Source organism: Shewanella electrodiphila (assembly GCF_023283985.1).
GTDB lineage: Bacteria > Pseudomonadota > Gammaproteobacteria > Enterobacterales > Shewanellaceae > Shewanella > Shewanella electrodiphila.
On sequence record NZ_JAKIKU010000006.1, the window covers coordinates 1 to 57,671 of the forward strand.

At 40.1% G+C, this 57,671-nt stretch carries 42 protein-coding genes and 2 tRNA genes (1 of these 44 running past the window's edge); 24 read left to right on the plus strand and 20 right to left on the minus strand.

Features of this window, described 5'->3' with window-relative positions:
• Positions 1-31 precede the first annotated feature (31 nt).
• The 9 genes from L2737_RS12010 to L2737_RS12050 all read right to left on the minus strand — a co-directional run bounded on the left by L2737_RS12010 (position 32) and on the right by L2737_RS12050 (position 7,833).
• Positions 32-107 (minus strand) — tRNA-Lys (locus L2737_RS12010).
• A 217-nt stretch (positions 108-324) separates the two neighbouring features.
• The gene (ybgF, locus tag L2737_RS12015; protein WP_248955870.1) at positions 325-1,050 is read right to left on the minus strand and encodes a tol-pal system protein YbgF; all 726 of its coding nucleotides are present in this window, start codon (positions 1,048-1,050) and stop codon (positions 325-327) included.
• A 63-nt stretch (positions 1,051-1,113) separates the two neighbouring features.
• A complete protein-coding gene (pal, locus tag L2737_RS12020; protein WP_229368306.1) occupies positions 1,114-1,665 on the minus strand; it encodes a peptidoglycan-associated lipoprotein Pal in 552 nt (183 codons plus the stop codon).
• Between the two features lie 19 nt (positions 1,666-1,684).
• Positions 1,685-3,013, minus strand: a complete 1,329-nt coding sequence (gene tolB, locus L2737_RS12025) for a Tol-Pal system beta propeller repeat protein TolB (RefSeq protein ID WP_102528367.1) — start codon at positions 3,011-3,013, stop codon at positions 1,685-1,687.
• Between the two features lie 9 nt (positions 3,014-3,022).
• Positions 3,023-3,958, minus strand: a complete 936-nt coding sequence (gene tolA / locus L2737_RS12030) for a cell envelope integrity protein TolA (protein ID WP_248955871.1) — start codon at positions 3,956-3,958, stop codon at positions 3,023-3,025.
• A gap of 4 nt (positions 3,959-3,962) precedes the next feature.
• Entirely contained in the window at positions 3,963-4,388 is a 426-nt protein-coding gene (tolR, locus tag L2737_RS12035; protein ID WP_102528365.1) for a protein TolR, read from the minus strand.
• Entirely contained in the window at positions 4,388-5,077 is a 690-nt protein-coding gene (tolQ, locus tag L2737_RS12040) for a protein TolQ (RefSeq protein WP_102528364.1), read from the minus strand. The genes tolR and tolQ overlap by 1 nt, the downstream gene beginning before the upstream one ends.
• Complete coding sequence (gene ybgC, locus L2737_RS12045; protein WP_248956026.1) at positions 5,067-5,468, minus strand: tol-pal system-associated acyl-CoA thioesterase; 402 nt, start codon at positions 5,466-5,468, stop codon at positions 5,067-5,069. The genes tolQ and ybgC overlap by 11 nt, the downstream gene beginning before the upstream one ends.
• A gap of 1,495 nt (positions 5,469-6,963) precedes the next feature.
• A complete protein-coding gene (locus tag L2737_RS12050) occupies positions 6,964-7,833 on the minus strand; it encodes a flagellar protein MotY (protein ID WP_102528362.1) in 870 nt (289 codons plus the stop codon).
• 138 nt (positions 7,834-7,971) lie between these two features.
• On the opposite strand from L2737_RS12050, the gene rnt reads away from it, so the two are divergent.
• Positions 7,972-8,649 (plus strand): ribonuclease T, encoded by a 678-nt coding sequence (gene rnt / locus L2737_RS12055; protein ID WP_102528361.1) that lies wholly within the window; start codon positions 7,972-7,974, stop codon positions 8,647-8,649.
• 62 nt (positions 8,650-8,711) lie between these two features.
• On the opposite strand, the gene L2737_RS12060 is transcribed toward rnt, so the two are convergent.
• Positions 8,712-9,317: a peroxiredoxin gene (locus tag L2737_RS12060; protein ID WP_102528360.1), complete on the minus strand. Its 606-nt coding sequence runs from the start codon at positions 9,315-9,317 to the stop codon at positions 8,712-8,714.
• Between the two features lie 415 nt (positions 9,318-9,732).
• Here L2737_RS12060 and L2737_RS12065 point away from each other — a divergent pair, with 415 nt between their 5' ends.
• On the plus strand, positions 9,733-11,052 hold the full coding sequence (locus L2737_RS12065; RefSeq protein WP_248955872.1) for a Na+/H+ antiporter family protein: 1,320 nt from the start codon (positions 9,733-9,735) through the stop codon (positions 11,050-11,052).
• Positions 11,053-11,154: 102 nt separating this feature from the next.
• Here the strand turns inward: L2737_RS12065 and upp are convergent, their stop codons facing one another.
• Positions 11,155-11,781 carry a uracil phosphoribosyltransferase gene (gene upp, locus L2737_RS12070; RefSeq protein ID WP_102528358.1) on the minus strand — a complete coding sequence of 209 codons (627 nt, stop codon included), beginning with the start codon at positions 11,779-11,781 and terminating at the stop codon, positions 11,155-11,157.
• 241 nt (positions 11,782-12,022) lie between these two features.
• Here upp and purM point away from each other — a divergent pair, with 241 nt between their 5' ends.
• Complete coding sequence (gene purM, locus L2737_RS12075) at positions 12,023-13,060, plus strand: phosphoribosylformylglycinamidine cyclo-ligase (RefSeq protein ID WP_102528357.1); 1,038 nt, start codon at positions 12,023-12,025, stop codon at positions 13,058-13,060.
• A complete protein-coding gene (gene purN / locus L2737_RS12080; RefSeq protein WP_248955873.1) occupies positions 13,061-13,705 on the plus strand; it encodes a phosphoribosylglycinamide formyltransferase in 645 nt (214 codons plus the stop codon).
• Between the two features lie 82 nt (positions 13,706-13,787).
• Here the strand turns inward: purN and cysB are convergent, their stop codons facing one another.
• The gene (gene cysB, locus L2737_RS12085) at positions 13,788-14,762 is read right to left on the minus strand and encodes an HTH-type transcriptional regulator CysB (RefSeq protein ID WP_102528355.1); all 975 of its coding nucleotides are present in this window, start codon (positions 14,760-14,762) and stop codon (positions 13,788-13,790) included.
• A gap of 354 nt (positions 14,763-15,116) precedes the next feature.
• Here cysB and L2737_RS12090 point away from each other — a divergent pair, with 354 nt between their 5' ends.
• On the plus strand, positions 15,117-15,902 hold the full coding sequence (locus L2737_RS12090; protein WP_248955874.1) for a hypothetical protein: 786 nt from the start codon (positions 15,117-15,119) through the stop codon (positions 15,900-15,902).
• A 283-nt stretch (positions 15,903-16,185) separates the two neighbouring features.
• Here the strand turns inward: L2737_RS12090 and topA are convergent, their stop codons facing one another.
• Positions 16,186-18,849: a type I DNA topoisomerase gene (gene topA, locus L2737_RS12095; RefSeq protein ID WP_102528353.1), complete on the minus strand. Its 2,664-nt coding sequence runs from the start codon at positions 18,847-18,849 to the stop codon at positions 16,186-16,188.
• Between the two features lie 358 nt (positions 18,850-19,207).
• On the opposite strand from topA, the gene astB reads away from it, so the two are divergent.
• Positions 19,208-20,542: an N-succinylarginine dihydrolase gene (gene astB, locus L2737_RS12100; RefSeq protein ID WP_248955875.1), complete on the plus strand. Its 1,335-nt coding sequence runs from the start codon at positions 19,208-19,210 to the stop codon at positions 20,540-20,542.
• Between the two features lie 111 nt (positions 20,543-20,653).
• Here astB and L2737_RS12105 read toward each other — a convergent pair whose 3' ends face one another.
• On the minus strand, positions 20,654-23,116 hold the full coding sequence (locus tag L2737_RS12105) for a hypothetical protein (RefSeq protein ID WP_428848389.1): 2,463 nt from the start codon (positions 23,114-23,116) through the stop codon (positions 20,654-20,656).
• Between the two features lie 642 nt (positions 23,117-23,758).
• On the opposite strand from L2737_RS12105, the gene L2737_RS12110 reads away from it, so the two are divergent.
• The 4 genes from L2737_RS12110 to L2737_RS12125 all read left to right on the plus strand — a co-directional run bounded on the left by L2737_RS12110 (position 23,759) and on the right by L2737_RS12125 (position 28,243).
• The gene (locus tag L2737_RS12110; RefSeq protein WP_283108340.1) at positions 23,759-25,063 is read left to right on the plus strand and encodes a dicarboxylate/amino acid:cation symporter; all 1,305 of its coding nucleotides are present in this window, start codon (positions 23,759-23,761) and stop codon (positions 25,061-25,063) included.
• 158 nt (positions 25,064-25,221) lie between these two features.
• On the plus strand, positions 25,222-26,001 hold the full coding sequence (locus L2737_RS12115; RefSeq protein ID WP_248955877.1) for a LysE family translocator: 780 nt from the start codon (positions 25,222-25,224) through the stop codon (positions 25,999-26,001).
• Positions 26,002-26,225: 224 nt separating this feature from the next.
• Entirely contained in the window at positions 26,226-26,900 is a 675-nt protein-coding gene (locus L2737_RS12120; RefSeq protein ID WP_229368324.1) for a response regulator, read from the plus strand.
• Positions 26,891-28,243, plus strand: a complete 1,353-nt coding sequence (locus L2737_RS12125) for an ATP-binding protein (RefSeq protein ID WP_248955878.1) — start codon at positions 26,891-26,893, stop codon at positions 28,241-28,243. Before L2737_RS12120 ends, L2737_RS12125 begins: the two co-directional genes overlap by 10 nt.
• Positions 28,244-28,284: 41 nt before the next feature.
• Here the strand turns inward: L2737_RS12125 and L2737_RS12130 are convergent, their stop codons facing one another.
• Entirely contained in the window at positions 28,285-28,980 is a 696-nt protein-coding gene (locus L2737_RS12130; RefSeq protein ID WP_248955879.1) for a 2OG-Fe(II) oxygenase family protein, read from the minus strand.
• Positions 28,981-29,107: 127 nt separating this feature from the next.
• On the opposite strand from L2737_RS12130, the gene L2737_RS12135 reads away from it, so the two are divergent.
• A complete protein-coding gene (locus tag L2737_RS12135; protein ID WP_248955880.1) occupies positions 29,108-30,364 on the plus strand; it encodes a cyclic di-GMP phosphodiesterase in 1,257 nt (418 codons plus the stop codon).
• 84 nt (positions 30,365-30,448) lie between these two features.
• On the opposite strand, the gene corA is transcribed toward L2737_RS12135, so the two are convergent.
• Positions 30,449-31,396: a magnesium/cobalt transporter CorA gene (gene corA, locus L2737_RS12140; protein ID WP_102528344.1), complete on the minus strand. Its 948-nt coding sequence runs from the start codon at positions 31,394-31,396 to the stop codon at positions 30,449-30,451.
• A gap of 201 nt (positions 31,397-31,597) precedes the next feature.
• Positions 31,598-32,626 (minus strand): nucleoid-associated protein YejK, encoded by a 1,029-nt coding sequence (gene yejK, locus L2737_RS12145; RefSeq protein ID WP_102528343.1) that lies wholly within the window; start codon positions 32,624-32,626, stop codon positions 31,598-31,600.
• 276 nt (positions 32,627-32,902) lie between these two features.
• Here yejK and L2737_RS12150 point away from each other — a divergent pair, with 276 nt between their 5' ends.
• The 4 genes from L2737_RS12150 to L2737_RS12165 all read left to right on the plus strand — a co-directional run bounded on the left by L2737_RS12150 (position 32,903) and on the right by L2737_RS12165 (position 35,793).
• Positions 32,903-33,121: a YejL family protein gene (locus L2737_RS12150; protein ID WP_102528342.1), complete on the plus strand. Its 219-nt coding sequence runs from the start codon at positions 32,903-32,905 to the stop codon at positions 33,119-33,121.
• Positions 33,122-33,263: 142 nt separating this feature from the next.
• On the plus strand, positions 33,264-35,066 hold the full coding sequence (locus L2737_RS12155; protein ID WP_248955881.1) for a DUF3413 domain-containing protein: 1,803 nt from the start codon (positions 33,264-33,266) through the stop codon (positions 35,064-35,066).
• Positions 35,067-35,174: 108 nt separating this feature from the next.
• Positions 35,175-35,251: transfer RNA gene (locus tag L2737_RS12160), tRNA-Pro, on the plus strand.
• A gap of 194 nt (positions 35,252-35,445) precedes the next feature.
• Positions 35,446-35,793 carry a hypothetical protein gene (locus L2737_RS12165; RefSeq protein ID WP_248955882.1) on the plus strand — a complete coding sequence of 116 codons (348 nt, stop codon included), beginning with the start codon at positions 35,446-35,448 and terminating at the stop codon, positions 35,791-35,793.
• 89 nt (positions 35,794-35,882) lie between these two features.
• On the opposite strand, the gene L2737_RS12170 is transcribed toward L2737_RS12165, so the two are convergent.
• The 3 genes from L2737_RS12170 to msrP form a co-directional block, all read right to left on the minus strand.
• Positions 35,883-36,728 (minus strand): magnesium transporter, encoded by an 846-nt coding sequence (locus tag L2737_RS12170; protein ID WP_102528339.1) that lies wholly within the window; start codon positions 36,726-36,728, stop codon positions 35,883-35,885.
• Between the two features lie 600 nt (positions 36,729-37,328).
• Entirely contained in the window at positions 37,329-37,937 is a 609-nt protein-coding gene (gene msrQ / locus L2737_RS12175) for a protein-methionine-sulfoxide reductase heme-binding subunit MsrQ (RefSeq protein WP_248955883.1), read from the minus strand.
• A complete protein-coding gene (gene msrP, locus L2737_RS12180; RefSeq protein WP_102528337.1) occupies positions 37,934-38,968 on the minus strand; it encodes a protein-methionine-sulfoxide reductase catalytic subunit MsrP in 1,035 nt (344 codons plus the stop codon). The genes msrQ and msrP overlap by 4 nt, the downstream gene beginning before the upstream one ends.
• A gap of 200 nt (positions 38,969-39,168) precedes the next feature.
• Here msrP and rmuC point away from each other — a divergent pair, with 200 nt between their 5' ends.
• The 9 genes from rmuC to recB form a co-directional block, all read left to right on the plus strand.
• A complete protein-coding gene (gene rmuC, locus L2737_RS12185; RefSeq protein WP_248955884.1) occupies positions 39,169-40,650 on the plus strand; it encodes a DNA recombination protein RmuC in 1,482 nt (493 codons plus the stop codon).
• A gap of 198 nt (positions 40,651-40,848) precedes the next feature.
• Entirely contained in the window at positions 40,849-42,798 is a 1,950-nt protein-coding gene (locus L2737_RS12190) for a transglycosylase SLT domain-containing protein (RefSeq protein ID WP_248955885.1), read from the plus strand.
• A gap of 154 nt (positions 42,799-42,952) precedes the next feature.
• Positions 42,953-43,864, plus strand: coding sequence for an AAA family ATPase (locus L2737_RS12195; protein ID WP_248955886.1), 912 nt, complete (start codon positions 42,953-42,955; stop codon positions 43,862-43,864).
• Between the two features lie 5 nt (positions 43,865-43,869).
• The gene (locus L2737_RS12200) at positions 43,870-44,946 is read left to right on the plus strand and encodes a DUF58 domain-containing protein (protein WP_248955887.1); all 1,077 of its coding nucleotides are present in this window, start codon (positions 43,870-43,872) and stop codon (positions 44,944-44,946) included.
• The gene (locus L2737_RS12205; RefSeq protein ID WP_248955888.1) at positions 44,933-47,044 is read left to right on the plus strand and encodes a transglutaminase TgpA family protein; all 2,112 of its coding nucleotides are present in this window, start codon (positions 44,933-44,935) and stop codon (positions 47,042-47,044) included. Before L2737_RS12200 ends, L2737_RS12205 begins: the two co-directional genes overlap by 14 nt.
• A 73-nt stretch (positions 47,045-47,117) precedes the next feature.
• Positions 47,118-47,588, plus strand: a complete 471-nt coding sequence (locus tag L2737_RS12210) for a DUF2059 domain-containing protein (protein ID WP_248955889.1) — start codon at positions 47,118-47,120, stop codon at positions 47,586-47,588.
• Positions 47,589-49,158: 1,570 nt separating this feature from the next.
• Positions 49,159-49,764: a class I SAM-dependent DNA methyltransferase gene (locus L2737_RS12215; RefSeq protein ID WP_248955890.1), complete on the plus strand. Its 606-nt coding sequence runs from the start codon at positions 49,159-49,161 to the stop codon at positions 49,762-49,764.
• A 299-nt stretch (positions 49,765-50,063) separates the two neighbouring features.
• Complete coding sequence (recC, locus tag L2737_RS12220) at positions 50,064-53,852, plus strand: exodeoxyribonuclease V subunit gamma (protein ID WP_248955891.1); 3,789 nt, start codon at positions 50,064-50,066, stop codon at positions 53,850-53,852.
• Positions 53,852-57,671: the 5' portion of an exodeoxyribonuclease V subunit beta gene (gene recB / locus L2737_RS12225; protein WP_248955892.1), read on the plus strand. The gene runs 14 nt beyond the window's last position; the window shows 3,820 of its 3,834 coding nt (coding positions 1-3,820); the start codon lies at positions 53,852-53,854; its stop codon lies off the right edge, out of view. Before recC ends, recB begins: the two co-directional genes overlap by 1 nt.

The window sequence follows — 57,671 nt, forward strand, 5'->3', positions numbered from 1 at the left end:
AGCCAAACTGGCAATCTCACTTTCAGAAAAGTGGTGGGTCGTGAAGGATTCGAACCTTCGACCAATTGGTTAAAAGCCAACTGCTCTACCAACTGAGCTAACGACCCATCTTTGTTAATTAGATTAAGTGAAGACTATAAATAGAGTTCAATCAATCTGTCATCAAAATAAGTTAATCTAACCTGTTTAATGACCCCAGAACGTCGCTCCGTTCTGAGGGCGCCTATAATACCTTTTTCATCTTCTCATGCAAGCGCAATTTATGGTTTTTTTGCCGTTTGCACTAAAAATAAACTAAGAGGCTGTTTTTTGGTTAAATTAGGCTTATAAAGCCGACAGTTGTTGTTGTGCTAGTCGAGCGGAGGCACTATTGGCATATTCTTTTAATACACGGTTATAGAAAGTCTTTGCTGTAGCACTATCACCTTCTTTTTCTGCGATCATGCCTAGCTTGACTAAACTATCACCACGCTTATTAGAATTAGGGTATTTTGTCACTACAGTATCAAAAGCTTGCTTAGCTTCAGCAAACGTTCCTTTATTAAATAATAACTGACCAAGCCAATAATTAGCATTCGCTGCATAAGTGGAATCTGGGTATTGTTTAATAAAATCACTGAAGGCAGGAATCGCTTCATCGTATTTTCTTTCTTTCAATACTAAATTAACCGCTTGCTCATAGCTTGCCGTTTCACCTAGCGTCGAGTTTGATGAAGAACCTGTACTTGAATCTGCAACAGTAACGGTTGTTGACGCTGCACTTGCTGATAAATTGGCAATTTCTTCGTAGAGCTGACGTTGACGTTGAAGCATTTGACTAATTTGGTAATCTTGCTGCTCATTAATGCCACGCAAATCGAGAACTTCACGTTGTAATGCATCTAAACGTTGTTGTGCTTCAAATTCAGTTTGTTGTTTCGCTTTAATAATACGCTCTAAACGAGAAATTCGATCATCATTTGACCCACTAGCAATATCTTGTACTGGTGCAGGTGCCGCGGTGGCGCCTGCAGCTACAAACATTGCAGCAACTAAAACAGCATGTTTCATCAATAAACTCCTAAACTGGCCAGCTAGGCTGGCCTTCCGTAAACGTCAGTTCTTTTAACGTTATTAATAAACTAAAACACCACGACGGTTTTTAGCAAAACCACTTTCTGAGCGAGAAAAATCTAATGGCTTTTCTTCACCATAGCTCACTACGCTCATTTGGCTTGCTTGAACGCCCATGCTTTGTAAGTACTTAGCAATGGCTTTGGCACGGCGCTCGCCTAAAGCGATGTTGTACTCAGGCGTACCACGCTCATCTGCATGACCCTCAATAAGTACTCGAACGTTTGGGTGTTCAACTAAGTAGTTACCGTGTGCTTGGATAATTGCAGCATTTTCGCTTTGCACTTCACTGCGGTCGAAGTCAAAGTAAATAATGTTTTGAGCGCGTAATTCTTCTTGCTCAACACGTTGCTGCTCTTCAGGGGTTAAAATAGGTGCAACGCCACCAGTTTCAACACCACCAGAACCATATTCACCGCCAGTTGTCGTGGTAGTAGTACCACTTGTAGAACCACTCGCGTCAGTTTCAGATTCTGAAGTTGTGCTACATGCACCTAATGCCATAACAGGTACAACAACTAACATAGCTTTAAACAACTTATTCAGATTCATGGGTAATCCTTAATTAATTTTATAGAAATGGAGACCAGGCAGGCGATTTCACTTCGCCTTGGCCCGCTGGTAGTCTTGCTTTAAATCGTCCATCCATAGATACCGCTGCTAACACTTGTTTACCGCGGTAAGTAGTACCATAGATAACCATGGTTCCATTTGGTGCAATACTCGGTGATTCATCAAGTTGAGTCGAAGTCAGCACTTGCATAAAGCGAGTTTTAAGATCCATTCTCGCAATATTGTATTTACCATTAGTACGGTTAACAAAAATCATACTACGACCATCTGGAGTAATAGTACCACCTAGGTTCCACTCTCCTTCAAATGTGACGCGTGATATTTTACCTGTGCTTAATTTTACTTGATATATTTGTGGTTTGCCGCCACGTTCAGACGTAAAAATTAACGATTGACCATCAGGCATCCAAGAAGCTTCGGTATCAATGGCATAATGATTAGTCACACGTTTTAATGCTCTCGTGGCAATATCAATAACATAGATTTCTGGCTGACCATCTTTAGATAAGGTAACAGCAAGTTTTTTACCATCTGGAGAAAAGCTAGGTGCACCATTAATGCCATTATGAGAGCTAACTTTTACTCGCTCTTGGGTATAAATATCCTGAACAAAAATTTCCGCTTTACGGTTTTCAAAACTCACATAAGCTAAACGACGGCCATCAGGTGACCAAGCAGGTGACATTAAAGGTTCAGGAGAACGTAGCAACATTTGCTCGTTATACCCGTCATAATCAGAAATCATCAAATGATATGGTGATTTTTCACCTTGTTTGACAACAACGTAAGCAACTCGACTTAAGAAAGCACCACGAATGCCTGTGAGTTTCTCATAAACGATGTCGCTGATACGGTGACCATATTGTCTAAACTGTGCTTCACTAATGACAGTTTCACGACTTTCCAGCAATAAATCGCTTGATGGCATTGGACCTTTATCAGTTTGCAGTTGAGCTTTCACTAAATCAATCAGATCGAAGCTAACTAAATATTGATTAGTACCATATGGTTTTATCGAGCCGACTAATAACGCTTCTGATTCAGTATCGCCCCAACCTGTCGCAACAAACTCTTTAACAGTACTAATATTGGCCTGTGGTAACCCACGTGCATCAAGTGGGCTAAAAGTACCACTTCTAGCTAAATCGCTATTCACGACATCACTGATCTGCTCTGGTGCTGGCCCTGTTCCCTGCCAAACAAAAGGCATAATCGCGATGGGTCTTGCGGCGTCAACCCCTTCAGTAATAACAATATCTAATGCTGCGTTAGCGGTAGTACTGGTGAAAAGTACCAATATCGTTAACCATTTTGCCAAAATCTTCATGTGACTCCTTTAATTAAATTCCGGTGATACGGTTAAATTAATTTCTTTCATTTTTTCATAGACATCTGGTTCAGAAGAAACCGGTAAACGTCCAGCGTTGTTAATTGCAGCCTTCGCCGCACGGCAAACCACAGGATCACCGCTTACAGTTTTACTCGAAGTAACAAAGCCATCTTTAGCCAAGCGAACATTGACTACGCAACTTTTTCCTCGCATTGACTCATCAACAATTAATCGTCGCTGTATCGCAGATGTAATCATAGCGGTATATTTATTGACTTCACTTACAACCTGTCTGCTACGAGCAGCTGATACCGCCACTTGCTCGGCAGCCATAGCTTCCGCCATTTCACGCTCTTGACGAGCACGTTCCGCTTCTTCAGCCTTACGCTTTCTTTCAGCTTCTTCTTTACGTTTACGCTCATCTTCACGTTTTTTAGCCGCAGCAGCAGCTTCCGCTTTACGTTTTTCAGCGGCTTTTTTCTCAGCAGCTTGACGTTCAGCTTCTTGCTTTTTACGTAAATCTGCAGCTTTTTGTGCCTTAGCTTTTTCTTCTGCTTCTTTAAGCTTGGCTGCTTTGGCTGCGTTATTCGCTTTGAGTGTTTCTTGCTCTTTTAACTTTCGCTGATTTTCAAGCTGTTTAATACGCTCTTGCTCTTTACGTACTTCATCTTTCGCTTTGCGGGCTTGTCTATCTAGCTCTGCTTGACGCTCTCGCTCCAATTGCTGAGCATCAGCGCGTTGCTTCTTCAATTTTTCCGCATGTTCGTTAATACGTTGCTGATCAACCACCACTGCTTGCACTATTGGCTCAGATTGCTGTGCTTGTGGTAAATGCTTTGGTTTATCATCAAAGCTAATGCCTAATGCTAACGCCACAATCACACCGACATGAACACCAGCAGAAATGGTAATGGGTAAGGTTAATTTAGATTTAGCAGTCACTAAATTACTCCTTAGGTGAATCAGTCATTAAGCCAACAGCTGGCACACCTGCGCCTTGCAAGCTGACCATTAACTGAATCACATTTTCATATGGAATTCGGCGATCTGCTTTAACAACCACAGGTCTTTCAGGTTCAAGCAATATCATTGCCCCAACTTGAATTGATATTTCATCCAATGAAAGTGGATCGTCATTTGAGCCACTGCCCACATTTAAGAAGTACTCACCAAATTCGTCTATCGACGCGACAATCGGTGGCTTACTTTCAGCAGGCAAAGGCTCTGCTTCACCTTGAGGTAATTCAACTTTGACACCTTGAGAAACAATAGGCGCGGTAACCATAAATATGATCAGCAGCACCAACATGACATCAATATAAGGTACAACATTGATTTCGGCGACCGGACGACGGCGCTTACGTTGATACATTACACCGCTTCCTTCTCACTGTAGGCTTGGCGTTGCAATATGTTAGAGAACTCTTCCATAAAGTTAACGTGTGCCATTTCAATCTTTTCAACTTGTGTAGAGAAACGGTTATAACCAATTACTGCAGGAATAGCAGCAAACAAGCCCATGGCTGTCGCAATCAAAGCTTCAGCAATACCTGGAGCAACCATTGTTAAAGTCGCATTTTCAACAGCGCCAAGTGCAATGAATGAGTTCATGATGCCCCATACTGTTCCAAACAAGCCAATGTATGGGCTAGTAGAACCAATGGTAGCGAGTAAAGGAAGGTGAGTTTCTAAGCGCTCAACTTCACGGGATAAACTCACTCGCATAGCGCGCGTTGTTCCGTCCATGACAGCTTCGGGTGACTTACTATTAGCCTGACTTAAACGAGAATACTCTTTAAAGCCTGCGACAAATAAGGCTTCAAGACCTGAAACCCCTTCATTTCGAGCGGACAATTCTTTATACAATTTATTTAAATCTACACCAGACCAAAACGTATCTTCAAACTTCACTGATTTAGCGCGTGCACTATTAAGTAACTTGCGGCGCTGAATAATCACAGCCCATGAGGCGATAGATAAGCATAATAAAGTTAGCATCACTAACTTAACGAGAACACTTGCCTCTAAAAAAAGACCGATAAAAGAAATTTCAGCTTGCACGATTAAACTCCTGCACAATATTTAATGGGATAGCTCTTGGTCGCATACGTGATAACGCGATACAAGCGACAATAATAGTGCCTTCACAATAACAGTCGCCTTTATCATCAAGCAAACGCTGCTTAAATACCAAAGAGGCTTTTTTCAATTCTACGACCTTTGACTCAACAAATAAGTTCTGTTCAAACCTTGCTGCAATACGAAAATCTAATTCAGCATGCTTAACAACAAAAGCAATATCTTCTGCTAACAGTTTACTTTGTACGATTCCCATGGACTTAAGCCACTCTGTACGGGCACGTTCAAAGAAATTTAAGTAGTTAGAATGATAAACTACCCCACCAGCATCGGTGTCTTCATAATAAATAGAAATAGGCCATGTAAACATAATAAGCGATTGTGAATTTTGCGTAATAAAAGATGGCTTACTATACCGAGTACCACAACGCTTGTGAACAAAATGACTGGGTAAAGCAGGCTTTATTTTATGGTTCGATGCTTAATTTGCCATTAAAAAACCCCTTTTGCAGGCATAAGCGTAAGAAATGAAGAAACTTTAATGTTAACCCTTGATATATTTACATTCTATTAACTTATATTGATGCAAGCTTGATTCAAGAATGGACAAATTATCAGCAACACATTAATTAATCTATCGCTCTATCTCAATCTCCTGCGCCATTCAGCCCACCCAAATATCCATGGGTATACTTATAAATACTAATCATGACAACAAGGCAGATCTTTAGACCATGTTTTCGATGGCGATTTATACAGGTTTTCATACATTAGAAACTGGGGGTTCCAGCAAGCTTGAGCTTTCAGGTGACGTAATCAATATTGGTATTTAGCAAAATCAGCTTCGAGTTCTCTATACTTACTATTGAAAGTAGCTTTTTTAAAGTCGCTTTCTTTAAGTAGCTTTCTATTTAAGAAGCATTCTATTTAACAAGCTTCGAATATAAGCAACTCTGCGTGTAAGTCGCTTGGAGTAGAAGTAACTTTGTATGTACCTAGCTTTGGATATATAGAATATCAGTTTGGATAAGTTAATTTATTGCTTTTATCGATAATAAACTCGTGCTTCCTCGTAAATAGCGATGCTACCAACACAGATAAAATCAGCCCTCTGAATCAAGAATTAACGGCAACTGAATATTTAGTAAGCAAATTCATTGTTAAACAGTCAAAACGAACTGACATTATTCGCTTTGATAACTTATCCAATATTGAACAGCCTAATCAATTAGTGATCTCTATCACCATTTCAACCAACGCCCCTAATTACACAGGCTTTTAAAGTAAATTAAATATCAAAAAATATTATCAATCATGCTTGGCACGCTGAGATTTAACAATTGTATATCATAGCTAAAAAGGCAGAATTCGACTAAATATGCACTCAGTACGCTTATAAAGTTTATTTTATTCCATTTTGAACACTTTAATGTGATTACGGTAAAAACCCCCTTTAAAAGTTATATTAGTTTTACTAATGATAAACTGAAATTTTTCTAGTTTGTCAGACTAGAGTAAAATCTCTAATATGCATCTTGTTTTCAGGACATAGCTAATTTAGTTATTGAAAACCAAGAACTCCAAGATGATGTACCCCAATACCTCATCTTATCCCTGGTTCTTATGCTTGACTTCCTTCCTTGAATTTGTGAATACAAATTGTTTGGCCCGCTTATTTTAAGCGGGCTTTTTTTTATCTAAAATTTAGCATTTACAAAATCTCAAATAATCACTTTTTGATAGGCATAAAAAATGGCTTAGCTGGGTTTGCTAAACCATGATCATACTTAGATATTTTATATTGTTTTTTAAGTAAAGTGACTTGGGGAACTTTCAAATAATAAATCAGCCAAATCTCATCAGCAAGATTAAATGCTTTTTGATATTTTTATCACAACACGGCGATTTCGCGCTCTTTCTTCAACAAGGTTATTTGAAGCGACATGTCGCCTTTCGCCATGGCCTGTTTTATGAATACGGCTTTCTTCAATGCCGCTGGCAACGAGTAAGTCGGCAACAGAGTCTGCACGACGCTCAGATACTCTTTGGTTTATTGAGCGTCCACCATAACTATCTGTATATGCATCAACAAAGATTAATTCAACATCAGAGTCATAGGATAAGTACTCTTGGACACGATTAAGTTGCTGTTTAGAAAAACGGGTTAAGTTAGTTCCGCCTTCCTCGTAATTTAACACGGTAAAAGCGATATCATCAAAACCATAAGGTAATAAGGTTGATAGGCATGAACGAAATTGTCTGTATTGACCACCAAAATTTGCAGCCGACAAGCCGACAGCGACTTTATCATTTTGATTATACCAATCAGCATAGTAAAACGTCGGTTGCATACCTTTACTTAGCTCAGACAGCATAGACCAAGCTGCTTGTTTAGGTACTTCACCATTAAACTGCTTTTGATACTTAAGTTTGGTAATAGCTTTCTCATTAACCCCTGGACGCCATTGAGGCGCTTTGCTGATTAATTCAGCATTTGTCACTTGATCAGGCTTGTTCCACATATCGAGGGTAAAGTTAAGGTTTAAGTCTTTACCTGCTCGACTCGTAAACACAGCCTTACCATAATCAGGAATATCATGCTCTAAGCGGCATTCAATTGGGCTGTTTTGGCTGATGCGCCACATTGAGTCGTCTAGAGACGCAACATAGTGTTGTAGATCAGCTTGTGCTGAACATACAAAGCCTAAGCTCGATAAAAGAATTGCTTTACGCCACATAAAAACACCCTGTTTGATGGTCACAATTCTATATCGGCATAGTTTTATTATTCTTTAGCAGAGAAATCACACAATCAAACATGACACTTGGCCACAGTTTTAGCATAATAGCCGACATATTAGAGAATGAGGTTTTTAATGAGCGATATCTGCGACGCAAACAAATTCAAACACCGCTTTAGAGGCTACTTTCCAGTTGTTATCGATGTCGAAACAGCAGGATTCAATGCCGCAACTGATGCGTTGCTAGAAATAGCGGTCACCACCCTTAAAATGAATGCCGATGGCTTTATCGAGTTAGATAAAACCCAGCACTTTCATATTGAGCCATTTGAAGGGGCAAACCTTGAGCCTGAAGCATTAGCATTTAATGGCATAGATCCAACTAACCCATTACGCGGTGCGGTTGATGAAAAACAAGCATTCCTAGAAATCTTCAAAAATGTCAAAAAGGCTCAAAAAGCCGCTGATTGCCACCGCTGTATCATCGTTGCGCATAACGCAGCATTCGATATTGGCTTTATAAATAAAGCGATTGAGCGAAATGATTTGAAACGTTCTCCTTTTCACCCTTTCGCCACTTTCGATACCGCAACGTTAGCAGGTCTCGCTATCGGACATACTGTACTTGCTAAGGCATGTAAAATGGCAGGTATAGATTTCGATAATAAAGAAGCTCACTCAGCTTTATACGATACCGAGCGTACCGCTGAATTATTCTGTTATATCGTCAATAAATGGAAAACATTGGGTGGTTGGCCAATGGTGAGTGAAGAAGCTGACGAAGTTGAAGTAAAAGAAGACTCAGAAAGCTAATCACAATCTAAAGACACAAAAAAAGCTGCCTAGGCAGCTTTTTTGATTTCTAACTATCGCTATTAAAGCTTGTCAGAATTGTCTTTTAAGTAAGAAGCAACACCTTCAGTTGTTGCAGTCATACCTTTATCGCCTTTTTCCCAACCTGCAGGACAAACTTCACCGTGCTCTTCGTGGAATTGTAGCGCGTCAATCATACGTAGCATTTCATCAACGTTACGACCTAGTGGTAAGTCGTTCACTACTTGGTGACGAACTTGGCCTTCTTTGTCGATTAAGAAAGATGCACGGAAAGCAACACCAGCTTCTGGATGCTCAACATCGTATGCTTTACAAATTTCGTGCTTAACGTCAGCAACTAATGTGTAGTTAACTTCACCGATACCGCCTTTATCTACAGCAGTATTTCTCCAAGCGTGATGCGAGAACTGAGAATCGATTGAAACACCGATAACTTCAACGCCACGTTTAGTGAACTCTTCAATACGATGATCAAATGCAATCAACTCTGAAGGACACACAAAAGTGAAATCTAGTGGGTAGAAGAAAACAACTGCTGACTTACCTTTAATCGCGGTAGATAGATTGAAACTATCAACGATTTCACCAGTACCAAGAACCGCTGCGGCAGTAAAATCTGGGGCCGGACGGCCTACTAATACGCTCATTTTATATCTCCATCTATGGATTGAAAAAAACTTAAAAACAATGCCTGTTAAACTGAGTAGCATTATACCCAAACAAAAGCATTATGCGAGGTTGCTCACACATTTGCTTTTGCCTGATAAAAAAATGTACCTTGCATATTTGCGGTATACCTTACCCCTAATTGCTTAAAGAAATAAGTCTTTTAAGATGAAATTTGGTTTACATGCTGAAAAAACACGCCAGAACGATATTGGCCAGAGACAAAAGATTAATTTCAACATAGTGACAGGCCTTGTTACATCAATGAAAAAACCTCCTTACATGCCTACACTTTTTGTAAACTCATTAGAGATAAACTGGACATGGCCTTTGATACAGACAAGAATAACTTCACTATGTCTATCAAATAACAAAACTTAATAAGAATAAATTAATATGAATGCGGTCGTAATTGCTGTCACCTTAATGCTTGCATTAAGTCTCATGCGTGTGAATGTTGTCATCGCGCTTACTGTAAGTGCACTTGTTGCAGGTCTCGTTGGAGGCTTAGATATCCATCAGACAATCGCAGCTTTTAATGACGGTCTTGGAGGCGGAGCGCAAATTGCGTTAAGTTACGCCTTACTTGGCGCGTTTGCAGCCGCTTTATCACATTCTGGTTTAACGACCTTGATATCGCACAACATCATTAAAAAAGTAGGTAAAGAGCCAAACAGCACAAATACTCTAGTAGTGCGCTGGCTATTACTTGCATCAATATTGTTAATGGCCATTAGTTCTCAAAATATTTTGCCGATTCATATCGCATTCATTCCAATTTTAATTCCGCCATTACTGCATGTATTAAGCAAGCTACAAATAGATAGACGTCTGGTTGCGTGTATTATCACTTTTGGCCTTGTTACAACTTATATGATTCTACCAGTTGGTTTTGGTGGCATTTTCTTAAATGACATCTTACTTGCCAATTTAAACAACAACGGTCTAGATGCGGTTAAAGAACAAATCCCAGCGGCTATGTTACTGCCTGCATTAGGTATGATAACTGGTCTACTTACTGCAGTATTTATTACCTACCGTAAGCCGCGCGTTTATAAAGCCACTGACATCACAATAGAGCAAGAAGCGGTAGGCATTAATAAAAAGACCATCATCATTTCTTTAATTGCAATTTTGGCTACCTTAGTTGTTCAGCTACAAACAGATTCAATGATTTTTGGTGCACTAACCGGTTTTATCATCTTCCGTTTCTCTGGCATCATTAAGCCAGATGTAAGACAAGATATGTTCAACCAAGGTGTATTAATGATGGCCAACATTGGCTTCATTATGATTGCAGCTGCTGGTTTTGCTGCTGTGGTTAAATCAACCGGTGAAGTCAGTACCTTAGTCACCTCGCTTGGCGACATCATTGGTGACAATAAAGCCTTAGCCGCATTACTAATGTTGGTTGTCGGCTTATTGATTACCATGGGGATTGGCTCGTCTTTCTCAACCATTCCTATTATTGCCACGATTTATGTACCTTTAGCATTAACCTTCGGTTTCTCTGTGGCGGCAACTATTGCATTAGTGGGAACAGCTGCAGCATTGGGTGATGCTGGCTCACCAGCGTCAGATTCAACCTTAGGACCAACAGCCGGCCTTAATGCTGACGGCCAGCACGATCATATTCGTGACAGTGTTATCCCGACCTTTATTCACTACAACATTCCGCTAATCGGTTTTGGTTGGATTGCAGCCATGGTGCTGTAGTCGATTAAAAATTAACAACACCCAATAAAAAAGGAGCCATATGGCTCCTTTTTAGTTATTAAATCAAACTTCTTAATAAGTAGTGTGATTTAACACTCTGAATTACTTAGTACCAAAAATCTTATCACCTGCATCACCTAAGCCCGGTAAAATATAACCTTGCTCGTTTAAGCAGTCATCAATAGATGCAGTGAATAGTTCGATATCAGGATGCGCCGCTTCTAATGCTTTAATTCCTTCAGGGGCTGCAACTAACACAAGTGCTTTAATTGATACGCAGCCACGTTTTTTCAATAAGTCGATAGTGGCAATCATTGAACCGCCAGTTGCAAGCATTGGGTCAACTACAATCGCAACACGCTCATCTACATTGCTTACTAACTTATCGAAGTAAGGCACAGGCTCTAACGTTTCTTCGTCACGGTAAATACCCACAACCGAGATTTTAGCGCTAGGCATATGCTCAAGGACGCCATCCATCATGCCAAGTCCTGCACGAAGAATAGGTACTACAGTAACTTTTTTACCTTTGATCTGTTCAATCTCAACAGGGCCATTCCAGCCATTAATAGTGACGGTTTCTGTTTCAAAGTCTGCAGTTGCTTCGTACGTTAATAAGCTGCCTACTTCTGTAGCCAACTCACGAAAACGCTTAGTGCTGATTTCCGCTTCACGCATTAACCCTACTTTATGACGAATTAACGGATGTTTTACTTCAACGACTTTCATTTTTGCACTCCTAATGATGAGATATTTTTCGCAAATTGTTCAAATTCTAGTTTATTTATTCTCTTTATAAAACATAAAGTTTTATAATTGCAACCAATCTCACGCTAAACAGCTAAAACCATTACAGAAAACTGTTTTCATAATCGGATAAACCTGAAACATGACTTTCGACGCCAATCACAAGCTGATAGAATAGCGCCGCATAAAATCCCATAAAACGATGTACCTTAGAGGATCCTCCGTGAGCACTCCTACACCACTTAGCTATAAAGACGCTGGCGTTGATATCGATGCTGGTAATGCATTAGTCAATAACATTAAATCTGCGGTAAAACGCACTCACCGTCCTGAAGTCATGGGCAACCTAGGTGGTTTTGGCGCTCTTTGCGAATTACCAACGAAGTACAAACACCCAGTATTAGTTTCAGGTACTGACGGTGTTGGAACCAAGTTACGTTTAGCCATTGATTACAAAAAGCATGACACTGTTGGTGTTGATTTAGTTGCTATGTGTGTAAATGACCTAATCGTATCTGGTGCAGAACCTTTGTTCTTCCTAGATTACTACGCAACTGGCAAGTTAGATGTAGAAACGGCGACTTCTGTTGTCAACGGTATTGCTGAAGGTTGTCACCAATCAGGCTGTGCATTAATCGGTGGTGAAACTGCTGAAATGCCAGGCATGTATGAAGGTGAAGACTATGATTTAGCAGGCTTTTGTGTTGGTGTTGCTGAAAAAGAAGCAATCATCGACGGCACAAAAGTTAAGTCTGGCGATGCATTGATCGCTTTAGGCTCTACAGGTCCTCATTCAAACGGTTACTCTTTAGTACGTAAGGTATTAGAAGTGAGCAAAGCAGATCCACAACAAGATCTCGCTGGTAAGCCACTAATCGAACACTTATTAGAACCGACTAAAATTTATGTTAAGCCTTTACTTAAGCTGCTTGAACAAACTGAAGTTCATGCAATGGCGCACATCACTGGCGGCGGGTTCTGGGAAAACATCCCACGCGTATTGCCAGATGACTGTAAAGCGGTAGTCAAAGGTGACTCTTGGCAGTGGCCTGTTGTATTCGACTGGTTAATGGAAAACGGTAACATCGAACAATTCGAAATGTACCGCACCTTTAACTGTGGTGTCGGCATGATTATCGCCCTTCCTGCCGAAAAAGTAGAATCAGCATTAGCACTGCTAACAGCTGAAGGCGAAAATGCTTGGTTAATCGGTGAAATTGCAAATCGTCAAGGTGACGAAGAGCAAGTGGAGATTAACTAGATGCCTGTATGCTGTCGCGTTCTCGTTCTTATTTCGGGTAACGGTAGTAACTTACAAGCCATTATTGATGGTTGTGATGATAACGTAGACGCTGAAGTTGTTGGCGTTATCAGTAACAAGCCTGATGCCTACGGACTCGTCCGTGCTCATCACGCTGAAATCAATACTAGTTGTGTTATCGCTCGCAAGGATGAAAGACGTCAGCAGTACGACTCTCGCTTACAGCAAGCAATTGAACAGTATCAACCTGATTTAATTGTGCTTGCTGGATTTATGCGTATTTTATCTGATGAATTTGTTAGTCAATATATTGGGCAGATGGTGAACATCCACCCTTCTTTATTGCCTAAATATGCTGGTTTACATACCCATCAAAGAGCATTAGATGCAAAAGATAAAGAACATGGCGCAAGTGTTCACTTTGTTATTCCAGAACTGGATGCTGGACCTGTAATTTTACAGGCTAAAGTACCAGTTTATGAAGACGACACTGTAGAAACATTATCTAGCCGTGTTCATGAGCAAGAGCATGCTATTTACCCTCTTGTGGTTAAATGGTTTAGTTTAAATCGACTTAAAATGTTAGAAAATCAAGCCTATCTTGACGACCAATTGATTGGTATTCATGGCTATGCGCCTGATTAAATCGATTTAGAATAAAGCCATAAACAAAAAATCTCGCAAATGCGAGATTTTTTATTATTTGATATTTGGCTTTTTAAAATGCTTACCTAACAGGTAAGTCCATCCCTGCGAACATTTCATCGATTAATTGTTGGTCACGCAGTGCCACCGCTTTTTCAACCACATCACGAGTTAAATGTGGCGCGAAGTTATACATGAAGTCATACATATAACTACGTAAGAAACTACCACGTCTAAAACCAATTTTTGTTGTACTGTGAGCAAACAGATGTCTTGCATCAATTGCCACTAAATCTTTATCTATCACAGGATCGATTGCCATCGATGCTATCACGCCAACACCCAGTCCTAATCTAACATAGGTTTTTAACACGTCGGCACTCGTGGCGCTGAATACCACTCTTGGTTCAAGTTCAGCTTTTTTGAATGATTTTTCAATTTCAGAGGCTTTATCAAAACCGAACACATAAGTGACTAATGGAAACTCAGCTAAATCTTCAATAGTTAACGTTTTACGATTGGCCAAAGGGTGATCGCGTGTAACGACTATAGAGCGATTCCAGTGATAACACGGCAGCATAATCAAATCGGAATACAAGTGCATCGCTTCAGTGGCAATCGCAAAGTCAGCATCACCACGGGCTGCTTGTTCACTAATTTGCGAAGGCGTTCCTTGGTGCATGTGTAAATTAACTTTTGGGTAGCGTTTAATGAAAGGCTTAATTACTTGTGGCAAAGCGTAACGAGCTTGGGTATCAGTTGTAGCAATATTCAACTCACCTTGATTTGGCTGAGTATATTCTTCTGAGACTTTTTTTATACTTTCAACTTTGCCTAAAATATCGTTTGAAATATCAATCACTAATTGGCCAGCGGGTGTCACATGAGTTAAGTGCTTACCGCTACGACCAAAGATTTGAATGCCAAGTTCATCTTCAAGCATTCGAACCTGTTTACTGATCCCAGGTTGCGAAGTGTAAAGGTCTTCAGCCGTAGCTGAGACATTCAAATTGTGTTTTACCACTTCTGCAATATATCTTAGTTGCTGTAATTTCATGCTACGACCTTTACTTTATGCCAAACAGAGTTTGAATTTGGTTTTTTAAGACTTCTAATAAAACTAATCAATTTACAAATTATAGAACTAAAACTGTTTATAAAAAGACTCGTTATAGCTAAATGTTATATACGATCTAAAATATTAATGCAAACAGTAATAAAGAGATTGAGAATTTTGCATGTTCTAAGGCTCTAATGGTAACCTTGCGGACTCAGTCCAAAGTTATAGTAATTCTTAACAAATTGAATAACTTTTTTACGACACTCGCTGTGTCTTGCGCTAAGATATAACGACAAATAAGATAAAAGTGGTACTCAACCACTCTGCTATTAATTATTGAACGGAAACCATATGACCTTTACCTTGGTATTGATCCTGTTAGGTGCACTTTTTATCCTGATCATTGGTATCAGTGTTATTCAGCAACAAAAAGAACGCGCTGAAGCTGAACGCAGAATGGAATTAAAGCGCCATAGAGCAATCATCAACGAAACTGAAGCTGTTTTATCTAACACTGGATTAGCATCATTTCCCAGCAGCGTTATTTTAGTGCTCTATAAGCGAATCAATGAAGCACTGGAATTGTCGTTAACTCACCTAGAAAACCAGCCGCAACAAACTGACTATCAACGCCGTTTAGCTGATATTCAAAACCAAATAACCACACTCAGTTCTAGTCCATCTCAAGCATTAGCTATTGAAAATTTTCGTTTGCCTGACAATGACAAACAAATTTTAGAACTAGTGCAAATGCTTAAAAAGCTTAAGGCGATTATTCGAGCTGAGAACAACAAAGGTAAGCTGGATCCACAAGTCTTCGGTGAAGCTGAAAATCGAATTGATAGCTACCAACTACGTATTAACGTCGAGTCGATGCTTTCGCGTTCTCGCGCCGCTAACTCACTTAAACAGTTTGGTTCTTCTAAACAAATGGTGTCAAAAGCATTGGCAACATTGCAAGCCATTAAAGCTAAAACACCTAACGACCCATTTATTAGCCGCAAAGTGGATGAGGCAAAAGAGTTATTAGAAGAAATTAATTCTCAGCAAAAACAACTGAACCCAGATATTGCTAAAGCGCCTAAAGAGGATGAAGACGATATCGATATGCTGTTTCAGCCTAAAAAGAAGTGGTAATAGCAGCATCCATTATTTATGTAAAAAAGCCTCGAAAGAGGCTTTTTTATTGCGTAAATTAAAAGCTTTTTGAGCTAAGCAAGAGCTTACATTACCTAGGCTTCTCAATTTGAATACATATTTCTAGCTTATAAAGCGCACTCCTCAATCCCTAGTGTTATGTTTACTTCTAGTACAGTTTCCTACATTGACATACTAAATCCGCTGAAATCTTAAGCACAAAAAATGGGACCCAAAGGTCCCATTTTAAAATGCTAACTAAACTAGCTTCAGTTCAGATAAATTAAGAGGCTTTTTTCTTAGCCGCTTTTTTAGCAGGTTTTTTCTTTGTCGATTCGCTTACCCACTTACCACCGATAAACTTCGAAGACCAACCTGTTGCCTTGCCATCAACTTCAGTCGCAACGTATTGCTCCTTAGTTTTTCGGCTAAACTTAACAGCGGCTTTGTTACCATTATCATCAGTAACAGGCGCGTCAGCTAAGAATTGGTACTTTGGCCATAATTGGTCACGGTAAGTAACAAGTTCTTCAACTAAAGGCGCTCTTGTCTCGCGAGATTTAGGGAACGTACTTGCAGCAAGGAAAATACCTGCAGCGCCATCACGTAACACAAAGTGCGCATCTGATTTAGTACATTTTAAATCTGGTAAGAAAATTGGGTCTTCTTTTGGTGGCGCCGCTTCTCCGCTTCTCAGCAGTTTACGGGTATTCTTACACTCAGTATTAGTGCAACCGAAATACTTACCGAAACGACCATTTTTAAGTTCCATATCATTGCCGCACTTATCGCACTCAATGATTGGTCCTTCATAGCCTTTAATTTTGAACTGACCAGCTTCAATCTCATAACCTTCACATGTCGGGTTGTTACCACAAACATGTAACTTACGAGATTCATCGATTAAATAGCTGTCCATTGCTGTGCCACATTTGCCACAACGATGTTTTGCACGTAATGCATCGGTTTCTGCATCTTCGTTATCGCTAACAGCCTCTTCACCAGGCGTTAAGTTCATGGTGGTTTTACAGCGCTCTTTTGGCGGCAATGCATAACCTGAACAGCCTAAGAATACACCTGTTGTGCCTGTACGGATCCCCATTGGGCGACCACAAGTCGGACACTTGATATCTTCAGCTAGTACCATCTCGTTAAGACGCATACCGCCTTCTTCAGGATCTAGTTCAGCATTTTTTAGTTGCTTAGTTAAATCACCGTAGAAACCATCAAGAACAGTTTTCCACTCCAACTTACCTTGCGCTACATCATCGAGTGTTTGCTCCATGCTCGCAGTAAAGTCAAAGTTCATAATATCACTGAAACTTTCGACTAAGCGGTCACTGACAATTTCACCCATTTTTTCAGCAAAGAAACGACGGTTTTCAACTTTGACATAACCACGATCTTGAATCGTCGAAATAATCGTTGCATACGTTGATGGACGACCAATACCACGCTTTTCAAGCTCTTTAACTAAAGACGCTTCACTAAATCGTGCAGGTGGCTTAGTAAAGTGTTGCTTTGGCAATAAATCTTTAAGATCTAATACATCGCCTTTATCTAGTGCTGGCAGCGTATTGTCTTCTTCGTTTTTCTTGCCCATTGGCGGCTGAACTTTCGTCCAACCATCAAATCGCAGCGTACGACCACTCGCTTTAAGCTCGTATTCGCCTGCAGTCACAGTTAAACGCGTCGCATCATATTTAGCTGGCATCATTTGACAGGCGACGAATTGACGCCAAATCAACTCATAAAGACGCTGAGCGTCTCTTTCCATATCAGTTAGAGATGCTGACTGAACGATGACGTTCGACGGTCTGATAGCCTCATGCGCCTCTTGAGCGCCTTCTTTACTTCCATAACGAAGTGGCTGTTCAGGTAAATACTTCTTACCGAACTCAGAACCAATCATATCTCGCACGCCTTCAACGGCTTCTTTACTCAAGTTTGTTGAATCGGTACGCATATAAGTAATATGACCCGCTTCATACAAACGTTGCGCCATCATCATAGTCTTCTTAACACCAAAACCAAGACGCGTACTCGCAGCTTGTTGCAAAGTAGAAGTAATGTATGGAGCTGAAGGTTTACTTGAAGTGGCTTTATCATCACGACCTGTGACAACAAACTTCGCATCTTTCAATGCATCAAGTGCAACTTGTGCTTGCGCTTCATTAATCGGGCTGAAAGCGGCCGACTGAAACTTAGCCACTTGCATTTTTAACTTGTGCTGCTCAGGTGTGGCTAAATCGGCATGAACATCCCAAAATTCTTCAGGAACAAAAGCTTTAATTTCGCCTTCACGTTCTACCACTAGTCGCACAGCAACTGATTGCACACGACCTGCTGATAAACCACGCGCTACTTTTTTCCAAAGTAACGGAGATACCATGAAGCCCACAACACGGTCGAGGAATCGACGAGCTTGTTGAGCATTCACCATATTAGTATCTAGTACTGATGGTTCACTAAATGCATCTTGAATAGCTGACTTGGTAATTTCATTAAAGACAACACGTTGATAACGAGATTCGTCACCACCAATGATTTCTTGTAGATGCCAAGCAATTGCCTCTCCCTCTCTATCCAAATCGGTTGCGAGATAGATATGGTCAGCATTTTCTGCAAGTGCTTTTAATTCTTTAACGACTTTTTCTTTGCCAGGTAATATTTGATATTTGGCTGCCCAGCCTTTTTCAGGATTAATCCCCATACGGGCTACTAATGCGCGTTTATCGCGTTGTAGCTTGTACTTGGCTTTTTCTTCAGGGGCCATTTTCCTAACTTCAGCAGGGGTTTTAGTCGCAACCTTGCTGTCAGGCGATGATGATGTAGGCAAATCACGGATATGCCCTACACTCGATTTAACGATGAATTCTTTACCAAGGTATTTATTAATAGTCTTGGCTTTGGCCGGCGATTCGACAATAACTAGCGATTTACCCATAGTTTAATTTGCGCCAAAAAGTCTCTGATAGATTAAATTGGTTCCATATATAGAGTGTTGAGACGAATGTTTCAAGTAAATACCTCTATTATGTGCCCAGCGAGCCATTTTTTAATCAATTATAAAAAATGACAAAAAATAATATTGCGTTAATTAAAAGTAATATTTCATTATTTATGGTCTAGCAAGTAAAAGTTGTGCATGTTTAGTCACTTTTTCGATTTTTGCGACCAAAGTCACCGCTTGTTAAGGCCTATTTCATCAGTATACTGGCTGTATTCTTGCATTGCCTAGCAGCAAATGAACTCATTTTCACAACAATTTTTATAACAATAATAAATAAATTTAAGGATAATAAATGAAGCACTTCGAAGCGAACTTTGATGGACTTGTCGGACCAACCCATAATTATGCAGGGTTATCTTTTGGTAATGTAGCCTCATATAGCAACGCTGCGCAAGCTTCAAATCCAAAGTCAGCTGCCAAACAGGGACTGAAAAAAGCCAAATCACTTGCTGACTTAGGTATGATTCAAGGTGTTTTAGCACCTCAGGAACGTCCAGATTTATATTCACTTCGTCGTATGGGGTTCTCAGGTTCTGATGCTGAGGTGCTTAATCAAGCCGCTAAGCATGCTCCTGCGTTACTTAATGCATGTTGTAGTGCATCATCCATGTGGACCGCAAATGCTGCTACAGTGTCCCCTAGTGCTGATACTCGTGATGGTAAAGTTCACTTCACACCTGCAAACTTAGTCGACAAGTTACACCGCAGTATTGAACCTATCACTACTGGTAATATCCTCAAAGCGACTTTTAAAGACGAGCGTTTCTTCAAACATCATCAACATTTACCAGAACATGCAAGTTTTGGTGATGAAGGCGCGGCTAATCATACTCGCCTGTGTAATGATTACGGTCACTCAGGTGTTGAGTTATTTGTATACGGCCAAGAAGCCACAAATCCAAATGCGATAAAACCGACAAAGTTTCCAGCTAGACAAACATTAGAAGCATCGCAAGCTGTTGCACGTTTGCATCAATTAGATGACGAAAGCAGTGTTTTTATCCAACAAAACCCTCATGTAATCGATCAAGGTGTTTTCCATAACGATGTTATTTCAGTAGGTAACCAGAATGTGTTGTTCTATCACGAACAGGCTTTTTTAAATACTGATGCGAAATTTGAAGAAATTCGACGCAAAATGAATGCTGATGTTCACTTTGTTAAAGTTTCTACTGAACAAGTCTCGATAAATGATGCCGTTAAGAGCTACTTATTTAATACCCAAATTATCACCCTACCCAATGGTGATATGGCAATCATTGCCCCAACTAACTGCCAAGAAAATCCTGCAGTATTTGCCTATCTAAACGAATTAGTTACGTTAGGTACACCAATCAAGCAAGTTCAATATTATGATGTAAAGCAAAGCATGCAAAATGGTGGCGGCCCAGCATGTTTACGTCTACGTGTTGCTATGAGTGAATTAGAAGTATCAGCAGTAAATCAACATACACTTATGAATGATGCGTTATTCAATAAACTCAATGTTTGGGTAGATAAGCATTACCGTGACAGCTTAGAAGTAAAAGATTTAGCAGATCCACAACTTATTATTGAATCACGTACAGCATTGGATGAACTCACTCAAATCTTGAAACTTGGTAGTGTTTATCAGTTCCAAAAATAATATCGATAGTTTTAACAGATAATCATTAATAATTTGATGAACTAAATATCTAGAAATAAAAATGCCGCTCATTGAGCGGCATTTTTGATTATTGAATATATCGCGATTTAACTACAAGATATTAATACCAATCGCTAACACCTCTGTGAGCACTCCACCTGGGGTTTCTGTTGTGACAGAGAAAACACCAGAGTTCGGTTCATCTTCACCTTTTAGTGATACCGCAAAATTACGTCCACCATTATGGTTAGAGCTAGGCCAAGTGATGGTAGAAGTACTTGTAACTGAACCTGCAGAAGCAGAGAAAGTAACAATTGTACCTGCAGGTAATTGCTGATTATGTAAATCAGACAGTGTAAACGCTACTGATGCAGAACCTTTACCAATTATCTGAATTGGAGTCGTAGCATCATGCTCTCTATCAACTACAATCGTATTCCCGTCAGCATCTTCGTCCTGAACTTCATCAATAATTTGAATTTCTTCAGGTAAAGTAACAACCGCCGTACTTCCCGACATCACAATCACAATGCTACGTCTTACGAACAAGGATTTTGAATCACTCACACCATCTGCACAACCAGCATGAACAGGATCAGAACAGAGTACACCATTATAAAGCCCATCAGCAGTATCAAAGACTGTATTCACATTAAAGTCTATTAGCTCTTCAAGCGCACCACCATCAAGACCTTTTAATGAGTCTGCAGCTTGTGGGTTAAATACCGTATCTTCGTTGTAATCATTAAATGCATCATCTAAATCAAATTTTTCACCAGTCACATCTGTACCGTTTAAAAACTCATTCATTTCATCAGCATCAAAACGACCATTACCATTTAAATCGGGGAAAGACTCTTCACCAATTGCTGTAGCAGTAATAGTGGCACGACCACCATATGGTTGACCATAAAAATTGCCATAAACAATATTATCAGCTTCACAGGTTGGATCTTCTGACTTGTCAGTTAATTTATAACACTTAAGATTTTGAATCGGGCTTAGAGTTTGATTGCCTAAAGCATCGTAAAAACTCTGACCTTCTGGACGTGGTAATTGTGAAGTCCACATAACGGAACATGTACCATTTGTCGTTTGACATGCATCTTCAATAGAACCGCCTTCAGTGGTAAATGAAACAGTTGTTCCATCTGGTACAGGGTTGTTGAAAGCATCTGCCATACGAGCAGTCACTTCAACTTCAGTCCCTTCACGGTTCCAACCTTCAGCATTGCGAATAGTTGAAGATAATGAAAAACTGTCTTGGTCAGGAATACCTGTTGAAACAATAAGCTGTTTCGATTGGCTTGATATAGCTGGAACTGCATCATTGTCAACCGTTGCAGTCACACGTACAGAAGTCGCTACCGTACCTGTAGTGACAACGGTTTGAACTATGCCTTCATTATTGGTCGTAGCAGTAACTGGATCAATTGAGATACCGCCAACCACTGTATTTAGTGAAAAATCAACAGCTTGGTTTGCTACAACATTACTGTTTTTATCTAGCACTTGAAATTTAACTACAGATGATTCAATGCCACCTGTTCCTAGTATGCCAATATTTTCAGGTTCTGCTGAAACAAAGACAATACTACCAATATCAGATTGAAGTACATTAATCGTCGCTACTGCAGATAAACTAATTCCGCCTGCATTGGCTGTCACATTGATTTGATCTTCACCAGCACAACCTTGGGCCAGATAAGTAGAAGTAGCCACACCGTTAGTTGATGAAACAGGAGAACTCAGTTCAGCCTGACCACTTGTCACACAAGTCGATGAAAAGTTAACATCAATTGGCTGATTAAACGGATTTCCGGCTTCATCTTGGATCAGTACTGTTACAGTTGCTGTTCCGCCAGCAGAAAGGTCAGTTGTACTAACTTCCGCAACGCCTTCTTCAAGAGGAGAACCACTTCCCATAACAACGTTGGTTGCCCCGACAATGACAATTGCTTCACCTTTTTCACCAGAAGAAAGCGAAGCAGTCACAATCCCGGCACCTAATGAACTTCCTGCATATATATCAACAGATGCTTTCCCTTCATCATTTGTAACGGCTGAAGTTATTGGTAAATCACCAATTTCAGAACTAAAAGAAACAATAGTAGGTTTATTAATCCCAGTAACAGTAGCAACTAAAACACCAGGAACTAAGGTACTGATTGTATCAACTTCATCCCCTGTTGCATTGTATAACTTTAGTGTCACCTGCGCTCCGCCACCGGCTTCACCACCATCGCCTACCATAGTGAAAGGTTTTGAATCATTTTCGCCTGATTCAATCGAAGCAGAAACGGTACCTGAACCTGCAATTTCCGCAGAAAATAAATGAATAGTCGCTATACCGTCTGCACCCGTTACTGCAGTAGCTGTTGTGACATCAAATGTGCCTAAGTCAGGATTATTTAATACAAACGTGACTAATTCACCCTCAATGACACCATTGATAGAATTTGATACTAGAGCTGTTAAAGTTGAACCATCAATAGCATTAATAGTGGTTGTTGATAGCGAAAGCTCCACTGTCGTGACATTGACTCCGCCACCGTCATTTCCATCACCCTTCATTGTCAATGCAATAGAAGTAGACTCACCACTTTCAATGGTTGCACTAACACTTCCTGAACCAGCAATATTGGCTGACAGTATATTAATAATTGCGATACCTGATGAATTAGTTACAGCTGTCGCAGTTTCATTACTGAAAGTACCTAATTCAGCATTATTTAATGCAAAAGTGACTAATTCCCCGCTTACAGCTCCATTTGTAGAGCTCGTAACTGTTGCTGTTAATACTGCTCCAGTTGTTGCATCAACTTCTACATCAGATGCAACCGATGACGATAACTCTATTGAAATAGTTTCTGTTGGAGTCGTCCCTCCTCCACCATCATCGGAAATGCTTCCCCCACCACTACAAGCAAAAAGAAAAATTGAACTTAAAAGCGCTAAAAATAGTCTTTGTGCTGACCTCATTGTCAGTCTCCCTGTTACATTAAAATCGTACTTAAGATTTATAATAGTTACTTATCTCGCCATATTACACAAAATTCTGGCAACTTTTTTGTTACTCTACTGTTTTCTTCGGCATTTTTCCTTAAAAACTTTAACTTTTATCCCGTTTCATAAGATTTATTTTCCTGCTACGCTTTAAAAGATAAAAAATATAAATCATCAAAAATTGATGAATGAGATTGGAAGGAAGTAGTTTTGAATAAAAATAGTAAGCTTGGTTTAACAAGCAAGATCTTGATAGGTATGGGTGCGGGTATTCTTCTCGGATTGATTTTGAGAAACGTATTTCCAGATAGCCTATTTGTAAAAGATTATATTACTGAAGGTGTTCTACACGTTGTTGGGACAATCTTTATCTCAAGTTTGAAAATGTTAGTTGTGCCATTAGTTTTTGTTTCATTAGTTTGTGGTACTTCTTCCCTAAGTGACCCTTCAAAGTTAGGACGTTTAGGAGGCAAGACCATTGCCTTTTATATGTTCACGACAGCCATTGCACTCACCGTTGCGATTTCATTAGCTATCTTAGTTCATCCAGGAAACGCCTCGTTGGCAAGTTCAGCGATGGAATTCAGCGCTAAAGATGCACCAAGTCTTGCTGAAGTTGTGATTAACATCGTCCCAACAAACCCAATTGAAGCGATGAGCCAAGGTAACATGCTGCAGATTATTATTTTCGCAGTCATCTTTGGTTTTGCTATATCTCATATTGGGGAACGTGGTGCTCGAGTGTCTGCTTTATTTAATGATTTAAATGAAGTGATCATGCGCGTTGTGACATTAATCATGCAACTGGCTCCTTACGGTGTATTTGCGTTAATGGCCAAGCTAAGTTTGACCTTAGGCTTAGAAACATTAGGCAGTGTGGTTCAATACTTCTTCCTAGTTATTTTTGTATTGCTGGTACAAGCACTTGTCGTTTACCCAACATTACTGAAAACATTTACGGGTCTAAACCCATTAATGTTCCTGCGTAAGATGCGTGATGTACAATTATTTGCATTCAGTACAGCAAGTTCAAATGCAACCTTACCGGTTACGATTGAAACCTGTGAACATCGCTTAGGTGCTGATAATAAAGTCGCTTCATTTACCTTGCCTCTAGGTGCAACTATCAACATGGATGGCACAGCCATCATGCAAGGGGTTGCGACGGTATTCATCGCGCAAGTGTTTGGTATTGAATTAAGCCTAATGGATTATGTTACTGTTGTCGTAACAGCCACATTAGCATCAATTGGTACTGCGGGTGTTCCAGGTGTTGGATTAATCATGCTTGCCATGGTACTAAACCAAGTAGGCTTACCCGTTGAAGGGATCGCACTTATTATTGGTGTTGACCGCTTACTCGACATGATCCGTACTGCAGTAAACGTAACCGGTGATTCTGTAGCAACAGTGGTTATTGCCAAATCTGAAGGTGAATTCAACGAAGAAACTTTCAATGACTCACAAGCTGGTAAAGTTGGTTCAAGCTTTGAAGAGCAAGTTAAAAATGCCTAATGGCAATTAACGAATACTAATAAGTTTATAATCAAAACGTTATTACAACCAAAGGCGCCGTATGGCGCCTTTTTAGTTTTTAAGATAACCTAGCCTGAGTCTATATTTTTCAATACTTATATTTAAGTATATTCATTACACTTTAATTCGGATAATAAATGGATTTTGCTCTTCTATCAACGCTCGCTGTTATTCACTGTCTTGCACTCGTTAGTCCAGGTCCTGATTTTGCGATTATTGTAAAAACCTCAACCCAACAAACGCGACAAACAGCATTAATGTGCGCTTTTGGTATCAGCATCGCAATTTTAGTCCACAGTTTGCTGTCGCTTTTAGGGATTAGTTTAATGATCCAACAGTCAGAAATGGCTTATCTTTCAGTACAGATAATTGGCATTAGTTATCTTGCTTACATGGGATTTAGTGCATTAAGTTCAGTATTAAAATCATTTAAAACACATTCAAACCCTTCTTCAACAAATAACAATGCTGTAGGAGAAGATGTTGCGGACGCGAATCTAGAGCCTAACATAACAAACAATGTAAAAAGTAATATTAAAAAGGCTAATACTGAAACGGCTAATACTAAAAATAGTAAAGTTTTAACAGAAAACTTAAATGTACTCACTCCAGCAAAAGGGTTTCGTTTAGGCTTATACACCAACATGCTTAACCCTAAAGCACTGATTTTCTTTATCACTATTTTCACCGTTTTGGTGACCCCTCAAGTCACGACCGAAACAAAAGTCGCTGCCGCGAGCCTACTATTTATCTTGTCTTTATTTTGGTTTAGCTTTCTTGCGTTAGTATTAACAAAGCCCGTGATTCAGCAAAAAATGGCAAAAGGTAGCAGGTTAATCGACGCGATAACTGGTGTGATATTCATGGGCGTTGCTATCACGATTTTGGTTAGTTTACTAAATGACTATCTCGCTTAGTCGATCCGTTTACATTAACCCCTGCTAGAAATAGCTGCTTGTCGAACTAGCTATTAACAATTACAGTCAGTAATGGTTAAGTAAAGATAAGTTAATATTTTATCAAATTCATCGTAAGCAAACCGTTATTTAAGATTAACTTACTAATAGCTAAACATTGCAAAATCGTTTTTTGTTCCTGAGCTAAATATCGAGTTCACACATTTATTTCTAAGAGTATTAATATGAGAATTTTAGTCATTGAAGACGATCCAATCTTATCCCATCATCTAAACGTACAGCTGTCTGAATTAGGTAACCAAGTACAAGTTGCACTTACTGCCAAAGAAGGCTTTTATCAAGCGACTAATTACCCTATTGATATCGCCATTGTGGATTTAGGCTTACCTGACAAAGACGGAATAACCCTGATATCTGAAATCCGTAATGCGGATGTTAAGGCCCCTATTTTGATTTTGACTGCCAGAGTAAACTGGCAAGATAAAGTCGAAGGATTAAATGCAGGCGCTGACGATTACTTAGTCAAACCATTTCAAAAAGAAGAACTAGTGGCACGTTTAGATGCTCTAGTTAGACGTAGTGCTGGTTTTGTAAAACCGACAATCAGTAGTGGTACTTTACAGCTCGATTTAGCGGCAAAACAAGTTAGTCTGAATGATGAAAACATGGAAGTGACCGCATTTGAATACCTCATTTTAGAATACTTAATGCGACATTGTCATGAGGTGGTGGCGAAGCAACGCTTATTAGACGTGGTCTATGGCGACAAAGAAGGTGACCCTAATACCATTGAAGTTATGGTAAGTAGAATTCGTAAAAAGCTCAATAAAGGTGGAATTGAAAACCCAATTGCCACTATTCGCGGCCAAGGATATAAATTTAATTTACCATGCAGCTAAATTTTATGCCCAAAAAGCGTCTACTCACGCGGATGTTTATTACTTCGTTAACCATCATTGCATTGGTGGGCTTTGGGCTTGCATGGTCTGTGACCATTTTACATGCTCAAAATAGCTATAATAAAGAAACCTCACAACTGATTGCTGAAATGCCTCAAATTGCGGCAGAGCTCAGAGAGCACGATCTCATTCCTGCTGACAATAATTGGCTCAATGAAAATAATAAACAAAAAAGCTATATGATGGCCAGTTGTACACAAACCTTTGACGAAGTTTGGGTTTCCACACTGGCAAGAAAGAGTGGTCTTAACAATATATGTCAGCGATTTGAGTCAATAGCTGACACGAGCCCTCCCTATTACCTCACCATGTCAGATAAAAAGTCCTACTTTGCCTATCTTTTACCCGTTGAGTTAAACCAAACTCAATACAATATGGTGGTATTAAAAGATGCTGATTCTGTTGAAAACGAATTCAAACGCTTCAAAAAACTCACCTACCTTCGTTTAGCTGTCGTGATGATGCTCGCATTTATATTACTGATTAGTGCCGCCTATTGGGGAATGCGCCCTATGGCAAGACTAAAAAGTGAATTACAAGCCATTGGTGATGGCAAAAAAGAGGCACTTTCTGACGGTTACCCCCATGAACTAGAAGGCGTAACCCAAGCACTAAACCAATTATTAGTCCAGTCAAGCGATCAGCAGGAACGCTACCAAAATGCGATGAATGATTTGGCCCATAGTCTTAAAACACGATTAGCAGCTGTGCATGCCATTACAGATGATCATTCTTTGAGTAAAGCTGATGCCAGTGACAAGATTATGCAGCAAGTGGGTCAAATGGATCAGCTGGTAAAATATCAGTTAAAACGCGCACTGGTTGGGCGCCAAGGCCTAGTGCACGAACAAACACTCGTTCGTCCAATGGTTGAGCAACTTTCGCAAATGCTATTTAAGATTTACCGTGACAAAGGTGTGAAGTTTACGGTTAATGTTGACCCTGAAGTTAGCTTCCCGATTAATAAAGGCGATCTAATGGAGCTTTGCGGTAATTTGATGGAAAACGCTTTCAGACTGTCCATTAGCGAAGTGATAATTTCAGCAAGAATCGACCTTGACGGCAATGCAACACTCATCGTTGAGGATGATGGGCCTGGAGTTGACGATGCAATAAAAGAGCGAATTTTACAACGCGGCGTAAGAGCAGATACCCAATCACCAGGACAAGGGATTGGGCTAGCTGTCTGTAATGAGATTGTAAGCAGTTATCATGGCTTACTGTCTATTACCGAAAGTCATTTACTAGGCGCAAAATTCACCATAAAAATTCCACCACAATAATAAAGTAACGAGGATTTATCTCCTCGTTATCATATTATTTATTATTTGATTGGCGCATATAAATGCTCTGCTTTGTTAAACATAATCCATGAAGTCGCAATATACTTATCACTGCTGATAGGTGTATTACCTTTATGGGTATGAGTAAATCCAGCAGGCGCTATTACCATGGTTCCTTTTTGAGGTTTAATCGACTTGTTTTGATAATAAAACTCAGTTTCACCGCCGTCTTCTACATCATTAAGGTAAAACATATATAACAGCACGCGATGCAGTGCTTCATGTGAACCTGTTTGTGGGAAATGTTCTGAATGCCAATGCGGGTATCCGCCGACACCTTGATTATATTTCTGTAAATTGATGACACCACTTCGATATAAATACTTAGTTAAAGCTTCAGCTCTTGGCTCCCCCAATAAAGCAAAGTTATCAGGCGATAAAGTCGCAGGTTTTCCTTGTTCGTCAGCAACAGACACAGATACAGCTCCCATTAGAGCCATTGGGTATTGTTTAAAGTAATCTGCAGTATGTTTTAAGGTATTTTGTAACAGCTCATTTTTAAGCTGTGTCATATCCTTATGATTATCTAGAGTTAAATCAAAACTTCGTTTCTTATCTCTATCGACTCCTTGACCAGTTTTACCTTCAATAACACCATCATGTTGTTCAAATGCATTGATTAACCTGCCACAGAGATCATCAGTTAATGCATTTGGAATGACTTCAATAAAATCCATATTAAATCAGCACTTTTTATAATGTAATGATAATATGCTGCCATGGAATTGATAAATTGGCAAAACAGTCAGCTCATCATTGGCAATTCAAATTATAAAAGATGGCTTCGGGTACTTGCTTTAACCTATGAAAAACTCTGTAAAAGTTTCTATTAATCAAATTCAAGTGGGTAACTTTATTCGCTTACCTGTCTCGTGGAAAGACCACCCCTTTCTGTTCAGCAATTTTAAAGTCAAAACCCAATCTCAAATTGAATTAATCAAAAGCCTCGGGATTGAACAAGTCTATTTTGATACCGAACGCAGTGATGTGAAGCTACTTGATAAAGAAGAAGCTAAGTCAAAAGCCGGATCGATTAAAGAAGATGGCTTAGATGAACTCAAGCTTGAGATGGATCAATACAAGCAAGAACAAATTGAATCGCAAAAAAAACTTCGTCGCAGTATCAAGAAAACTGAACAACAATTTGACCGTTCTTTGTCTATGATGCGATCGACAGTTTCAAAGTTAGGAAGCCGTCCCTTAAACTCTGTTAATGATGCGAAAGACATGGTTAGCTCAATGACAAATATGTTACTGAGCTCTGATGATTTAGTTTTACATTTAATGGGCGATGCTAAGCCCGGTGACTTGATTTACCATCATTCTTTAAACGTTTCCGTTATGTGTATGATGTTGGCTAAAAGCCTAAACTGGAATCGAGAAGATATAGAATTAATCGGTTTAGGTGCCTTATTTCATGATGTTGGCAAACTCAAAATACCCAGTAATATTCTCAATAAGCAAGTGCCGCTAACTAAACCAGAACAAAACCTGATTAAGCAGCATCCATTAATGAGTCTGAACTTTCTCAAATTAGCAGATACCTTCCCTGAGCAAGCTAAACCTATGATTGCTAACCATCATGAATTTATTGACGGTTCAGGCTACCCTAAAGGCTTAAAGGGTGATGATTTAGACAAATTCTCTCAGTTAATCGCTGTGGTCAATGAATACGATGATTTATGCAATGGCACCAAAACCTCAAAAGCCAAAACCCCATACGCATCACTTGGCTTAATTTATAAAAACTACCAAAAAAAGCTTAATGCTGAATATGTTGGCAAACTAATCAAAACTATCGGTATTTATCCACCGGGCAGTGTAATTGAGTTATCCAGTGGTCAGTTTGGTATGGTGATGTCGGTTAATCTGAATAAAATCTTATTTCCGCAAATCATGCTGTACGATCCTTTAGTACCAAAGGAGCAAGCACCGATAATTGATTTAGAGCGTGAAGAAATCAGTATAGTACGCTGCTTACCTGTATCAGCCTTGCCTGAAAATATTTTTAAATATCTAAACCCACGAGAGCGAATTAGCTACGGTATCGGCCAGCCATAGTCTGTATATAACAAGCACAAAAAAGCCATTAATAACTCAGTTATTAATGGCTTTTTATCTTAAAGACCAAACCGTTAAATGGCTTTATAACCAACCTTTACGTTTAAAAAATAAATAAGTACCACTGGCACTGGCAAGCATTAACCCAATAGCCATAGGGTAACCAAAACGCCAATCTAGTTCTGGCATATTGGCAAAGTTCATTCCATAACTACTGGCAATCACGGTTGGAGGTAAAAAGACCACCGCAGCAACCGAGAATATTTTAATAATTTTGGTTTGTTGAATACCACTAAAGCCCATTGCAGCATCAAGTAAGAAATTCAATTTATCAAAAATGAACTGACTGTGAGGCATTAAGGATTCAATATCAGATAACATCTCACGTAAGTCTTTAATGTTCTCTTCAGATAAATGCTCACGGTAATAACGCTGAATGTACCTTAACGAACGCTGCGTATCGAGCAAGCTCAAACGAATTTTGCCGTTCGAATCTTCTTGCAAGGTGATCATCTTGAAAACTTCATCTAATTCTTCATCATTAAACACTTTCGAGCTGACATTATCTAAGACCGCATACACGTCTTCGATTAAATCTGATAAATAATCAACTTTCAGATGGAATAACTCCAGCATTAAACCTTGAGGTGTCGTGGCATCTAAACGACCTAAGCGTAAGTAGTTACGCAGCAGGCGAATAAGACCGACATCTTCTTCACGAATGGTCAGTAAAAAATCTTTACGTAAGTTAAATGACACGTTAATTGCACGCACATCAGACCCAGAACGCTGCGGGAACAAAGAGTTAATATGCAGACCATCTTTACTCTGAAAAAAACGTGCTGAGGCTTCAATTTCATTGATATCTTCTTCGTCAGGTACTTCCTCTACCGAAAAACGACTCAACCATTCCCTTTCATCATCATTGGGCTTGAACATATCTAACCATAATGTTTGCTCGGGTATACTGTCGTGAACATTGAGTTCGTGGACCGTTAACTTTCGCTGATTATAAACATAGGCTGTTATCATGCTTCCCCCCTAGTAACCACTTAAAAAGCAATCACCGTCAATAGGTTAAATTTTTGGCTAGTGTACTAAAATAATCTAAAAATAAAACTGATAAATGTCATAACAAGCAAATAACATCGAATATTAACTGAAAACCTTAATTTCACATATTAAAAGCAAAAAAAAGCGTCCAAATGGACGCTTTAATTTAAATTTGATGTTTTATTCACCTTTAAGGCGACGATCTAACTGATCTTTTAAGTTTGCTGGTACACCTTTAATCAATAAGGTATCTGAAATAGGATCATATATGACTCGTTCACCTAAATGGCCGCCATCAAAACTTAGTGTCACGCCGCCACCAGTACCTGAAAACTTCTTCAAGGTGCGTAAGCTAGCTTTATCGGCAGGAAACTCTTCATCTAATTCATAAGTTCCACCACAGGCAAAGTCATAAAAAGAATCCATACCCGAGTCAGCAAGTTCATCAGCTAAATCTTTTACTTCAATGTCAGCACCTTCATCAGCGCGTTCACTGCAGTAATCAAACACTTTATCACGGCATTGTTGGCGTTCATCTTTAGTCAATTCACTGCTGGCAACAAAATCCTCGACTGCGTGCATTAAGGTTTTATTCTGTGCTTTAGTGTTAACACCTTCAACACAACCCATGAAGTCCAAGAAGAAATCAGCCACTTTACGGCCTGCACGACCGCGAACAAATGATATATATTTGCGCGATTCTTTATCTGCTTGCCATTCTGTTAAATCGATACGTGCAGCTAACTGAACATTAGTTAGATCCAAATGATTATTCTGCGATAGCTCCATATCATCTAAAACAGTCATCGATGGTTTAGCATTCAATAAGGCAACAAATAAATAGTCACTTGTCATGCTGGTATAACATGACATCAATAAGAAGCCACCTTGGCTAAAGTCATATTTTGCGAGTTCCTCTTGGAGTAATTTACTCGCCGCACTACTGAACTCAACAAAACCTAACTCGCCGCTACGATATTCATTTAATGCATTAGAAAAAGCCGGATTTGCTTCACCATCTTCGCCATGAGTACCAAAGAAACCAAAGCCTTTACCCGCTTTTCCAGTGTAAGTTTGATGTAATTCTTCCAACATAGACTCAACAGCATTGCTATTTAATAGCGGCTGCGGTCTAAGACGACAACTTAACTGTCCCTGACTGTCTTGGGAAATTTCGTGGATAATTGCTTGCTCGATATTGATGCTCATAAGCCCTGACTGATCTCTATTAATGGAAGCGAAATAGCGTTCAATATCATAACAGACCAGAGTAAAAAGTCTTAAAAAAATCTTCGCAAAAATGCGCAATTACAAATCAGTTAAGCTAAATAAACTTCAGCAAAGCGATAAGAGCCAAAGGGGTTAATAAACCCAGATAAACCGCTGAGATTTGATGTAATTTTGAACATTAGAAACTTGCAGCAACAGCGGATGAAATCCGATATAATAATGGGCTAATTCATTACTTTTTGAACTTTTCTGATTATGGCTATCCAATCTAAATATACCAACACCCAAGTTGAAGCATTAATAACTGAGCTTTTAGCAGTACTTAATAAGCACCAAGCACCAACTGATTTAAGCCTGATGGTATTAGGCAATTGCGTTTCACACTTACTTGAAAACAAAGTACCGAGTGAATCTCGTCAAGCGGTAGCTGAACAGTTCGCTAAAGCATTAGCACAATCAGTTAAAGCTGACTAAGTAAAACTCAAGACCCAAAGATAGGTCTAAGTTAAAGATCAAACTAAACGCCATTTTAATTGTTCAAAGATATGCTATTTTTATACTTTGAATCAGGGCTAATAGATTTTGATTCCAGATAGGATTAGGAAAACGATACCGCATGGTTGAGCGTAAAAAACAGATGACCCGTGACAAAGTGTCACGCCTTGTAAATTGGGGCCATTGGTTTGCCTTCTTTAATGGCTTTTTAGCTATGATAATTGGCGCCCGCTATTTAAGCAGTGTTGGTTACCCAGAAACCATTATTGGTTGGGGTTACCTAGCTATTAGCACCATTGGTCATTTCAGTTTTTTAGCCTTCATTGTCTATGTCGTCTTTCTATTCCCTATTACCCTTTTACTACCCTATTCAAAAATATTACGTGGTTATGCCGCACTCGTTGCGACATTAGGCCTGTGTATTTTGCTTTATGACACCATTGTCTTTGATGATTATGGTATTCATTTAAGTCCTTTTGCGTTCGATCTTGCCTGGACAGATCTCAATGCTCTGTTAAAAAGTACCTCCTATATCGCTACCCCGACAGCGATTATATTAATTGAACTGACCGCTGCTAATTTTATTTGGAAACGAATTGAAAAATTAGAGAAAAAGCAGTTTGGTAATAAAGCAATAGCCTTCGTCGGCATATGCTTTATCAGTAGCCATTTAGTCCATATTTGGGCAGATGCCTCTGATGTAACTCAAATTACCCGTTTTGATGACACTTACCCGCTATCTTATCCTGCTACGGCGCGTTCTTTCATGGAGAGCCACGGCATTGAAGGAACCAATAGTGACGATAACCGATATCAAACCAAATCAAGAAACCTCAGCTACCCAATACTGCCTTTGCAATGCAAAGATCCTGCACTGCTTTCACAACAAACTAATGTGCTAATTATTTCTGTTGATGGTTTAAGAGCTGATATGGTCAATGAACTCACCATGCCATTCTTAACCCAGTATCAGAATGACAATAAACAATTTACTGACCATTTCAGTGGCGGAAATCAATTTAAAACCGGCATGTTTGCCATGTTTTATGGCTTACAGGGTAACTATGGTGATAGAAAAGAGTTTTATCACACGCCGCCAGTTATGACTGTGGCGATGGTTCAAGCGGGTTACCAGCAAGCTATTTTTCTATCTGAAGAAAATGAAAAAGTATTCGACAATCGCTCAATATTTGACGGACTCTCTGTCATAACTAACGAGAGTGAAGAAGGCAGCGCGCAAACAGACATGAAAAATGTTCAGGCGTTTATTGATTGGAGCGCAAGTCAGCAATCTCATTGGTTCTCGCTAGTCAATTTATCTGCCCCAAAACATTATGACACCCCAATTGGCTTTTTAGGAATTGAAACGATTAAGCCGCACATTGATGTAAAGCCAGCACAAAAAGTATTGTATAACCAATATCGACAGTCTTTGTACTTTATTGATCAACAACTTAAAGAGTTACTTAATCATGTTGGTGATGACACTCTCATCATGATTACTGGTACCCATGGACAAATATTTAGCAGTAATCCATCTGAGGTGAACCAAGATCTTTCCCCTGGTAATGTTAAAGTACCGTTTGTCATGCATTGGCCAAATGTATCTGCTGATACTGTCAGCTATCGCACCAGTCATTTTGGTATTGTACCGACAATAATGAGCCAAGTATTACATTGTAATAACTCAACTAGGGACTACAGCTCTGGCTATAGCCTGCTACAACCTAGTCAGCAAAAATGGGTTTATATTGGTGATAGCCGCACCTTTGCTATATATCAAAAATCTGAGATTACTGTTTTAGACCGCCATGGGAAATATCGTATTTATGATATTAATTACCAGAAACAACTTAAACAAAAACTGAGTGCTCCCGAGCTTATTCAAGTGATGCGAGAAGGACGAAGACTTTACAATCAATAATATAAAATTGATTTATCGTTTACTTAACAATCGATTGAAAGTAATTTTCATCAAACAGGTTGCCTGTAAAATACCTTATTGATAGTCTATGCAGCGAAACAGAATGCTCGGGATATGGCCTAGTCCGGTAAGGCGCTTGTCTGGGGGACAAGAGATCACAGGTTCAAATCCTGTTATCCCGACCACTTTTTTTCACCTCTGTAATTTCCCTTGTTTTTATTCTCAGTTAATTCGATTAAACCTAGACTATTAGACCTTTGTCACCTAAAGCACACTTCAAAACGTCGTTTTGTGATTTACGCATGAGAATATATTCTCCTTTGCCGCTATATTGCCGCCTCTTAGCCTAATTTCACTTAAATTGTAGAAGGAAACTACCATGTGGTGGCGCCTTGTTTTTATCACTTTAGCTTATATATTACTGGCAGCGCATTTCATTCGTTACGGTCAAATAAATCTAGCAGTGTTGTGCACCATGCTGCCGTTGCTGGCATTACTCAAAAATAACCTCATAAATCGAATCCTTCAATTAGGTCTCCTCGCTGGCACATTTGGCGTCTGGGGCGTTGTTACTTTCCAATATATTGACCTTAGGATTTCCATGCAGCAAGACTGGTACTTGCTCGCCGTAATTATGGGCAGTGTTATTGGCTTCAGCTTATTCTCAAGTTACTGTATAAATGGTTTAGTGAAGCCTCCAAAACATAAAAATTGTTTATTTAGATAGATAGATAGATAGCCAGAATTAGACACAAAAAGCCGAGTTCAACTCGGCTTTTTTGTGTCTGGTTAGTGGTATTTTGCCAAATAATTTTGTTAGCTAATGCCTAAGAACGCATTCACAATACTGAAGTAAATCCACATACCAGAAATATCGACAATCGACGCCAGCAATGGGCTAACAAGTACTGCGGGATCTAATTTACATGCTCTAGCAATAATCGGTAACACACCACCAAGAGTTGTTGATATGCTGATTTGAATAAACAATGCCACAGCAACTGCACTGGCAATAAGCTCTAACTCAAAGCCTCCAGTCGACATACCATCACTGAAAAACATCACCCTTGCGACAATAACAAGCGCAATCACCAAACCAATAATTAACGCCACTCTGCTTTCTTTCCAAAGTACCGACAACCACTGACGCTTTTTAAGCTCTCCAGTGGCGAGTGCTCTAATCACTAAGGTTGCCGCTTGAGCCCCAGTGTTGCCACCAGCAGCAGCAATAACAGGCATATAAATCGCTAACAACATTAATTGGCTCAGGGTATCTTCATAACTGGCAATAATTAACCCTGATACAATCCCTAGCAACGCTAAACCTATAATCCAGCCTATTCGCTGCTGAACGTGGGCGAAAACCCCTGTGTTTAAATAGCCTTTGTGGGGTTCAACCTCTGAGAGAATGATCCCTAACTGATGAGCAAAATGCCTTGCTCTAACATCTTCACCAACAATATCTAATTCAGCAATCAACTTTTGCACATGCACAACAGAGCACCCACCAAGAATATTAACTGCGTCTTCAATAGGCATTGAGGTCAACAACGCTATTTGTTCATCTTGAGTGTATTGAGTAAATATTTTGGTATTTGGGGTAGACTCTTCATTCGGTAATGACACTGAATCATAAGCTAAGGCTTTATTCATTAGCTTCATGGTATATCTCTCTATCATGTATAGCTTAACCAACCAATTGATAAACGGCAGGTATTATCCATTAGCCACCTTTAAAAGATGCTAATCATTTTAAATACAAATGTATTTGTGGTGTCGAGTAGAGATTTGGGAGAAAAAATAAAAAGATAACAGCATATTGAATGTGTTCTAAGCCACTGAAGGGCTAGACAAAATTGACAGGCCGACAGGTGTTATTTTTCTCCCTTTCTACTAGGAGGATAGTCGGTCGTTTTCATTCTCGTCTCCAATTATGACTGGCTATTCCAGCGCCGCATAATATATCAAAGAGATAGGGAAAGTAACAAGAAACCAAGATGTGAAAAAGCCAAAAATAACAAAGGTATGACACAAAATTAAAGTCAGTAAACAGAAGCGGTTTAGCCTCCCTTTATTGATAACAAAAAATCAATCAAGGTTTCAGCGGGAGCACTAAACCAAACTATCTCTGGCTATAATTAAGATCTATAGTAAAAGTCTGTAGTTAAGGGCTAATGCAATGAGCTTATGTAAAGATCTTATGTAAAGTGCTTATGTAAAGTGCTTATGTAAAGTGCTTATGTAAAACGTTTAGGAAAAAAACTATGCTCTACCAAATAGCCACTGTTTGATAGATTTTCGTCTGTACCAAAGTAACAAAGCGAAGATGCCAATATAAATACTGGGTTCGATAATTTCAGATTTAACTGACCAGTAAAAATGGATCGGCGCGAGTATTGCCATAACATAAATCCAATTATGCAAAGACTGCCAGCGTTTTCCCAGTTTACGCTTTACCGCTTGAAAAGACGTTAAAGCTAACAGCGTCGCAATAATCAAACTGGCAGCGCCGACTAAAATATACGGACGTTTAACAATCTCTTCAAACAAAAATCCCCAAGCAAAAAGCAAATCTAAACTAATAAAGGCGGCAATATGTAAACAAGCAAAAGCAAACACATATAAGCCCACTAACCTTCTAGTTTGCAGTAGCAAGCCTTGCTTAAATCGCTTAGCAAGCGGTGAAATTAGCAAGGTTACCACTAAAGCATTCAGCGCGCCCATGCCAGTATAATGAATAATATACTGCACTGGATCACCACCAGCATTATCAGTTAACACCATCAAAACTAGATAAATTATTGGGCTTAAAAAACTAATATGCAGGCATACTTTAAGCCAAAATAATCCTCTTTGAGTTAAGCGCTTCAATAGAACTTCCTTAAATCTAAACCTTTATACAGATCGGCTACTTGTTCACCATAGCCATTAAACATTTGGGTCGGAATACGTTTCGCTGAAAATAACCCACCCTCACCAATACTTCGCTCAGAGGCTTGTGACCACCTTGGATGATCGACTTGCGGATTTACATTGGCATAAAAGCCATACTCATGTGGTGCCAATTGGTTCCAACTGGTTGGTGGCTGCTTATCTGTTACGCGAATTTTAACTACTGACTTGATACTTTTAAACCCGTATTTCCAAGGTAAGACTAGTCTGACAGGTGCTCCATTTTGTGGCGGTAAGGTTTTGCCGTAGAGTCCAACGGCTAAGAATGGTAATTCATTCATCGCCTCAGCAATCGTTAATCCTTCAACATAAGGGTAATGAATACCCCCGCCCATTAAACGATTTCTTTGACCAGGCATCTGATCTGGGTCGAATAGAGTTTCAAATGCAACATGAGTCGCTTTATTCGACACTCCTGCCATCTTAAGTAATTCAGCTAATGAAAACCCTACCCAAGGAACAACCATCGACCATGCCTCTACGCAGCGTAAACGATAAATCCGTTCTTCAAGATCAAATTTGGTGGTTAAATCATTCAAATCGAGAGTTAACGGCTTATCCACTAAACCCTCAATCCTGAGCTCCCATGGATTAACTTGAAACTGCTGCGCATTGTCAAACGGATCTTGTTTGCTGGTACCGAACTCATAAAAGTTATTATGGCGAGTGATTTTATCTTCAGGGGTTAAGCGATCAACTATTTGGAATTGATTAGGCTTACTGTAATCAAGTCCCTGTACAGCAAAAGGAGGCTTTTCTTCGCCGCCAAACAAATCAAATAATCCTGCTTGAACTTGCCCTGGTAAACTTGCCCCTAAAGCGCCAAGCCCAAGTGCTTTAATGATGTTACGTCTATCACTAAATACACTTTCAGGTGTCACTTCATTTTCCTTAAGAGACCAAGAAGGCGTATTGCCAACGCCCTTAGTAAAGCCTTTTTTAGACACCATAAACTACTCCTTGCTATTCCCGAAAAACGAGATTATTCACTGCGATTAACTATAAGACAGTTTAATACGAATATAAATTTCAAAAAGTTTAGCTTTTGAGTTTATTAATTAAGCGCTTAAGTATTAAATCCACTTTAACTCCCTTGCGCCCATACTAGCGGCATGAGAATCTTAAGCATCATTTTTATCTGGTCGACATCATGACGCTTCCTACTTCTTTATCTATCGCTGAAATCATCGCATTATCCGCAGCGGCCTTTTTAGGTTTACTCATAGGCGCATTACTTAATCAACGGTTAACTCGTCAACGTTGGGAACAACATCGAGACAAAATTGCGGCTGAGATGACTCAGCAACAATCTGATTTTGAGATAAAACAGCAGCTATTAGCGCAACAGATTGAAGACAAAGAACAAGCACTGGCTCAAACAAGAGAAAGATCAGAATTACTCATTGCCCAATTATCAAAATTAGAAGCTCAAGCCGAGCGTATTCCTCAATTAGAACAAACCTTAGCTGACGGCCAGCGTAAGTTCATGGAGACTCAACTGGCGCTTTCCAAATCAAATGCAATGCAACAAAGTATTCAAACCCAAGCGAATACCGAAAAAGTCGCATTGAATGACAAAATAGCTTTACTAGAAAGTGCAGAAGAAAGATTAAAGCTTCAATTTGAAAACCTTGCTAATCGTATTTTTGAAGAAAGAAGCGAAAACTTTAAACAGCAAAATGTCACTCAAATTGATGGCGTTCTAGGGCCGCTTAAACAACAACTTGAAGGGTTCAGACAACAAATCCGCGAATCATATACTCAAGAGCAAACTGAGCGAAGTGCTTTAAAACACCAACTTGATCACCTTAAAGATCTCAATCTTAAAATGAGCCAAGATGCAATTAACCTCACCAAAGCGCTTAAAGGTGACAATAAGCAACAAGGTAATTGGGGTGAAGTCATCCTTGAACGTGTACTACAAGAAAGTGGTTTACGTGAAGGTCATGAATATGACACCCAGCAAGATTTAAAAGATGAGCAAGGCAAACGCTTTAAACCCGATGTCATTGTTCACCTTCCAGAGCAAAAAGATGTGGTCATTGACGCAAAAATGTCACTGGTTGCCTACGAGCGATTCTTTAATAGTGATGATGAAATCGTTCAACAGCAAGCGATTAAAGAACTGGCCTTATCGATTCGCCAGCACATTAAGGGCTTAAGCCAAAAGGATTATCACAAACTACACGGTCTTAAGAGCCTTGATTATGTGTTGATGTTTATTCCAATTGAACCTGCATTTTTATTAGCACTTGAGTCAGACCCTGCTTTGGTAAGCTTTGCCCTTGATCATAATATTATGCTTGTCAGTCCAACAAACTTATTAGTTGCTCTGCGCACCATTAACAATATTTGGCGTTATGAATATCAAAATCAAAACGCTCAAACCATTGCCGCTCAAGCAGCTAAGATTTACGACAAGTTATGCGGTTATGTTGAAGATATGGACAAATTAGGCCGCGCGTTAGAAACCGCAGACAAAACATATCAGCAAGCAATGAGTAAATTGTCACAAGGTAAAGGTAACCTGATAAGGCAAGCACACATCATGCAAAAACTTGGGGTCGAAACCAGTAAAAATTTAGATCCACAACTCATTAATAAAGCATTAGATGATTCAAAAGAGCACTAAAGCGTAATTTAAAACGATTAAAGCCGATTTAGCAGCGCATAAGTGAGCATTTGCACTATTATTTTTGTTGAGCTTACCTGAAACACAGGGTAGAAATACCTAAGCCGTATTATTCCTACTGGCGAATAATACCAATACTATAAATACTAAAGTTGAGTTTTCGCAACGAAGTCGTACTGAGACGGAGATCTCATTATTATGCGTAACATGGTGTATTTTTCAATTGTCACAGTTGCTCTGCTATTTTTGCAGGGCTTTAGTCATTGCGTTAGCGCTAAAGAAATCACTTATAGCGCTCAACAGCAGCTTTATCTGGATGCACATATAGCACTGGATAAAAAACAAATGAAAACTTACCAAAAATTACGCCAGCAGCTTGGTGATTACCCACTTAATGTATACCTTGATTATCATGAAAAAAGTGCCAGCATATCAAAGCTTAAAGGCAAGCAAGCCCATCAAGCCATAGAAGCATTCAATCAAACCCCGCTATACAATACTCTGCGCTATCGGTATTTGAAAAATGCAGGTAATCGAAAACAGTGGGACAACTTTCTTGCTATCTCACCGACAGTCCCTAACGATACAGCTTTGCAGTGTTATTACTTTCGCGCCCAATTGTCCCAAGGTAATGAAAAAATTGCCTACGACGGCGCAGAAAGGTTATGGCAATATGGCCGTTCTCGTCCAAAAGAGTGTGATGTTTTATTTAGCGAATGGACTAAAGCAGGTAAGCGAACTCAAGCATTAATATGGTCAAGAATGCTATTAAGCTTTAATGAAAGCCAATACGGTTTAACTCAATATCTGGCTAGAAAGATTACTAAGAATAAAGCTGAAGCAGATCTGCTTATTTCGGTTTATCGCGACCCGAATAGCTTGCGTCATACTCGTAAGTTTTCGTCTAAATCTCCCATGGTTGGCGACATTGTCACTGTAGGGCTGCGCAAACTGGCACGCAAAGATTTAAAACAAGCAGTCAAACTTTACAAAAAGTATGACAAAGCGAATCGCTTTAATGCCATTAAAGGACAACAACTTAATCGTTATATTGTCCGCCGTGCTTTAATTTACAAAGAAGCTGATTTACTTGAACATATCGACGCGAGCTTACCTATATTAGACTCAGATGACTTGTTTCAAATTCGTCTACGTTGGGCCATTAGCGAAAAAGACACTGCCACCATCAAACATTATCTCGCATTACTAAGTGACGACGTGATTGATGATTCCCGCTGGCAATATTGGCAAGCACGCTATCTTGAAGAAAACGCTAAAAATGATGCCGATAAACAGACATCAGCACAAATTGCCAAACAGTTAAGTCAAGCGCGTAACTTTTACGGTTTTCACACCGCACAAACCATCAAAGCGCCCTTGGCAATGAACGATGACAACTTACAGTCAAACCCTGTTCTTGCCGCAAGATTAAATGATGATCCAGCCATGGCGAGAATTATTGAACTGATTGCCATGGATAAAACCCGTGATGCTCGCAATGAGTGGGTGCACATGCTTCGCAGGCAGAGCAACCCAATGCGTGCAGAGTATGGACTGTACGCCCTTGAACAAGGCTGGTTTGACTATAGTGTTGAAGCCAGTATTCAAGCAAAGCAATGGAACAGTTTACAACTACGTTTTCCACCTGCTGCCCAAGCTGAATTTGAAAAGGCCAGTAAAAAATATAAGGTCAACATTGACGAAGTGCGAGCTATCGCACGACGTGAAAGCGCATTTTACCCCTATGCTACATCAGGTGTCGGCGCCCGTGGTTTAATGCAACTAATGCCAGCAACCGCTAAAGAAACCGCGCGAAAAAACAAACTTACATTTAAACGTAAAACTGATTTATATCAGGTTGAATACAACGTACAACTGGGCAGTGCCTATTATGCTGAACTACTTAAACAATTCGATAATAATCGCGTATTAGCCTCTGCGGCTTATAATGCTGGGCCACATCGCGTGAAGCGTTGGCTTAAAGAATCAGACGGTAAGTTAGACGTAATGAGCTTTATCGAAACGATTCCTTATAAAGAAACCCGAGAATACGTCCAAGCGGTACTCAGTTACCGTTTGATATACCAACAATCCCATAGCCCTGAAAGCAGTATGTTTAGCACTAAAGAGCTTAATTTTATGTATTAAATGTTTTGTACAAAATTAACGCAAGATTTAATAAACATTTACAGCTTAATGCCGTTAAGTGCTTTCCTTCTAATTAATGACAAGGTAACGTTATAGTTTCGATGTATTTGTTAACAAATATGGCCAAACCATTTGTTAACTAACGGAGTCCTGAGTGCCAGCGTCAAAACTAAAACAATTATTATCGCAATTAGAAAGTGTATTACTGGGTAAACCTGAACAAATTAAACTGGCGGTTGCCTGTATTTTGGCAAAAGGTCATTTATTAATTGAAGATTTACCCGGCATGGGCAAAACCAGTTTATCGCAAGCGCTTGCCACCTCTTTAGGCATGAGTTATCAACGCATCCAGTTCACCAGTGATATGTTACCTGCCGATATTCTTGGGGTATCAATTTACCAACAGGAGCAGCAAGAATTTACTTTCCATCCTGGTCCAATTTTCAATCAGATGTTGCTAGCTGATGAAATCAATCGTGCAAGCCCTAAAACCCAAAGTGCATTGCTTGAAGCCATGGCTGAGCGCCAAATCACCTTAGACAGCACCACTCACCCATTACCAAAACCTTTCTTTGTTATCGCAACACAAAACCCTATCGAGCAATCAGGTACTTTTCCTTTACCTGAGTCGCAATTAGACCGCTTCATGATGCGTATTTCGATTGGTTACCCAAATGAGCAAGCAGAACTGGAAATGCTCAAAGGACTCACTTCACGAAATACTGCTGAGCCTTTAGCACAATGTTTTACACCCAATGAACTCATCAGCTTACAAAATCAGGTACAAAAGGTCAGTGCTTCTGATGCTGTGCTTAAATACCTTATTCATTTAGCCCAGTTCTCTCGCCAGCAAGCCGATGGTAATGGCCTGTCACCTCGAGCGAGCATTGCCTTATTGGACGCAGCTAAAGCATGGGCATTTATTCATCACCGCAATTATGTAGTGCCTGAAGATATCCAAGCGGTATTTCACTGCGTGGCTGAACACCGTATTCGCAGTAACAATCAGTTACAAGGCCAAGCCTTGTCAGATCATATTCTTGCCAGTGTTAATCCAATTAGTTAACTAGCATGAAAAAATCAGTAAAGACTGAAGCCCATTATCAGCCTAAGCCCAAATGGTATACACGCTTTATTCCCCAAAGAATTAAGCAACGTTGGGGCCGCTGGCTGAATAAGCGGATCCCTCCCAATAAACAGGTTGCTCTGACTCATAAGAGTATATTTATTTTACCCAGTGGCTTTGGCATAGCGTGGTTTATGCTTATTGGCGTGCTGTATCTTTTTGGCACTAACTATCAAAATAACTTAGTTATCGGTTTAAGCTTATTACTGGCGAGCCTGCTCCATACCTGCATTATTTACAGCTATAAAAACCTCGCAGGGTTAACTTTAACCTCGCAAACGCCACCAGAAACCCAAGCTAACCAAAGCATTGCTTTTCCTGTGACCTTAACCAGTAAAGCAAAACCAGATAACAAACATACCAGTCATCAACAAATCTGCCTTAACTTTGCAGAGCAGCGACATGTGCGCCTGACTGATATTGGTGAGTCTAGTCAATCAAGTATCACATTCACGCCTCAAGAACGCGGTCGTTTCAACCCCGGGCGCATTAAGGTGTCATCTAATTTTCCATTGGGTCTGTTTCGTACTTGGTCTTATGTTGATTTAGATATTCACCATATTATTTATGCCGAGCCAAAAACTAGCCAGGTCTCGTTAACCAGTCTCGATGACGATAACAGCAGCGAGTTTGAGCATGGGAAATTACAATCTGGCGTCGATGATTACAAAGGCTTAAAAACTTATGTAGAAGGTGAATCGTTAAAACAAGTCGCCTGGAAACAATGGGCTCAAGGTCGAGGAATGCTCACCAAAGAATTTGCTCAGCCAGAAGGAAAACCTGTGTGGTTAAGCCTGGATGATACCGATGGTAATAGCCTTGAACAAAAACTCAGCAAATTGGCATGGCAAGTTAATGTACTATCTCAAGGGCAACAAGTATTTGGTTTAGCCCTTAAGCAACAAGTGATTGAACAAAATAGTGGTGAAATACACCGCAAACAATGCCAGCAATTAATCGCCTTATATGGCAAAAAAATCACTGATGCAACGGTAGAAACAGGAGTCAATGATGAAAAGTAATGACTCATTTTCTCAAACAGCTCAGGCGAAAAATGATAAAAAGCTATTTATCGAGCAAGATAACTTTAACGAAAACATAGGCCGAAATACCCTATTTTGGTTGTTGATGACCAATGCATTAGTGCTATTTCCCCTTTACCAAGATGCCACCTTATGGAGCATTGGCATTTGCGGTATTTGTTTTGTTTGGCGTGTCGGTATTTATTTCGGCAAAGTCGCCGCACCGCCCAAATTACTGGTTACCAGTCTTGCTGTTGGCGCCGCAGCCACCTTGGCATTGGTGGCTAAAGAAATCGGCATGCTTAATGCGCTGGTTAACTTACTTTTACTTGGGTATGCACTTAAATACATAGAAATGCGTCAAATACGCGATGTAAAAGTCGTCGTGCTAGTGGGTTATTTTCTTATAGCGTTTGCCTTGCTTGAACGACAAAGCATTTTAGACACCATTCAATTGTTGTTTGTTTGTCTTGTTAATACCTGTGTACTAATCAGCGTGTATCAACATAGTAGCCGCAAAATAAACTTAAGTTTTGGATTCAAACTTTTTTTGCAAAGTTTGCCGCTGGCGTTATTACTGTTTGTGGTATTTCCAAGGCTGCCACCTTTGTGGCTTGCACCGAGCATGAAAAACGCGACAACGGGCCTTTCGGATGAAGTCTCACTGGGCGATATCAGCAAGCTAACTCGCTCTCCTAGTCTCGCATTTCGCGTCGGCTTTGATAACGAAACCAATAACACCGATAAATTACAATTAGTTCCCAATGAGCAACTATATTGGCGCGCGCTCGTGATGGAAAATTACGACGGAACAACCTGGAAGCAATCAAATTTCAGAAAGAATGAACAGCGGATTTCATATGGGCCTTTACCTAAACGTAAATTGCCACATACCATTGAGCAGTCGAATCCATATAATTACCAAGTTATCACTGAGCCAACTTATCAAAAATGGCTGTTTGGTTTAGATCAATCTTTTACCAACACAGAACAAGTGGCTGAACTTAATGACTTTCGACTGTTTTCATTACGTAATATCGACCAACGCTTTAGCTACCGCGTCACGTCTTACCCTAATAGCTCACTTGAATTGTCATTACCACCGATAGCCAAGCGGATAAATTTGACTTTACCAAAAGAAACGAACCCTAAGACACAAGCATTAGCTCAACAATTTGCCAAAGATTACCCTCTCCCACGTGATCGTATCAACGCGATGATGGGCTATTTTGCAGAGCAACCTTATTTCTATACCTTAAGTCCACCGCCTATCGGTGCTAACCAAGTGGATGATTTTCTATTTGATAACAAAGCTGGTTTTTGCTCTCATTACGCGTCCGCATTAGTGTTTATGGCGCGCTCAAGTGGCATACCAGCACGTATGGTGGCAGGTTATCAAGGCGGCGAATACAACCCTAAAGCCGGTTATTACAGTATTTACCAATATATGGCACATGCTTGGACTGAAGTCTGGTTAGAAGGACAAGGCTGGGTCCGTTTTGATCCAACTGCGATGATTGCCCCAAATCGAATTTTAGATGGCTTTGATGCCATGTTTGCTGGCCAAGATAGCTATTTACAAGACAGTCCATTTACCAGTTTACGCTTTAAAGAAATCCCTTGGCTTAACAACATCCGCTTGCAATTGGCCAGCTTAGATTTTTATTGGAGTGTTTGGGTTTTAAGCTTTGATGAAGAGCGACAGCAACAGGTATTAAGTGAGCTGTTAGGCGAAGTAAACAGCAGTAAAATTATTGTTTTAATGATTATTAGCTTTAGCATTATTGCTTTAATCATTGCCTATTTTGCTGGCGTGTTTACTGTTCGCCCAAAACAAGACCCGATCATTAAACGTTATAACCTGATTTGCACTAAGTTAGCTAAAAAAGGTTACTCACGGAACACCATGCCACCCCAAGCCTTTGCTACTTTTATGCATCACACAGTGAGTGAGCAACAACCACAATTAGCCGAAGATTTTAACAAAATGACAGAGCACTTTATTGCACTGCAATATCAGCAGTTGAGTGATAAGCAGATAGAACAACATCAAATCTTGTTTAAACGCTACTTTAGAAAGGTAAAAATGAGCTTGTGAGTTTAATTTTGGAATTCATTATGCAAACGCTTGCCATTAGATCATATATACAATTAATCCATAAGGTTATGAAATGAAAAAAGTACTAATATTACCGCTATTATTTATGACGTTTAGCGCACCAGTAATGGCCGAAGAAGCGGCAATAGACAAAATGTTCAAAGTCATGAATATGGACACTCAGATGAATGGCGGTTTCGAGGCAATGCTCCCTGTCATTGACCAAATGTCTGCCCAGTTTCAATTAAATGAAGCAGGTAAAGCAGAACTTAAACAAATCTTCCGCACTTGGTTTAATGAAGATATTGATCGCGCCAAAATAATCAATGAAATTAAAGCACTGTATTCAGAGTCTTTCACAGACGATGAACTTAAAGCTGTCACTGAGTTTTACCAAACTCCTGTTGGTCAAAAATTCTTAGAGAAATCCCCTCAGTTGATGCAATCGGGCGCACAAATTGGCATGCAAGAAGCACAATCTAAACAAACTCAACTGATGGAACGAGTTCAGCCATTTCTTGAAAAACATGGTGTTCAGCATTAATCATTTATATTCGTTTAATTGAGTAAAGCTAAAGATTAACGTCGTAGCGCTTCGCCCACACCAGACCAAAAGGGTATCAACAGCGATACCCTCTTGGAACACCCCGCTGCCCCTCCGAAAAATGCTGAAAAGCGCATGGTTTTCGATGGGGGTTGATCCCGCTTTTGACGTCGTTTGTTGCTAACTTCGGTCTTAGTCGAAAATGCTAACGCTTCCGATGGTGCATCCATTCACCGCGAAAGCTAATCTCACATCCATGTGAGCTTCACGCTATTTTCTCTGCGTCCTCAATTCAAATTGAGCCTTGAAGATTTTTTATTATCACGAATGGAGTTAAATCGAAGAGATAAAAATTTCGGTGTAAGCGCGGCAGTGACCGTCCATGACAAGGACGTCATGGCCGAGTTTTAGGGACGAACTTGCAGCGTGTCGCAGTCGTGCTTGCACAAAGGCCTGCGGCAGGCAATTGGTTAACTTAAAGCTATGGTGATCCATAACCTAACCAATACAACTATGGTAACTTGCCTATGCCCTAAAGCTGATAATTGAAAAATTAATTGTGAGTGTCACAGTTATTTTTATAAGCAGATAGAACAACATCAAATCTTGTTTAAACGCTACTTTAGGAAAGTAAAAATGGGGGTGTAGGGTTAGTTATTTAATCATATTTCAATAGCTTAATCCTATAAAACTAGTTTAAAGTCGTGGCGCTTCGCCCACACCAGACGAAAGGGAAACAACAGCATTTCCCTTCTCGACATCCCTTGCCGCCCCTACGAAATAGCTCTGGAAAGCGAGCAAGCCTCATGCTTATTCAATGGGGACATGTTTGACCGGCAGGTTCATTTGTTTAGTTAAAGCCTAAATAGAGTTTTTTAAAACTGTGAATGTTCAATTTGAATAGAGGTAAGCAAGAAAATTGCGTGAGTCTAGCCATGGCCTTTCTCGCACATCCATGTGCTTCAAGGCATTTAGTGCATCCTGCACTTAAGATTCCAGCTTGCTTTCGAGGAAAAGGGACGCCCCATTGAAAGCGTTAGTTATTTTTGAAGCTTACCGAAACAGCCTACAGACAAAGTTTAACGCTATGAATAACTCCATTGGAAGTTTCGCTTTTTAAACTAAATTGGAGTGGGTGTTCCAAGAGGGAATTGCTGTTACTTACTTTCGTCGGATTTGGGTGGAAAACCCACGATGTTAATCCAAGCAGAGTTTGGAAATAAACTAAGCCTCCAACATCAATACTCATTGACCATTTTTTGATACTCGTTTATTCAACGTCACTCTGATAGAGTACTTATAAATCATTATGTTACTTCAGTTTTCAAAAGATTTATAAAACATGTGTGTTTTGCTAAAGATATTCACGCTATACAAAGTTACACATAGCAAGAGTAGATAGAAACCTGAAGGCGATGAAACAACAAGGTGCCGAAAATATTGTAATAATATATCCATCACCAAAAGTGTCAGCTTCAAAGTTTGTCTAAGGTGAACAAGTAGCTGCTGCCGTACAACCTTTCCACTGCGTTAAGTTTTAATCCCAATTTGACTTAAAGTGAGGCCATTAATGAAACCAAAAGATATCGGCAAAGCCTATGATCAAATTACTCATCTTTGGGCTAATGAAACGTTTAATATGGCTAATGGTATTGAACAGCACAAGAAAGCCATCAGCTTTATTCAAAAGCGAGGAAACGCTTTAGACATTGGCTGCGGTTGTACTGGGCGTTTTACTGAGTTGCTAAAAAATGAAGGCTTCACAGCTTCTGGGTTAGATGTTTCAACTGAAATGCTTAATATTGCGCGTGAAAAACAACCTGATATAGACTTTATGCAGGCTGATATTTGTGAGTGTGAGTTACCAGAGAAGTACGATTTTATCACTGCATGGGACAGCATTTGGCATATCCCATTAACTGAACAACGTAACGTACTCACTAAAATAGTAAAGATGCTCAATATTGGTGGTGTATTTATATTTTCGTTTGGTGGTGTAGAAAAAGAAGGTTGTCATACTGATAACAATATGGGGCCTACAGTCTATTATTCGTCTCTTGGTACTAATGGTTTTTTATCATTATTGATTGAACTTGGTTGCACGATTAAACATGTAGAGTTTGACCAATACCCTGAAGTTCATACGTATCTTATTGTAGAAAAAACCGAACTATAAGCTATAGCAGCATAGTTAGTAGTGAGGGAGAAGTTAACTTTATTTTGTTCTCATATGGATGACCCATGTTCTAATGAACCACGCTCTAATGAATCATGACCTAATGAATCATGCCCAATATAGACACCTGAAAGTCACTTTCATATGGTGAACACAGCTTATTATTCCGATTAACATGAATCACCACACAACAATATTTGCTTGCTATTTTAGCGTTTAAACTCACTATCTAATAAAAGCCTTTCAAACCTAATAACAACCTCTTAGAATGGTTTTTATCATCAGTTGCCGAGTCAGTAATGCTTAGATTAATTCAATCGAATCAGATGGAAGTTTTGTCTGAACAGCTTTCCAAGATGTTAGCCATTCCTCTTGATAATGCTAACTTACTGGCCAACGAACATGTGTTAGTTCAAAGCCCGGGGATGTCGACTTGGCTGCGTTTAGAAGTGGCAAAATACAATGGTATCGCTGCTGCTCTTTCGTTCCCTTTACCGTCCAGTTTTACTTGGCAGTTATGCCATGAACTCTTACCTAACGTCCCTAAAGACAATGCTTTTACCAAAGCGGCAATGACGTGGAAGTTAATGGATTTATTGCCAAGATTATTAACTGATGAAGATTTTGCACCACTACAAGCTTACCTAACACCCGAAGTCACAAACACAGCTTCAAATGTAAGTGATATTAAAAGTGCTGATTTAAGCTCTAACACAAATGAATCCATCCCTAGCAGCAACAGTTTGACTAGACTTGCTAATCAACATCAACGGCATTTTGATGCGATGAAGCTGTATCAACTTTGTGGCCGCATTGCCGATATTTTTGACCAATACTTAGTTTATCGTCCGAGCTGGATTTTAGGTTGGGAAAGTAACGAGCAGCCAATCAAGCTTGAACAAAATCAGCTATGGCAGCCCAAATTGTGGCGTGCGCTAATCGAATATAACCAAGTTGAAATTAACGGCAGTCATTATCACCGCGCCAACTTGCATCAAGAATTAATTAATGCGCTCAAACAGCCGCACACCGTTATCAGTTCTTTGCCTGAACGCTTATTCGTTTTTGGCATATCATCAATGCCGCCGCAAACTCTTGAGGTGCTTTATCACCTTGCTGAGCGCATTGAAGTCATTATGTTTTCCCTTAGCCCCTGTCAGCATTACTGGGGCGATATTGTTGACCCTAAAGCTCGAGCACGAATGGCGCTGCAATATGCCGATAAAAAGCAACTCGGTGAGTCATGGGAAGATAAGCTCGAAGTCGGTAACCCGATTTTAGCCAATAACGGTAAAATGGGCCGCGAGCTGTTAGATTTAATGCTCGAGTTACCCGCTGAACATACTGACTTTAGTTACGATTGCTACATCGAACCTGAACAATCCGCCGATGAGCTAAACCTGTTGCAAGGATTACAATTTGATATCTTGCAAATGGAAACGTTAGGTCAACCATTAGGGCCTGATGCGCACTTTTATCAAAATACTCAAGCAAGAAGAAGCTTACTGCCAACGGATGATTCAATCACTTTACGCAGCTGTCATAGTCCGCTGCGCGAAATTGAAACCTTACACGATCACTTATTAGCATTGCTGTCCAATGAACAGCAATCAGCGGGCCTGCTACCTAAAGATATCGTAGTAATGATGCCTGATGTTGCCGCTTATGCACCGTATATTGATGCGGTATTTGGCACCAGTAACAGCCAATCACACCAGCAGCAAGGTAATTATTATATCCCTTACGCCATTGCTGATAGAGGCGCTGCGCAAGAGTCGCCACTCATCAACAGTTTCTTAAATTTATTGGATATAAATCAAAGCCGTTTTGGTTTAACCGATATTTTAAGCATTCTTGAAGTCCCTGCTATTTTACGCAAATTCCAGTTAGATGATGATGGCCTTCAGCTTATTAGGCGCTGGTTAGATGATGCCAATGTTCGTTGGGGGCGAGATGAACACACCCGATTGCAACAAGGTGTGCCTGGGTTTAAGCAAAACTCATGGGCATTTGGGATCAGTCGCCTTATTCAAGGATATGCTTTTAATGATGAATCTTCGATTTATCATGACACCCTGCTCGTCAAAGGCGTTGAAGGACAATCGGCGCAAACATTAGGTCACTTGCTCAACTTTTTAGAGTTCATTGATGACTATCAGCAGCAACTTGCCAGCACTTGCCCAACGCTTGAGCGCATCGAACAGTTATATCAATTATTAGAGGTATTTTTTGAAGCTGACGATGATGAGCGTGAACAAGTACAAACCATCCGTGAAGCGTTAACAGCGTTAAAAGAAGAACTTGAAGGTGCGGGTCATCAAGGCGAACTCGACATTGAAGTGCTTAAGCAATGGTTTAATCAACGCTTAAATGAATCCCGCGTGGGGCAGCGCTACCTTGCAGGTAGTGTTAACTTTTGTACTCTGATGCCAATGCGCTCTATTCCCTTTAAAGTCGTTTGCTTACTGGGGATGAATGATGGCGTTTACCCACGAGTTCAACACCCTGTAGGGTTTGATTTAATGGCCCACAATGGTGCCATTAAAGGCGACCGTTCAAGACGTTTAGATGACCGTTACTTATTTTTAGAAGCCCTGCTTTCTGCAAGGCAACAATTATACGTCAGCTATATCGGTCATTCTGAACGTGATAATGCTGAGCGTATTCCGTCGATGTTAGTCTCTGAGCTGATTGAGTATTATCAACTGTGTTATTTTGCCGACTATTGCTTTAATAGCTGTAATATAAGCAATAGCGATTTAAACAATAGCCATTTAAACAAAAACACAACACGCGAAAACATATCCAATGAAGCTGCAGATCAAGCCATTATTGATCATTTAATTATCCAGCAACCGCTGCAACCATTCGATGTGAAACTATTTCAGCCCGAGGTGTCTCACTCACCGTCGCAGCAACAATCTATTTTACAACAGAGCTTTAGCCACCAATGGTGTCCGCCTAAGTTTAATGACCCGCTAACAGCACAATGGCAGTCCACATTTATTAACGCATCGCAGCCTATTGCTATAGATTTACAATCAGAGTTAACTGATGCAGCAAAAGATCATCAACATACTCTTGAGTTATCTGCATTACTGCGATTCTTTAGAAGCCCTGCGCAATTCTTTTTAAACCGAAGCCTAAAAGTGGATTTTAATCTGCGTATTCAAGCTGATGATAATGATGAACCTTTTGGCTTAGATTCACTTGAGCGTTATAAACTGCAATCAGCCTTATTAGATAGCGCTATTTCAAACCAACTTGAGCATGCTGATATGGAGTTTGTTGCCAAACTAAAAGTCAGCGGCTCACTCCCCATGAAGCCATTTGATGATTTACTCCTCAACCAATATCAAAAAGATATTGCTCCTCTTATTGGCAGAGTATTGTATTTAACTGGAGAAGCGCAAAAGACTTCCGAACTAGATGTTGATCTTAGGTTTGATGACATCTGTTTCAGTAGCAGTAATTTTAACAACAGTACTCTTAACAGCAGCATTACTCGACAAACCATTGCAGTCAATTTGGTTGGTCGAATTGATGACATTTACGCGAAAGGCCAAGTCAATTATCGCCCAGGTACAGCCCATGGCCGAGACTTTTTACGCGTCTATTTACGCCATTTATGCTTAAACGCATCAGGAGTAGAGAAAAACAGTTACCTGCTGGATATCGGTCATTTTCATGCTTTCACAGCGATAAAACCAGAGGCAGCGCAGCAATTACTGCAACAATTTGTTCAGGGCTATTTTAATGGCCAAGCGCAGCCATTGTGCTTTATGCCGCGCACCGCACTCGCCTATGTTGAAGCTGAAGGTTCACATTCAGAAAAACTCCATGAAGCGCAAAGCCAGTGGCTTGACGAGCAGACAGAGTTTGGTGAAGGAAACGATCCGCATAACAAACGCTTATTTAATTTCCCGAATGACTTTACGGAACAAGGATTTGGTGACACAGCCATGCAATTACTTAAGCCAATGCTGAGCGTATATCACAAAGGCACCTTGGCTGATTTAGACGAGTACATCAATGAAACAACATCGGTGAATAATATCGATGCTATCAGTACAGAGGGGCAAGCATAATGACCAAGGTCACTACACTCAACCCCCTCACCTTACCATTCACTGGCAGCAGCTTAATTGAAGCCAGTGCCGGTACAGGTAAAACCTATACCATTTCGGGTTTATATTTACGTCTATTACTGGGTGGTAAAGACGGAGAAATCGAAAGAGCGCCATTAACCTGCGAGCAAATCTTAGTGGTGACCTTTACCAATGCCGCCACAGAAGAGCTGCGCGATAGGATAAGAAAACGTATCCAGGTTGCGTTTAAGTGTTTTATTGGGCTTGATACTGATGATGAATTTGTCTCTCAGCTTTACCAGCAAATACCAGAGTCAGAACGCTCAATAGCCCTAAGACGATTAGATTTAGCATTAAAATCATTAGATGAAGCCGCTATTTTCACCATTCATGGTTTTTGTCAGCGGATATTATCTGACATGGCATTCGAGTCATCATTGCTATTTGAATCAGAATTTACTCTCGATGACAGCGAGTTTTTACACCATGCAGTAAGAGATTTTTGGCGTGAAACCTGTTATCCATTGCCAGCGGTCTTAGCCCAAGTCATCGCCAATGAGTTTGGTAGCCCTGATGAGTTAGCTAAACAATTAAGGCAGCTATTAGGCGCAACTCAGGCTAAAACACCGTTTATTGCTAAAGACTTTAATCAACTGACTGACGAACTCACCCAAAGCTTGTCACGCTTTAAAATGCGCTGGGCAGCAGACAGTGAAGCAGAATTAACGCTGCTGCACAGTTTGCCGCTAAATGGCGCCCGCTTTGGCAAAAAAGCTGATGAATACCCGAAGCTTGCGGCTATGTTTGATAATTTGACGAACTGGGTTAGCTCAGGTACTGGGTTACCGCCAGTAAAAACACTTGAAATGCTGGCGTTATCAGGGTTAAAACTGAATAAAGGTGGCACAGTTCCTACGCCACAAGAAGCGCCTCTATTGGATCACATTGAGCGCTTATTTGATCTCATTAGCCAAATAAAACCGGCATTCTTGGTGCGCGCAAAAGACGGGATTAAACTGCGATTCGCGCTGCAAAAAGCTCAACGTAATTTAATGACCCCAGATGACTTGCTGATCACTTTAGCAGGCGCGCTAAACTCAACTGATACTGATACTGAAACTGATACTGATACTAGCCAATCACAAGAGCAGTTAATTTCAAAACAGCTCGCTAATGCGATTGCTGCGCGTTTTCCTGTTGCGTTAATCGATGAATTCCAAGATACCGACCCACTACAGTTCGCTATTTTCTCGGCAATTTATCAACAACAAGCACAGTGGGATAAACTCAGCTTATTAATGATTGGCGATCCTAAACAAGCAATTTATGCCTTTCGCGGCGCTGATATTCACACTTATATTCAGGCCCGAAAACAAACCAAGGCGCACTATAACCTCGAAACAAACTACCGCTCATCGACTGCGTTAGTGAATGGGGTAAACCAATTATTTAGCCAACACGATGACCCATTTATCAGTGATGCGATCCCTTATGACGTGGTCAATACGCCTAAAAGCGCTGATAGTAAAATCCTCAATGAAGCCACAGAAAATAGCGCAGCCTTACGAATAAAGTTACTGGCAGAAGATGACTCTGGCCTCAACAAAGCCACAGGCCGTAAAATACTGGCTGCCGATGCCGCCAGTGAGATCAAACGTCTATTAACTGAGTCGCAAAATGGCCAGTGCTACATGGCAAGTAAATCAAACACTCAAACGGGTAAGCCACTTATCGCCAAAGACATCGCCATTTTGGTTCGTGACCGTAATGAAGCTGCGGTAATGAAACAAGCCTTGAGCGAGCGACAAATTGGCGCAGTATTTTTGAGCCGAGATAGTGTATTTAAAACCCAAGAAGCGTTTGAAATTGCGATCATTTTACGAGCCTTAGCCAATCCTAAAGATGAACGTTGTTTACGCTCCGCTATGGCTACAGAACTTATGGGCTATAGCGCACAGCAAATCCATCAGTTCAATCAAGATGAAGAGCAGCGCCAAGACTTATTAGATAAATTTGCTCAGTGGCACCAACTGTGGAATCGCCATGGCATTATGCCGTCGCTACTATCTCTTGCCAGTGAAACAGAATTGATTAAGCGATTTTTAGCTAAAGGCGATCTCAGTACATCGACGTCAAAACTAACATCAGCTTCAACAGATGAGACAAGTGCCACCGAGAGCGGAGAGCGCCGGTTAACCGATTTCCGTCATTTATCTGAATTATTGCAGCAAAAAGCCACTGAACTCGATGGCAGCAGTGCATTAATTAATTGGTTTGAGCAACAGCTTATTGATGGCCAAGGTAGTGATGAGCAGCAACTTAGGCTTGAAAGCGAACAAAACCTTGTGCAAATCGTCACGATTCATAAGAGTAAAGGCCTTGAATACCCTGTGTGTTTTGTGCCTTTCATTAGTTTAGCCCGTGACAATCGTCGCAAGCCAACGCCAATGCTGTATCACCAAAACGATGAGCTCATATGGGATGTTGAAGCCAGTAAGGAAGGTTGGGAGCAATATAAACAGGAAAATCTTGCTGAAGATTTACGCCTTTTATATGTGGCACTCACCCGTCCTGTTTATGTGTGTTACCTATATATTGCCAACCATAGCCGTATGCTAAAAGCGGGCATCAGCAGTCAGTTATTTGAAACCGCTATCGGTTATTTACTGGGTATTACCACTAAAGAGTGCGATTTTGAGCAGCTTAAATTGGCTGCAACAAAGCTTACTAACGATAAACACGGTCATCCTGTCGATGCGATTAGCATCAGTGAAATCGATGCGATTGATGATTCAGCATTATTGAGCGTAGAAAACAACGACCAGGAACCACTACCAAAAACCTTAAGCCGTGATTACCAAACACCATGGCGAGTAGGCAGTTACTCAGGGCTTGTGAAAAATTTAGCCCATGAAAAAGTCGCTCCTGGCGCCGATGACGAAGATTTCAGCCAAGAAATTCAAGCGCAATTCGAACCCAGCAGTGATATCAACCCCTTTGATACTGAAGCCGCTGAAAACGCAATTAACCGTTTCACTTTCGAGCGTGGCGCCAATGCCGGTAGCTTTATGCATTTAGTATTGGAGTTATTTGATTTCACTCAGGCAGATAGCGAATTGCCTGAAGCGTTAGCCAAAGCGATGGACCAATATGGTTTTGACAAAGAAGTTTGGACCGAGACTTTAACCCACTGGTACCAACAAATTTTGCACACACCGCTATTAACCGGTTATCAGCAGTGCGACCAGCAATTACTTAACTCAAGCGGCATACCGTTAACCTTGAGTGAATTAACGGAAAAACAAAAGCTGGTGGAGATGGAGTTTTATCTTCCCATTAGCCAATTAAAATCTGAGCAATTGAATCAATTACTCAGTCAATACGGCTATGATGCTGGGCTAGAGTTTGATGAATTACAGGGTATGCTGAAGGGATTTATCGATTTAACCTTTGAATTTAACGGCCAATTTTATATTGCCGATTATAAGTCTAACCATTTAGGCGATGACTATTCAGATTACAACATGGAAGCCATGGGCAATGCCATTAGCAGTCACCGTTATAACCTGCAATATATCTTGTATACCCTAGCGCTGCATCGATACTTGTCTCTACGTATGCCACATTACCAATACCAACAACATATTGGTGGCAGCTTTTACTTGTTCTTGCGTGGTATGAGCCCGCAAACACCACAATCTGGGGTATTTTTCGACAAACCGCCGCAAGCATTAATTGAGCAATTGGATATATTATTTAGTCAATCGAATGAGGCATCAGCTGCAGTGAGTCGCACGCCTTTGAATAATACGACAGTGG

Bases quoted from the DNA above. Each gene is read 5' to 3' on its own strand.
- L2737_RS12165 (WP_248955882.1), top strand. From the start codon at position 35,446: ATGTGGTGGCGCCTTGTTTTTATCACTTTAGCTTATATATTACTGGCA.
- L2737_RS12190 (WP_248955885.1), top strand. From the start codon at position 40,849: ATGCGTAACATGGTGTATTTTTCAATTGTCACAGTTGCTCTGCTATTT.
- ybgF (WP_248955870.1), bottom strand. From the start codon at position 1,050: ATGAAACATGCTGTTTTAGTTGCTGCAATGTTTGTAGCTGCAGGCGCC.
- L2737_RS12135 (WP_248955880.1), top strand. From the start codon at position 29,108: ATGAAAAACTCTGTAAAAGTTTCTATTAATCAAATTCAAGTGGGTAAC.
- purN (WP_248955873.1), top strand. From the start codon at position 13,061: ATGCCTGTATGCTGTCGCGTTCTCGTTCTTATTTCGGGTAACGGTAGT.
- L2737_RS12130 (WP_248955879.1), bottom strand. From the start codon at position 28,980: ATGGATTTTATTGAAGTCATTCCAAATGCATTAACTGATGATCTCTGT.
- recC (WP_248955891.1), top strand. From the start codon at position 50,064: ATGCTTAGATTAATTCAATCGAATCAGATGGAAGTTTTGTCTGAACAG.
- L2737_RS12065 (WP_248955872.1), top strand. From the start codon at position 9,733: ATGAATGCGGTCGTAATTGCTGTCACCTTAATGCTTGCATTAAGTCTC.
- astB (WP_248955875.1), top strand. From the start codon at position 19,208: ATGAAGCACTTCGAAGCGAACTTTGATGGACTTGTCGGACCAACCCAT.
- L2737_RS12210 (WP_248955889.1), top strand. From the start codon at position 47,118: ATGAAAAAAGTACTAATATTACCGCTATTATTTATGACGTTTAGCGCA.
- topA (WP_102528353.1), bottom strand. From the start codon at position 18,849: ATGGGTAAATCGCTAGTTATTGTCGAATCGCCGGCCAAAGCCAAGACT.
- upp (WP_102528358.1), bottom strand. From the start codon at position 11,781: ATGAAAGTCGTTGAAGTAAAACATCCGTTAATTCGTCATAAAGTAGGG.
- L2737_RS12215 (WP_248955890.1), top strand. From the start codon at position 49,159: ATGAAACCAAAAGATATCGGCAAAGCCTATGATCAAATTACTCATCTT.
- rnt (WP_102528361.1), top strand. From the start codon at position 7,972: ATGAGCGATATCTGCGACGCAAACAAATTCAAACACCGCTTTAGAGGC.
- L2737_RS12105 (WP_428848389.1), bottom strand. From the start codon at position 23,116: ATGAAGGGTGATGGAAATGACGGTGGCGGAGTCAATGTCACGACAGTG.
- msrP (WP_102528337.1), bottom strand. From the start codon at position 38,968: ATGGTGTCTAAAAAAGGCTTTACTAAGGGCGTTGGCAATACGCCTTCT.
- yejK (WP_102528343.1), bottom strand. From the start codon at position 32,626: ATGAGCATCAATATCGAGCAAGCAATTATCCACGAAATTTCCCAAGAC.
- cysB (WP_102528355.1), bottom strand. From the start codon at position 14,762: ATGAAATTACAGCAACTAAGATATATTGCAGAAGTGGTAAAACACAAT.
- L2737_RS12150 (WP_102528342.1), top strand. From the start codon at position 32,903: ATGGCTATCCAATCTAAATATACCAACACCCAAGTTGAAGCATTAATA.
- tolR (WP_102528365.1), bottom strand. From the start codon at position 4,388: ATGTATCAACGTAAGCGCCGTCGTCCGGTCGCCGAAATCAATGTTGTA.
- L2737_RS12205 (WP_248955888.1), top strand. From the start codon at position 44,933: ATGATGAAAAGTAATGACTCATTTTCTCAAACAGCTCAGGCGAAAAAT.
- L2737_RS12125 (WP_248955878.1), top strand. From the start codon at position 26,891: ATGCAGCTAAATTTTATGCCCAAAAAGCGTCTACTCACGCGGATGTTT.
- L2737_RS12050 (WP_102528362.1), bottom strand. From the start codon at position 7,833: ATGTGGCGTAAAGCAATTCTTTTATCGAGCTTAGGCTTTGTATGTTCA.
- L2737_RS12200 (WP_248955887.1), top strand. From the start codon at position 43,870: ATGAAAAAATCAGTAAAGACTGAAGCCCATTATCAGCCTAAGCCCAAA.
- L2737_RS12170 (WP_102528339.1), bottom strand. From the start codon at position 36,728: ATGAAGCTAATGAATAAAGCCTTAGCTTATGATTCAGTGTCATTACCG.
- L2737_RS12120 (WP_229368324.1), top strand. From the start codon at position 26,226: ATGAGAATTTTAGTCATTGAAGACGATCCAATCTTATCCCATCATCTA.
- L2737_RS12090 (WP_248955874.1), top strand. From the start codon at position 15,117: ATGACCTTTACCTTGGTATTGATCCTGTTAGGTGCACTTTTTATCCTG.
- rmuC (WP_248955884.1), top strand. From the start codon at position 39,169: ATGACGCTTCCTACTTCTTTATCTATCGCTGAAATCATCGCATTATCC.
- L2737_RS12155 (WP_248955881.1), top strand. From the start codon at position 33,264: ATGGTTGAGCGTAAAAAACAGATGACCCGTGACAAAGTGTCACGCCTT.
- L2737_RS12115 (WP_248955877.1), top strand. From the start codon at position 25,222: ATGGATTTTGCTCTTCTATCAACGCTCGCTGTTATTCACTGTCTTGCA.
- tolB (WP_102528367.1), bottom strand. From the start codon at position 3,013: ATGAAGATTTTGGCAAAATGGTTAACGATATTGGTACTTTTCACCAGT.
- corA (WP_102528344.1), bottom strand. From the start codon at position 31,396: ATGATAACAGCCTATGTTTATAATCAGCGAAAGTTAACGGTCCACGAA.
- L2737_RS12060 (WP_102528360.1), bottom strand. From the start codon at position 9,317: ATGAGCGTATTAGTAGGCCGTCCGGCCCCAGATTTTACTGCCGCAGCG.
- pal (WP_229368306.1), bottom strand. From the start codon at position 1,665: ATGAATCTGAATAAGTTGTTTAAAGCTATGTTAGTTGTTGTACCTGTT.